56 protein-coding genes, 1 tRNA gene, 1 riboswitch and 1 other annotated feature are annotated in these 57,671 nt (G+C 47.6%); of the genes, 51 read left to right on the forward strand and 6 right to left on the reverse strand.

Features of this window, described 5'->3' with window-relative positions:
• Positions 1-20 precede the first annotated feature (20 nt).
• The 3 genes from MST20_RS12935 to MST20_RS12945 all read left to right on the forward strand — a co-directional run bounded on the left by MST20_RS12935 (position 21) and on the right by MST20_RS12945 (position 3,104).
• Positions 21-248: a DUF3923 family protein gene (locus MST20_RS12935; protein ID WP_020452536.1), complete on the forward strand. Its 228-nt coding sequence runs from the start codon at positions 21-23 to the stop codon at positions 246-248.
• Between the two features lie 374 nt (positions 249-622).
• A complete protein-coding gene (locus MST20_RS12940) occupies positions 623-2,404 on the forward strand; it encodes a sensor histidine kinase (protein WP_243942715.1) in 1,782 nt (593 codons plus the stop codon).
• Positions 2,382-3,104, forward strand: coding sequence for a LytR/AlgR family response regulator transcription factor (locus MST20_RS12945; RefSeq protein WP_243942716.1), 723 nt, complete (start codon positions 2,382-2,384; stop codon positions 3,102-3,104). The genes MST20_RS12940 and MST20_RS12945 overlap by 23 nt, the downstream gene beginning before the upstream one ends.
• Positions 3,105-3,152: 48 nt before the next feature.
• On the opposite strand, the gene MST20_RS12950 is transcribed toward MST20_RS12945, so the two are convergent.
• A complete protein-coding gene (locus tag MST20_RS12950) occupies positions 3,153-4,703 on the reverse strand; it encodes an alkaline phosphatase D family protein (protein WP_243942718.1) in 1,551 nt (516 codons plus the stop codon).
• 238 nt (positions 4,704-4,941) lie between these two features.
• On the opposite strand from MST20_RS12950, the gene lrgA reads away from it, so the two are divergent.
• The 6 genes from lrgA to MST20_RS12980 all read left to right on the forward strand — a co-directional run bounded on the left by lrgA (position 4,942) and on the right by MST20_RS12980 (position 7,913).
• Positions 4,942-5,355 carry an antiholin-like murein hydrolase modulator LrgA gene (gene lrgA, locus MST20_RS12955; RefSeq protein WP_243942720.1) on the forward strand — a complete coding sequence of 138 codons (414 nt, stop codon included), beginning with the start codon at positions 4,942-4,944 and terminating at the stop codon, positions 5,353-5,355.
• 23 nt (positions 5,356-5,378) lie between these two features.
• The gene (gene lrgB / locus MST20_RS12960; protein WP_243942722.1) at positions 5,379-6,062 is read left to right on the forward strand and encodes an antiholin-like protein LrgB; all 684 of its coding nucleotides are present in this window, start codon (positions 5,379-5,381) and stop codon (positions 6,060-6,062) included.
• 135 nt (positions 6,063-6,197) lie between these two features.
• Positions 6,198-6,329, forward strand: a sequence feature (ribosomal protein L20 leader region).
• 67 nt (positions 6,330-6,396) lie between these two features.
• Positions 6,397-6,915: a translation initiation factor IF-3 gene (gene infC / locus MST20_RS12965; protein ID WP_243943411.1), complete on the forward strand. Its 519-nt coding sequence runs from the start codon at positions 6,397-6,399 to the stop codon at positions 6,913-6,915.
• Positions 6,916-6,932: 17 nt separating this feature from the next.
• The gene (gene rpmI / locus MST20_RS12970) at positions 6,933-7,133 is read left to right on the forward strand and encodes a 50S ribosomal protein L35 (protein WP_003184267.1); all 201 of its coding nucleotides are present in this window, start codon (positions 6,933-6,935) and stop codon (positions 7,131-7,133) included.
• A gap of 32 nt (positions 7,134-7,165) precedes the next feature.
• On the forward strand, positions 7,166-7,525 hold the full coding sequence (gene rplT / locus MST20_RS12975) for a 50S ribosomal protein L20 (RefSeq protein ID WP_003184266.1): 360 nt from the start codon (positions 7,166-7,168) through the stop codon (positions 7,523-7,525).
• Between the two features lie 124 nt (positions 7,526-7,649).
• On the forward strand, positions 7,650-7,913 hold the full coding sequence (locus tag MST20_RS12980) for a DUF1294 domain-containing protein (protein WP_243942724.1): 264 nt from the start codon (positions 7,650-7,652) through the stop codon (positions 7,911-7,913).
• Positions 7,914-7,928: 15 nt separating this feature from the next.
• Here MST20_RS12980 and MST20_RS12985 read toward each other — a convergent pair whose 3' ends face one another.
• The gene (locus MST20_RS12985; protein WP_075751980.1) at positions 7,929-8,330 is read right to left on the reverse strand and encodes a sigma-w pathway protein ysdB; all 402 of its coding nucleotides are present in this window, start codon (positions 8,328-8,330) and stop codon (positions 7,929-7,931) included.
• A 173-nt stretch (positions 8,331-8,503) separates the two neighbouring features.
• Here MST20_RS12985 and MST20_RS12990 point away from each other — a divergent pair, with 173 nt between their 5' ends.
• From MST20_RS12990 to cstA, 12 genes are all read left to right on the forward strand, one after another.
• Positions 8,504-9,589: a M42 family metallopeptidase gene (locus MST20_RS12990; protein ID WP_243942726.1), complete on the forward strand. Its 1,086-nt coding sequence runs from the start codon at positions 8,504-8,506 to the stop codon at positions 9,587-9,589.
• 150 nt (positions 9,590-9,739) lie between these two features.
• Positions 9,740-10,702, forward strand: coding sequence for an arabinan endo-1,5-alpha-L-arabinosidase AbnA (gene abnA / locus MST20_RS12995; RefSeq protein ID WP_429703038.1), 963 nt, complete (start codon positions 9,740-9,742; stop codon positions 10,700-10,702).
• A gap of 259 nt (positions 10,703-10,961) precedes the next feature.
• The gene (gene araA / locus MST20_RS13000; RefSeq protein WP_243942728.1) at positions 10,962-12,443 is read left to right on the forward strand and encodes an L-arabinose isomerase; all 1,482 of its coding nucleotides are present in this window, start codon (positions 10,962-10,964) and stop codon (positions 12,441-12,443) included.
• Positions 12,444-12,457: 14 nt separating this feature from the next.
• Positions 12,458-14,149 carry a ribulokinase gene (araB, locus tag MST20_RS13005; RefSeq protein WP_243943413.1) on the forward strand — a complete coding sequence of 564 codons (1,692 nt, stop codon included), beginning with the start codon at positions 12,458-12,460 and terminating at the stop codon, positions 14,147-14,149.
• A gap of 15 nt (positions 14,150-14,164) precedes the next feature.
• Positions 14,165-14,851, forward strand: coding sequence for an L-ribulose-5-phosphate 4-epimerase (gene araD / locus MST20_RS13010; protein ID WP_165427749.1), 687 nt, complete (start codon positions 14,165-14,167; stop codon positions 14,849-14,851).
• Positions 14,852-14,867: 16 nt separating this feature from the next.
• Complete coding sequence (locus tag MST20_RS13015) at positions 14,868-16,073, forward strand: sn-glycerol-1-phosphate dehydrogenase (RefSeq protein WP_243942730.1); 1,206 nt, start codon at positions 14,868-14,870, stop codon at positions 16,071-16,073.
• A 23-nt stretch (positions 16,074-16,096) separates the two neighbouring features.
• On the forward strand, positions 16,097-17,374 hold the full coding sequence (gene araN / locus MST20_RS13020; RefSeq protein ID WP_243943414.1) for an arabinooligosaccharides ABC transporter substrate-binding protein AraN: 1,278 nt from the start codon (positions 16,097-16,099) through the stop codon (positions 17,372-17,374).
• A 30-nt stretch (positions 17,375-17,404) separates the two neighbouring features.
• The gene (gene araP / locus MST20_RS13025) at positions 17,405-18,349 is read left to right on the forward strand and encodes an arabinooligosaccharides ABC transporter permease AraP (protein WP_011198183.1); all 945 of its coding nucleotides are present in this window, start codon (positions 17,405-17,407) and stop codon (positions 18,347-18,349) included.
• Positions 18,349-19,191 (forward strand): carbohydrate ABC transporter permease, encoded by an 843-nt coding sequence (locus MST20_RS13030; RefSeq protein WP_243942732.1) that lies wholly within the window; start codon positions 18,349-18,351, stop codon positions 19,189-19,191. Before araP ends, MST20_RS13030 begins: the two co-directional genes overlap by 1 nt.
• 35 nt (positions 19,192-19,226) lie before the next feature.
• A complete protein-coding gene (gene arfA / locus MST20_RS13035) occupies positions 19,227-20,735 on the forward strand; it encodes an arabinosylfuranosidase ArfA (protein ID WP_075751986.1) in 1,509 nt (502 codons plus the stop codon).
• A gap of 93 nt (positions 20,736-20,828) precedes the next feature.
• Entirely contained in the window at positions 20,829-21,107 is a 279-nt protein-coding gene (locus tag MST20_RS13040) for a hypothetical protein (RefSeq protein ID WP_243942734.1), read from the forward strand.
• A gap of 214 nt (positions 21,108-21,321) precedes the next feature.
• Positions 21,322-23,118 (forward strand): carbon starvation CstA family protein, encoded by a 1,797-nt coding sequence (gene cstA / locus MST20_RS13045; RefSeq protein WP_243942736.1) that lies wholly within the window; start codon positions 21,322-21,324, stop codon positions 23,116-23,118.
• Positions 23,119-23,152: 34 nt separating this feature from the next.
• On the opposite strand, the gene sspI is transcribed toward cstA, so the two are convergent.
• A complete protein-coding gene (gene sspI / locus MST20_RS13050) occupies positions 23,153-23,365 on the reverse strand; it encodes a small acid-soluble spore protein SspI (protein WP_243942737.1) in 213 nt (70 codons plus the stop codon).
• Positions 23,366-23,481: 116 nt separating this feature from the next.
• Between sspI and MST20_RS13055 the strand changes: the two genes are divergently transcribed.
• From MST20_RS13055 to pheT, 3 genes are all read left to right on the forward strand, one after another.
• Positions 23,482-24,228, forward strand: coding sequence for a TrmH family RNA methyltransferase (locus MST20_RS13055; RefSeq protein ID WP_243942739.1), 747 nt, complete (start codon positions 23,482-23,484; stop codon positions 24,226-24,228).
• A gap of 364 nt (positions 24,229-24,592) precedes the next feature.
• Positions 24,593-25,627: a phenylalanine--tRNA ligase subunit alpha gene (pheS, locus tag MST20_RS13060; RefSeq protein WP_243942741.1), complete on the forward strand. Its 1,035-nt coding sequence runs from the start codon at positions 24,593-24,595 to the stop codon at positions 25,625-25,627.
• 15 nt (positions 25,628-25,642) lie between these two features.
• Positions 25,643-28,057: a phenylalanine--tRNA ligase subunit beta gene (gene pheT, locus MST20_RS13065; protein WP_243942743.1), complete on the forward strand. Its 2,415-nt coding sequence runs from the start codon at positions 25,643-25,645 to the stop codon at positions 28,055-28,057.
• Positions 28,058-28,117: 60 nt separating this feature from the next.
• Here the strand turns inward: pheT and MST20_RS13070 are convergent, their stop codons facing one another.
• Positions 28,118-28,921: a hypothetical protein gene (locus MST20_RS13070; protein WP_243942745.1), complete on the reverse strand. Its 804-nt coding sequence runs from the start codon at positions 28,919-28,921 to the stop codon at positions 28,118-28,120.
• Positions 28,922-29,601: 680 nt separating this feature from the next.
• Positions 29,602-30,543, reverse strand: coding sequence for a ribonuclease HIII (rnhC, locus tag MST20_RS13075; protein ID WP_243942747.1), 942 nt, complete (start codon positions 30,541-30,543; stop codon positions 29,602-29,604).
• Between the two features lie 151 nt (positions 30,544-30,694).
• Here rnhC and zapA point away from each other — a divergent pair, with 151 nt between their 5' ends.
• From zapA to MST20_RS13140, 13 genes are all read left to right on the forward strand, one after another.
• Positions 30,695-30,952: a cell division protein ZapA gene (zapA, locus tag MST20_RS13080; protein ID WP_043926621.1), complete on the forward strand. Its 258-nt coding sequence runs from the start codon at positions 30,695-30,697 to the stop codon at positions 30,950-30,952.
• Between the two features lie 8 nt (positions 30,953-30,960).
• Positions 30,961-31,497 (forward strand): CvpA family protein, encoded by a 537-nt coding sequence (locus MST20_RS13085; RefSeq protein ID WP_023855455.1) that lies wholly within the window; start codon positions 30,961-30,963, stop codon positions 31,495-31,497.
• Positions 31,498-31,640: 143 nt separating this feature from the next.
• Positions 31,641-33,356 (forward strand): DNA polymerase/3'-5' exonuclease PolX, encoded by a 1,716-nt coding sequence (gene polX / locus MST20_RS13090; RefSeq protein ID WP_243942749.1) that lies wholly within the window; start codon positions 31,641-31,643, stop codon positions 33,354-33,356.
• A 16-nt stretch (positions 33,357-33,372) separates the two neighbouring features.
• Positions 33,373-35,730 carry an endonuclease MutS2 gene (locus MST20_RS13095; protein WP_243942751.1) on the forward strand — a complete coding sequence of 786 codons (2,358 nt, stop codon included), beginning with the start codon at positions 33,373-33,375 and terminating at the stop codon, positions 35,728-35,730.
• A gap of 18 nt (positions 35,731-35,748) precedes the next feature.
• Positions 35,749-36,153: a DUF350 domain-containing protein gene (locus tag MST20_RS13100; RefSeq protein ID WP_026579111.1), complete on the forward strand. Its 405-nt coding sequence runs from the start codon at positions 35,749-35,751 to the stop codon at positions 36,151-36,153.
• A gap of 208 nt (positions 36,154-36,361) precedes the next feature.
• Positions 36,362-38,041, forward strand: coding sequence for an AMP-binding protein (locus tag MST20_RS13105; protein ID WP_243942752.1), 1,680 nt, complete (start codon positions 36,362-36,364; stop codon positions 38,039-38,041).
• A 141-nt stretch (positions 38,042-38,182) separates the two neighbouring features.
• Entirely contained in the window at positions 38,183-38,785 is a 603-nt protein-coding gene (locus MST20_RS13110) for a TetR/AcrR family transcriptional regulator (RefSeq protein WP_243942754.1), read from the forward strand.
• 2 nt (positions 38,786-38,787) lie between these two features.
• Complete coding sequence (locus MST20_RS13115) at positions 38,788-39,564, forward strand: enoyl-CoA hydratase (RefSeq protein ID WP_243942756.1); 777 nt, start codon at positions 38,788-38,790, stop codon at positions 39,562-39,564.
• A 31-nt stretch (positions 39,565-39,595) separates the two neighbouring features.
• Complete coding sequence (locus MST20_RS13120) at positions 39,596-40,369, forward strand: electron transfer flavoprotein subunit beta/FixA family protein (protein ID WP_020452499.1); 774 nt, start codon at positions 39,596-39,598, stop codon at positions 40,367-40,369.
• Between the two features lie 49 nt (positions 40,370-40,418).
• The gene (locus tag MST20_RS13125) at positions 40,419-41,396 is read left to right on the forward strand and encodes an electron transfer flavoprotein subunit alpha/FixB family protein (protein ID WP_243942758.1); all 978 of its coding nucleotides are present in this window, start codon (positions 40,419-40,421) and stop codon (positions 41,394-41,396) included.
• A gap of 212 nt (positions 41,397-41,608) precedes the next feature.
• Positions 41,609-41,923, forward strand: coding sequence for a thioredoxin (gene trxA / locus MST20_RS13130; protein WP_020452497.1), 315 nt, complete (start codon positions 41,609-41,611; stop codon positions 41,921-41,923).
• Positions 41,924-42,068: 145 nt separating this feature from the next.
• Positions 42,069-43,841, forward strand: a complete 1,773-nt coding sequence (uvrC, locus tag MST20_RS13135) for an excinuclease ABC subunit UvrC (RefSeq protein ID WP_165427732.1) — start codon at positions 42,069-42,071, stop codon at positions 43,839-43,841.
• 64 nt (positions 43,842-43,905) lie between these two features.
• A riboswitch (Lysine riboswitch) is annotated at positions 43,906-44,085 on the forward strand.
• 146 nt (positions 44,086-44,231) lie between these two features.
• Positions 44,232-45,461 (forward strand): aspartate kinase, encoded by a 1,230-nt coding sequence (locus tag MST20_RS13140; RefSeq protein ID WP_243943415.1) that lies wholly within the window; start codon positions 44,232-44,234, stop codon positions 45,459-45,461.
• A 46-nt stretch (positions 45,462-45,507) separates the two neighbouring features.
• Here MST20_RS13140 and MST20_RS13145 read toward each other — a convergent pair whose 3' ends face one another.
• Positions 45,508-45,951, reverse strand: a complete 444-nt coding sequence (locus MST20_RS13145; protein WP_152848297.1) for a YslB family protein — start codon at positions 45,949-45,951, stop codon at positions 45,508-45,510.
• A 301-nt stretch (positions 45,952-46,252) separates the two neighbouring features.
• Between MST20_RS13145 and MST20_RS13150 the strand changes: the two genes are divergently transcribed.
• The 14 genes from MST20_RS13150 (at position 46,253) to MST20_RS13215 (ending at position 57,422) form a co-directional block, all read left to right on the forward strand.
• Complete coding sequence (locus tag MST20_RS13150; RefSeq protein ID WP_243942760.1) at positions 46,253-46,861, forward strand: succinate dehydrogenase cytochrome b558 subunit; 609 nt, start codon at positions 46,253-46,255, stop codon at positions 46,859-46,861.
• A gap of 33 nt (positions 46,862-46,894) precedes the next feature.
• Positions 46,895-48,658, forward strand: a complete 1,764-nt coding sequence (sdhA, locus tag MST20_RS13155; protein WP_243942762.1) for a succinate dehydrogenase flavoprotein subunit — start codon at positions 46,895-46,897, stop codon at positions 48,656-48,658.
• The gene (gene sdhB, locus MST20_RS13160; RefSeq protein WP_075752004.1) at positions 48,655-49,419 is read left to right on the forward strand and encodes a succinate dehydrogenase iron-sulfur subunit; all 765 of its coding nucleotides are present in this window, start codon (positions 48,655-48,657) and stop codon (positions 49,417-49,419) included. Before sdhA ends, sdhB begins: the two co-directional genes overlap by 4 nt.
• Positions 49,420-49,482: 63 nt before the next feature.
• Entirely contained in the window at positions 49,483-49,953 is a 471-nt protein-coding gene (locus tag MST20_RS13165) for an acyl-CoA thioesterase (protein WP_243942764.1), read from the forward strand.
• 17 nt (positions 49,954-49,970) lie between these two features.
• Complete coding sequence (locus MST20_RS13170) at positions 49,971-50,669, forward strand: SDR family NAD(P)-dependent oxidoreductase (protein ID WP_243942766.1); 699 nt, start codon at positions 49,971-49,973, stop codon at positions 50,667-50,669.
• A 175-nt stretch (positions 50,670-50,844) separates the two neighbouring features.
• Entirely contained in the window at positions 50,845-51,069 is a 225-nt protein-coding gene (gene gerE / locus MST20_RS13175; RefSeq protein WP_003184172.1) for a spore germination transcription factor GerE, read from the forward strand.
• A 161-nt stretch (positions 51,070-51,230) separates the two neighbouring features.
• Positions 51,231-51,674: a MarR family winged helix-turn-helix transcriptional regulator gene (locus MST20_RS13180; RefSeq protein WP_003184148.1), complete on the forward strand. Its 444-nt coding sequence runs from the start codon at positions 51,231-51,233 to the stop codon at positions 51,672-51,674.
• Positions 51,675-51,681: 7 nt separating this feature from the next.
• On the forward strand, positions 51,682-52,500 hold the full coding sequence (gene racE / locus MST20_RS13185) for a glutamate racemase (RefSeq protein WP_243942768.1): 819 nt from the start codon (positions 51,682-51,684) through the stop codon (positions 52,498-52,500).
• Positions 52,501-52,652: 152 nt separating this feature from the next.
• Positions 52,653-53,762, forward strand: coding sequence for a GerMN domain-containing protein (locus tag MST20_RS13190; protein ID WP_243942770.1), 1,110 nt, complete (start codon positions 52,653-52,655; stop codon positions 53,760-53,762).
• 125 nt (positions 53,763-53,887) lie between these two features.
• Entirely contained in the window at positions 53,888-54,628 is a 741-nt protein-coding gene (gene rph, locus MST20_RS13195) for a ribonuclease PH (RefSeq protein WP_020452486.1), read from the forward strand.
• Positions 54,629-54,650: 22 nt separating this feature from the next.
• A complete protein-coding gene (locus MST20_RS13200) occupies positions 54,651-55,241 on the forward strand; it encodes an XTP/dITP diphosphatase (RefSeq protein ID WP_075752009.1) in 591 nt (196 codons plus the stop codon).
• A 16-nt stretch (positions 55,242-55,257) separates the two neighbouring features.
• The gene (locus MST20_RS13205; RefSeq protein ID WP_243942772.1) at positions 55,258-55,779 is read left to right on the forward strand and encodes a YfcE family phosphodiesterase; all 522 of its coding nucleotides are present in this window, start codon (positions 55,258-55,260) and stop codon (positions 55,777-55,779) included.
• Between the two features lie 119 nt (positions 55,780-55,898).
• A tRNA-Arg gene (locus MST20_RS13210) sits at positions 55,899-55,972 on the forward strand.
• 154 nt (positions 55,973-56,126) lie between these two features.
• Positions 56,127-57,422 (forward strand): Kelch repeat-containing protein, encoded by a 1,296-nt coding sequence (locus MST20_RS13215; protein WP_243942774.1) that lies wholly within the window; start codon positions 56,127-56,129, stop codon positions 57,420-57,422.
• The last annotated feature ends 249 nt before the right edge of the window (positions 57,423-57,671 follow it).

Genomic DNA, 57,671 nt, shown 5'->3' on the forward strand with positions numbered 1-57,671 from the left:
GAAATGGAAGGAATGGTTTTGTGAAAAAACGCTGGATATTTTGGTGGATTTGCAACATATTTTGGATGGCCGTTTTTGTAATGGGGACGGCTCTCGTGTGGCTGAGAGATGTTGATGGCGCCGGTGTTACTCAAACGCCTGAGCTTAAATTAATAGCTTTTATCGTTTTATTGATTGCATTTATATTTCCATTCATTATTCAAGTGGTGTGGCTGATTGTTAATTTGAAAACGGGTAGCAGCAAATAAGGAAACGGCAGCAAACAATTGCTGCCTTCAGTGTGTTGACAAACCCTCGCATTCGTTGTCAGGCCTGCGCGTCGGTGCTCGCGAATAGGAGAAGGACCGGCGGCTAACCGACCAGGCGTCCTGCCTGAACGCCGCCGTCATCACATCCTGTGAAAGTCCGCTCCGATGCTCGGCCATCCTAGACTGCAAGGGTTGCGGGTCACGCTGAAAGGATGACAAAATCCCAAAATCCAGAGCAGTTTTGGGATTTTGTCAACAATCTAAGGCAGCAAACAATTGCTGCCTTTTAAGCATGCCGTGTCAAAGTGTGAATAAAGAGAGGTATGATAGAATAAGAGCAAATTCCGATTCAGAAAGAAAGCAAGGGGAAGTACATGATTCAACTCATGATCATGATGCTGGAGAGAGTGGGGATCATCGTCATCCTGGGCTTTATGTTGGCCCATATGAAGGTGTTCCGTCAGCACCTTCAGCATCCGGAAGGGTATAAGGGAAAAGGGGTTCTCATCTTCATTTTTTCCCTGTTCAGCATCATCAGCAACTATACGGGCATTGAAATCCGAGAACACAAGATTTTGAACAATGATTGGATTTTTGCGATCGATCCGTCAAGCTCGATTGCCAATACGAGAATTCTCGGTGTCGAAATCGGCGGCCTGATCGGAGGGCCGTTTGTCGGAGCGGGTGTCGGGCTATTGTCAGGCATTCACCGTTTTTCACTGGGAGGGACGACGGCTTTAAGCTGTGCGGTTTTTTCACTGCTGGCTGGCGTCATCGCGGGTTATATCGGCAGCTTTTTCAGGAAACGGCATCAGATGGTGACACCAAGGGTAGCCGCTCTGGCGGGTATTTGTATGGAGGGTCTGCAGATGCTGATGATTCTCGTGCTTGCAAAACCGCAGGCTGAGGCTCTTGCGCTCGTTCAGATGATTGGCATTCCGATGATGATTGTCAACGGGACGGGCAGCTTTATCTTTCTATCGATCATTCAGTCTATTATCCGCAAAGAGGAACAGGCGCGGGCCGTTCAGACCCATAAGGTGTTTTCGATAGCGGATCAGACGCTTCCTTTTTTCCGCCGGGGACTGAATGAGGATTCCTGCAAAAGCGCAGCTCTCATTATTCATCGGATGACGGGGACGGATGCCGTATCGATTACGGACAGAGAGAACATTCTCGCTCATGTCGGAGATGGAGCCGATCATCATATTCCTTCAAAAAATCTGATCACCGGTTTATCGAAAAAAGTCATTCAAACCGGAAAGGTCATGAAAGTGAAGTCGCGCGATGAAATCGAGTGTGCGCACCGTTCCTGTCCGCTGCAGGCGGCGATCGTACTGCCGCTCTTCTCCAACCGCGAAACGATTGGCACGCTGAAGCTGTACTTTAAGCACCCGTCCGGTCTTAACCGCGTGACGGAAGAGCTCGCCGAAGGGCTTGCCATGCTTTTTTCCACTCAGCTAGAACTCGGTGAAGCAGAGCTGCAAAGCAAGCTTTTGAAAGATGCCGAAATCAAGGCGCTTCAAGCGCAAGTCAATCCGCACTTTTTATTTAATGCCATCCATACGATTTCTGCTCTGTGCAGGACAGATCCGGAAAAAACGCGGAAACTCCTCCTGCAGCTGAGCGTTTATTTTCGTTCAAATCTGCAGGGAGCCAGGCAGCTGATGATTCCGCTCTCAAAAGAGCTGAATCACTTGGAAGCCTATTTATCATTGGAGCAGGCCCGGTTCCCTGGCAAGTATCATATTGATTTTCATATCGAGGACGGTCTTGAAAGCATGGAAATTCCTCCATTTATATTGCAGCTGCTCGTTGAAAACGCGCTTCGCCATGCATTCCCGAGAAAACAAAAGGTGTGCACGGTAAAAGTATGCGCTGTGAGAGAGCAGGACGGCGTTTTGATGAAGGTGTCAGACAACGGCAGGGGAATTGATCCGGAGCTGCTTGGACAGCTGGGACAGGCGCCCGCACCTTCAAAGGAAGGGAATGGGACGGCGCTTTACAATGTGAATCAGCGGCTCACCGGTTTGTTCGGGCACCAGGCTGCCCTGCAGCTTGCCAGTGAACATGATCAAGGAACAGAGATATCCTTTAAGATTCCTTTTCAAACCGAAAGAGAGGGGAACAGAGATGCTCAAAGTATTAATCGTTGATGATGAAATGTTTGCGCGAGACGAGCTGAGATATTTATTAGAGCAGACCGAAGAAGTGGATGCGGTCGATGAGGCTGAACATATCGAAGAAGCGTTTGACAAAATGGCGGATCACAAACCCGATATTCTTTTCTTGGACATCGATTTGTCTGGGGAGAACGGTTTTGACATTGCGAAGCGGCTGAAAAAAATGTCGGCGCCTCCGGCTGTCGTTTTTGCGACCGCTTATGATGAATATGCGCTGAAAGCATTTGAAGTAGATGCGGTCGATTATTTGACAAAGCCGTTTGATGAGGAGCGAATCAGACAGACGATCCAAAAATATAAAAGGATGCGCCCCGGCCATCAGGAGGAGCAGCGGCTTGCGGGCCGCCACAGACTGGCTCTCAGCATTGACGAAGCGATCGTCATTCTCGATCCGGACGAAATCGTATACGCCGGGTTAGAAGACGGACACGTCACAGTGAAAACCTTTGATCAGGCATATACGGTTCACGATACATTAGTCGTTCTCGAACAAAAGCTTTCACAGACGGCGTTGATCAGGGTGCATAGAAGCTTTCTCGCAAATATGGATCATATTAAAGAAGTCAAACCTTGGTTCAATTCGACATACAACCTCCTGATGAAAGACGGCTCCACGATTCCTGTCAGCCGCACATACGCGAAAGAGCTGAAAAAACGGCTGCATATGGTGTGAAATGATAAGCGGCGGTGAAAGACTGAATTCGTCATTCACCGCCGTTTTTTAGCGCTGGAGCCCGGGCCGTCCCGCTTCAACGGCGAACATGGCATAAGTTGAGACTGGGGCGCCGGGCCGTGTGATATAAGGAAGAACCTGAAAGTCGGCTTCGAGCTGCCGGGGCGTCAAGCGGCAGCGAACATAGCCGCGCTGCGCATTGTACAGTTTGACATGCGGGTTTCCGAGCCAGATCGGCGCCAATGAATCGGTCTCGCTGCCGTCAGCGTCTGAAGAGATCGAAGTTGTGATCAGCTCGGTTCCAATTGTCGCTGAACCCGCATCGTCGAAGTTCTCCTTTAAGTCGGCGGTGGCATGTCTGTGAATATCTCCTGTCAGCACAACGGGGTTTTGGATACCGTATGCCTTGTATGCGGAAAAAAGCCTGTCGCGGCAAGCGGGAAAACCATCCCACTGGTCTGTGCTGTACTCAACTCCAGGACCTGTATCGCGGTCGATTTGAGCCAGCACGACTTGCTGGACTAAAAAGTTCCATACCGTGTCAGACCGGCTCAAGCCGTTAAAAAGCCAGCGCTCCTGGTCAAATCCGAGTATGGAACGTGACGGCTCAAGCCGTTCGGCCTCATTTGCCGGGAAATTATTGCGGTACTGCCGGGTGTCCAGAACATTGAATTCAGCCAGGTTTCCATAGCGGAACCGCCTGTACATCAGCATGTCAGGCCCATTTGGAATCGATGTGCTGCGAATCGGGATATTTTCGTAGAAAGCTTGGTACGCCGCTGCGCGCTGCCGGAGAAAATCGTCCGGAGACGTGTTGTATTGCGAATGGATGCCGGCATAATTGTTTTCGACCTCATGGTCATCCATCGTCACAACCCAGGGAGCCAGCGCATGAATGGCCTGGAGGTCCGGATCTGTCTTAAAAAGAGAATATCTGAGTCTGTATTGGCTGAGCGTGACGGTTTTTGCGTTATGGGCAGCGGATAAAGTCACATCGCGGAAAAGATTTTTAGCATTAATGGCATATTCGTAAATATAGTCTCCGAGGAAAAAAACAACGTCCGGATGGTCTTCGGCCATATGCCGGTAAGCTGTAAAATATCCGTGGTACCAAGCTTGGCACGAGGCGAGAGCGAACGACATTCCCTTGATGTCGGCGTGCGGGGCAGGCGCTGTTTTTGTACGGCCTGTCCGGCTGATTTCCCGCCCCGCTTTAAACCGGTACCAATAATAGCTTCCCGGCTTTAAGCCGTGCACTTCAACATGAACGGAGTGGGCGAGCTCAGTAAGCGCAGAGGCCGTCCCGCGCTTCACCACTTTGCGAAAATGTTCATCTTCAGCTACTTCCCACTGAACAGGGACGGCTCTGCCGGGCATTCCCCCTAAACCGTCTTCGGCAAGCGGATCTGGGGCAAGCCTCGTCCAAATGACAACCCCGTCGGGATGCGGGTCACCCGAAGCCACGCCAAGTTTGAATGGATAATCTGCAAATCGGGGCGCGCCGGCGGCGATCGAAGCGTCTTCAGGCATCAGGCCGCGTCTTGCTAAAGATGCGAATTCGCCAGCCGGAACAAAGCGGCCTCCTCTAGAATGGTCCATGGGTCAGGCCTCCTCATCAATCGTTTTCTCATTAACCACTATACGATCTGTTTTGCTTCATTAGCACATTCTGGAATTTAAATGTTTGTGAAGAATTTGCAAAGCCGGAAGAGCGACTTGCATTTCAGCGTCCTATTTCTGCAGTTGAAGGGCCGTATCCGGCAAGTTATTTTGAAAACGCTTTTTTGGCCGGTCTTTTTTTTATAATGAACCCAACACAGCCAAAGAGGTGAACGAAATGAAGGATAAAAAAGAATATGGCTTTTTAACTCAGGCATTTATTTTTGCTGTTATGATGTTTGTTTCAAACGGAATCGCCGCGGTTCTGCCCATCCCGATTCCTCCGTCTGTCATCGGTTTGGTGCTGTTGTTTACATTGCTGTGTGCGAAGGTGCTGAAGCTGGAACAAGTCGAATCGCTCGGCACGGCGCTCACTTCGCTGATCGGCTTTTTATTCGTTCCGTCGGGTATATCAGTGATGAATTCGCTCGGCGTCATGGAGAAATACGGATTGCCGATCGTCCTTGTGATATTCCTGGCCACCGTCATTCTGCTTGCAGCGACAGGCTTGTTTTCACAGTTCATTCTGTCTGTCGGCAAAAAGGACCGTCAGGACACCCGGGTTGAACCAGCTAAAAAAACAGCTTCTTGAATCAATAGGAGGTTATTAACGCTATGACACCTTATTTCGGTATCGTCGTTTCACTGGCCGCATTTGGCATCGGCACTTTTTTATTTAAAAAATCAAATGGTTTTTTCTTGTTCACGCCTCTGTTTGTCGCGATGATTCTTGGGATCGCGTTTTTAAAAATCGGCGGTTTTTCATATGAGGACTACAAGAGCGGCGGAGACATCATTAAGTTCTTTTTGGAGCCCGCCACGATTGCGTTTGCCATTCCTTTATACAAACAGGCGAAAAGCTTGAAAAAATATTGGCTGCAAATCCTTGGCGCCATTATTGCGGGCTCTGTCTGCTCGGTTGCTGTCGTCTACCTGATCGCAAACGCGCTCCATCTTGACGGAGCCGTCATGAAAAGCATGCTGCCCCAGGCCGCCACGACGGCGATTGCGCTGCCTTTATCAAAAGGGATCGGCGGCATTCAAGATATCACGGCCTTCGCCGTCATCTTTAACGCAGTGATTGTCTATGCGCTCGGCGCGCTTTTTTTGAAAATCTTCAAAGTGCGGCATCCGATCGCCAAAGGGTTGGCACTCGGAACATCGGGACATGCCCTCGGCGTCGCCGTCGGGATTGAAATGGGGGAAGTCGAAGCGGCAATGGCGAGTATTGCAGTTGTCGTCGTCGGCGTCGTGACCGTGTTTGTCGTACCGTTATGTGTCCAAATGATCGGCGGATAGAGCCGGTGAAAGAAAAATAAAAAAATAGCATTGCTATTTGAAATGTGTCCTGATATAATAGCAAATGTTGTGATAAATTTTATATCTTGACTTGCAGGATTTGTTTATGTAAGATGGATAATGAATTGAATATATATCAACAAGCAGAAGCACCCGCTTCTCACCTGATTGACACATTCTTGTAGTTGGCAGGTTAAACGTACATTTCTTATTTTCTATGCAATGTTCGCAGTGTGGGTGTTTCGATGCCCGCACTTTTTGTTTGCCTGTGGAATGCAAAGAAACAGTCAAAATGAGTTGTGAAATCAATTCAAAGATTCTATGGAGGTGGCTCATTATTAGCAAAGATCAATTGGTTAATGAGGGTATCCGTGCGCGTGAAGTTCGTTTGATCGGACAAAATGGCGATCAGCTTGGGATCAAATCCCGCCAGGAAGCACTGGAAATTGCGGGTCGCGCAAATCTTGACCTTGTGTTGGTTGCAGCGAATGCAAAACCGCCTGTATGCCGGATCATGGACTACGGAAAGTACAGATTCGAGCAGCAGAAGAAGGAAAAGGAAGCACGCAAAAATCAAAAAATCATTAACTTAAAAGAAGTTCGGCTGAGCCCTGGTATTGAAGAACACGACTTCAATACAAAGCTTCGCAACGCCATTAAGTTCCTGGAAAAAGGGGACAAAGTGAAAGCGTCCATCCGCTTTAAAGGCCGTGCGATCACGCATAAAGAAATCGGACAGCGCGTGCTGGACCGTTTCTCAGAAGCCTGCGCGGAAGTGGCGACTGTTGAAACGAAGCCGAAAATGGACGGCCGCAGCATGTTCTTGGTGCTCGCGCCTAAAATTGAAAAGTAATTAAGGAGGAAACATCCATGCCAAAAATGAAAACTCACCGCGGATCTGCGAAACGTTTTAAAAAGACAGGTTCCGGGAAACTGAAACGTTCTCATGCATATACAAGTCACTTGTTCGCAAATAAATCTCAAAAACAAAAGCGCAAGCTTCGCAAAAGCGCAGTCGTAAGCGCCGGCGATTTCAAACGCATCAAGCAGCAGCTTGCCAACATTAAGTAATTCGGAAAAGGTATAATTAGGAGGGAAATCTAATGCCAAGAGTAAAAGGCGGAACTGTTACACGCAAACGTCGTAAAAAGGTTCTCAAATTAGCAAAAGGTTATTTTGGTTCAAAACATACATTATATAAAGTAGCTAACCAGCAGGTTATGAAATCAGGAAACTACGCTTTCCGTGACCGTCGTCAGAAAAAGCGTGATTTCCGCAAACTGTGGATCACTCGTATCAATGCTGCAGCACGCATGAACGGTCTTTCTTACAGCCGTTTGATGCACGGTCTTAAGCTTTCAGGTATCGAAGTAAACCGCAAAATGCTTGCTGACCTTGCTGTAAACGATTTGAACGCATTCAATCAGCTTGCAGACGCTGCTAAAGCGCAATTGAATAAATAATTGAAAAAAGGCCGGAACCCGGCCTTTTTCTTTTGTTGTTAGAAGCTTCTCACGCGGGATGTGAACGGTTCGGGACGCCGGCCGCTGCAAGCCCCAAACCGCGAAACAAGGGGAAATGAACAATATGACTCTCATATGGATATACGCGATCCTGATAAACGGATACGGCTTTTTCTTAATGAAAGCAGACAAGCAAAAAGCGGTCACTGGGCAATGGAGGGTATCTGAGCGCCGCATCTGGCTCGTTGCAGCCGCTTTCGGATCGGCAGGCGTCTGGTTCGGGATGATGCGGTTCAGACATAAGACAAAACACCTTTCCTTCAGGCTTGGCATTCCTTTTTTGCTGGTCGTGCAAGCCGTTTTGACCTATTGTTATATGATGAATTAAAAAAGCAGACGAGGCCTATTGCTCTTCTGCTTTTTTGTTTCTCCACTTTTGAATGTTCGAATCCCAGTCGATTTTGCAATCGGGATAGTGCGCTTTAATGTTTTCTTCCAATTCCGCGAAGTCTTCTTCCGTGAAAGAGCCGAGTTTTTCTTCAGGCGCTTCCGTCCATACAAAAATCGTATGGATGAACAGCGGATGGTCTTTTGAAGGAATGTGTTTTTCTCCTTCGAAAAGCACGCCTTTAAATGTCAGCTTAAGATTTTTGCGTGCATTTTTCTGTTCGTCCAAAAAATAAAAGTGTTCTTTGGCCTGTGCTGATTTCAGCCTTCTGTCCGGGCTCCCCAAAAATTGAACGGCCCTGTACACGACGTAAACCAAAAGCGCCAGCAAAGCCAGTCTCAATATGATGACAATCATGTGAAAACAGAACCTCCCTTGAACGTAATTTTGAGTATATCCCAATATATACGAACCAGTTCCCGCAAGGTTTCACTTTTTAACCAAAAAAGCTGTACAGAATATTGGTCGTATTGAAAAGGGATGTTTCTGTATAATAGTAAATGAGGGTTAATTAAGGAGGCTGTATAGAGATGGCAAAGCTTGATGAAACATTGACGATGCTAAAGGAATTAACAGATGCAAAAGGAATTCCGGCAAATGAAAAAGAGCCCAGACAAGTCATGAAATCGTACATAGAACCGTTTGCCGACGAGGTTACGACAGACAGACTGGGAAGCTTAATCGCTAAAAAGACCGGACAGGCTGACGGACCGAAGATTATGATTGCCGGCCATCTTGATGAGGTCGGTTTTATGGTTACGCGGATCGATGACCGGGGTTATCTCCGCTTTCAGACGGTTGGAGGCTGGTGGAGCCAGGTCATGCTGGCGCAGCGTGTGACGGTCGTGACGAAGAAAGGCGACATCACCGGTATCATCGGTTCAAAACCTCCTCATGTCCTGTCTCAGGAGGCAAGAAAAAAATCGGTCGATATTAAAGATATGTTTATCGATATCGGTGCGTCGAACAGAGAGGAAGCGATGGAGTGGGGCGTTCTTCCGGGAGACCAGGTCGTTCCTTACTTTGAATTTACGGTGATGAATAATGAAAAAATGCTGCTTGCCAAAGCATGGGACAACCGTATTGGCTGCGCGATCGCGATCGATGTGCTGAAAAATCTGAAAGGAGCGGATCACCCGAATGTCGTCTATGGCGTCGGAACCGTACAGGAAGAAGTCGGACTGAGAGGCGCGAAAACCGCCGCGCATACGATCAAGCCTGATATCGCTTTCGGTGTTGACGTGGGAATCGCGGGTGATACGCCGGGTATTACCGAAAAAGAGTCGACAAGCAAAATGGGAAAAGGCCCGCAAATCATCCTTTATGACGCTTCAATGGTGTCCCATAAAGGGCTTCGCGACTTTGTCACGAATGTTGCAGATGAAGCCGGCATTCCGTATCAATTTGACGCCCTCTCAGGCGGAGGAACAGATTCGGGATCGATCCACCTTACCGCGAACGGAGTGCCTGCCCTGTCGATCACGATCGCGACGAGGTATATCCATACGCACGCGGCCATGCTTCACCGGGATGACTATGAACATGCGGTAAAATTAATTACCGAAGTGATTAAACGATTGGATAAAGAGACGGTTCAAAAAATTACATTTGACTGATGAAAGATGTGGCTGACAGCTTATTTTACAAGCTGTCAGCTTTTTTTGTAATGTAAAAGACAGCGCTTACATATATAAACATTGTTCGGAAAATTGACAAAGAAAGGGAGGCATTGTTTTTTCATTTACAAGAACAGGAGTGTGATCTGAATGAAAAATGTGTTGCGGAGAATGTCTTTGACAGGATTGATGTTCGGACTGCTGCTGGCTTTTTTGATGCCTGAATCAGGCAAGGCTGCGTTTTGGGACACAAAGGGGGACAATTTCATCCATGATCCTTCCATCATTAAAGAGGGAAATACGTGGTATACATTTGGAACCGGGCTCGGTACAGGGCTGCGTGTCATTAAGTCAACCGACGGCAGAAACTGGAGTGCTGCCCCGAGTATTTTTCCAGCTCCATTGTCCTGGTGGAAGATGTACGTACCAAATCATGAACCGCATCAGTGGGCGCCGGATATCAGCTACTATAACGGCCGGTATTGGCTCTATTACTCGGTATCGTCTTTCGGTTCAAACACATCAGCGATAGGACTCGCATCAACAGACCGGATTTCATCCGGCCAATGGCGGGATGACGGGCTGGTCATCAGATCGACATCCGGTAATCAGTTTAATGCCATTGACCCTGATCTGGTCATTGACAAAGAAGGAAATCCATGGCTCTCATTCGGTTCCTTTTGGACCGGCATCAAGCTGACAAGGCTTGATAAAAACACGATGAAGCCGACGGGAAGCCTGTATTCGATCGCCTCGAGGCCGAATAACGGCGGAGCGGTTGAAGCGCCGAACATTACCTACAAAGACGGCTACTATTACTTATTTGTCTCGTTTGACAGCTGCTGTAAAGGGGTGAACAGCACATATAAAATAGCGTATGGCCGTTCAACGAGCATTACGGGACCCTATTATGATAAAAGCGGCAAAAATATGATGAACGGAGGAGGAACGATCCTCGATTCCGGCAATGACCGCTGGAAAGGGCCGGGACATCAGGATGTTCTGAACAACTCGATCCTTGTCAGACACGCTTATGACGCACTGGACAATGGCGTATCGAAGCTGCTCATCAACGACTTGTACTGGGATTCCCAAGGGTGGCCGACTTATTAACAGATGACGGGCGATTTTTCCGCCCGGTTTTTTTGTTCTGAAATCTGTCAATAAAATAAAAAACATTCTGGAAATTAAATTGACAGTTTTTTTCAAAATGATATAATGAAGTTGTTCGTACAAATATGTTTTTGGGTTTAGTTGTACGTACATATAGTCGTGATAAGTTTGAGAATGAGGTATATCCATGTTTTTTTGTAAGCGTTTTAATAGTTTGCTAATCTTTACACAGACACCATAAAGAAGAGGAGGAAGCTATTTGATTCAGACAAAGACGCATGTATTTTGGTTTGTGACAGGCAGCCAGCATTTATATGGAGAAGAGGCTGTACAAGAGGTGGAAGAGCATTCCAAAATGATCTGCAACGGATTGAATGACGGGCATTTAAGGTTTCAAATCAAGTACAAAGCGGTGGCCACTTCGCTGGACGGCGTCAGAAAACTGTTTGAAGAGGCGAACCGGGACGAGGAGTGCGCGGGCATCATCACCTGGATGCATACGTTTTCACCAGCGAAAATGTGGATTCCGGGCCTGTCAGAGCTGAATAAGCCGCTGCTCCATTTTCATACCCAGTTTAACCGGGACATTCCGTGGGACAGAATCGACATGGACTTCATGAATATTAATCAGTCCGCACACGGCGACCGCGAATACGGCTTTATCGGAGCGAGATTGGGCATTCCGCGAAAAGTCATCGCCGGGTATTGGGAAGACAGAGACGTCAAACACTCGATCGACAAATGGATGAGCGCAGCGGTCGCATATATTGAAAGCCGTCATATCAAAGTCGCCCGATTTGGGGACAACATGCGCAATGTGGCGGTGACGGAAGGAGATAAGATTGAAGCGCAGATTCAGCTTGGCTGGTCTGTCGATGGATATGGAATCGGCGACCTCGTCACAGAGATCAATGCTGTATCAGAACAAAGTCTGAACGAGCTCATCTCCGAATATGAGGAGCTTTATGAGTGGCCGGAAGGCGAAGAGGCAAGGGAATCAGTCAAGGAGCAGGCGCGGATCGAGCTTGGATTAAAGCGCTTTCTTTCGAGCGGGGGCTATACGGCCTTTACGACAACCTTTGAAGACCTCCACGGTATGAAGCAGCTTCCAGGTTTGGCCGTTCAGCGGCTGATGGCCGAAGGCTACGGTTTCGGAGGAGAAGGAGATTGGAAAACGGCTGCACTCGTCAGGATGATGAAAGTGATGGCCGGCGGAAAAGAAACGTCATTTATGGAGGATTACACGTACCATTTTGAACCGGGCAATGAAATGATTCTCGGCTCCCACATGCTTGAAGTGTGCCCGTCGATTGCCGAACACAAACCGAGAATTGAAGTCCATCCGCTGTCAATGGGTGCAAAGGATGATCCGGCGCGGCTCGTGTTCGACGGAATTGCAGGCCCTGCGGTCAATGTCTCCCTCATCGATTTGGGCGGACGTTTCAGGCTTGTCATCAATGAAGTGGAAGCTGAGAAGGTTCCGCATGATATGCCGAATCTTCCGGTGGCGCGCGTACTTTGGAAGCCGCAGCCGTCTCTGAGAACATCGGCCGAAGCGTGGATTTTGGCTGGCGGTGCGCACCATACATGCCTTTCGTATCAGCTGACAGCTGAGCAGATGCTCGATTGGGCCGAAATGTCGGGAATTGAAGCAGTGTTGATCAATCGCGATACGACGATTTTAAATCTTCGCAATGAACTTAAATGGAGTGAAGCTGCATATCGGCTTCGCAAGTTTTAAAGGGGTGAAGGCTTATCCCTTACACAATCGGAGTTGACTTTGGAACATTGTCAGGACGCGCTGTTCTCGTCGATGTCCGGACAGGTGAGGAAATCGCGACAGCTGTCAAAGAGTACACACACGGGGTGATAGACCGGGAGCTTCCCGTCTCAAAGCAAAAACTTCCGAGGGACTGGGCGCTCCAGCATCCGGCTGATTACATTGAAGTGCTGGAGGAAACGATTCCAAGCCTTTTAAAGCAGTCGAAAGCGGATCCGAAAGAAATCATCGGCATCGGAATCGATTTCACGGCTTGCACGATTTTGCCCGTTGACGAGAACGGCACTCCTCTTTGCATGAGGGAAGAGTATGCGTCAGAACCGCACAGCTATGTGAAGCTTTGGAAGCACCATGCTGCACAGGAGCAGGCGAATCGCTTGAATCAAATCGCGGAAGAAAGAAATGAACCTTTTCTTCAAACATACGGCGGGAAAATTTCTTCCGAGTGGCTCGTTCCAAAAGTGATGCAAATCGCGGAAGAAGCGCCTGATATTTATGATGCCGCAGCCGAGATGATGGAAGCGGCCGACTGGATCGTCTATATGCTGTGCGGAACCAGAAAGCGCAACAATTGCACAGCGGGTTATAAAGCGATTTGGAACAATAGGAGCGGCTATCCTTCCGACGATTTCTTCGCAAGCCTGCATCCGAAGCTGAAAAATATCGTTCGCGAAAAATTAACGGAGGATATTTATTCTGTAGGCGAAAAAGCGGGCGGACTGACTGAAGAAATGGCCGGGAAAACAGGGCTTCTGGCGGGTACGGCAGTCGCTGTCGCAAATGTTGATGCGCATGTGTCAGTTCCTGCGGTCGGCATCACAGAGCCGGGCAAGATGCTGATGATCATGGGAACGTCTACCTGCCATATGCTGCTCGGTGAAGATGTCAGAATGGTGCCGGGAATGTGCGGCGTTGTTGAAAACGGGATTCTTCCGGGCTATGTCGGCTATGAAGCAGGCCAATCGTGCGTCGGCGACCATTTTCATTGGCTGATTCAACACTTTGTTCCAGAAGCGTATATGAAAGAAGCTGAAGCCGAAGGGATTTCCATTTTCGAACTGCTTTCTCAAAAGGCTGACCGTCTCCAAATCGGTGAAAGCGGTTTGCTTGCATTGGATTGGTGGAACGGAAACCGTTCAACACTCGTTGATGCCGATCTGACGGGCATGCTGCTCGGTATGACGCTTGCCACTAAGCCTGAAGAGATATACCGTGCATTGGTTGAAGCGACTGCCTACGGGACGAGGATCATTATTGAAACGTTCAGACAAAGCGGCGTGCCGATCGAGGAGCTGTATGCCGCAGGAGGAATCGCCGAAAAAAATCCGTTTATCATGCAGATTTACGCGGATGTCACCAACATGGAAATCAAAATTTCCGGATCTCCGCAGGCGCCGGCTTTAGGTTCCGCGATATTCGGAGCGCTCGCGGCCGGAAGCGTGAACGGCGGTTACGACCATATCGAAGAAGCCGTCGCACATATGGGCAAGATCAAGGATCAAACGTACAAACCAATTCCTGCAAACGTTTCCTTATACGATCAGCTTTATGCGGAATACAAGGAGCTTTACACATACTTCGGAAAGCAAAACAATGTGATGAAACGCCTTAAAAAATTGAAAAACATCCAGTCCCTTAGTTCCGACACCGGTAAAGCGATGGCTTAGAGGGAGGAGAAAACTGTGCTGGAATCTTTGAAAGAACGAGTATTAAAGGCGAATTTGCAGCTTGAAGAATACCGGCTTGTCACCTTTACATGGGGAAATGTCAGCGGTATTGACCGGGAGAATGAGCTGGTCGTCATCAAACCGAGCGGTGTCAAATACAGCGATTTGAAAGCTGAAGATTTAGTGGTTTTGAATATGGACGGCGAGATTGTAGAAGGGGATTTGAAGCCGTCTTCCGATACGCCGACACACCTCTATCTTTACCGGCAGTTTCAATCGATCGGCGGGATCGTCCATACGCATTCTCCGTGGGCGACAAGCTGGGCGCAGTCAGGGAAGGATATTCCGTCACTCGGAACGACTCATGCTGACTACTACCACGGTGACATTCCGTGTACAAGAGAAATGGAACCCGAGGAGATCAGAGGTCAATACGAGTTGAATACAGGAAAAGTGATTGCCGAGACGTTCCGGCATCTTGACCCCCTGGCGATGCCCGGCGTTCTCGTGAACAATCACGGGCCGTTTTGCTGGGGGAAAGACGCCTTGACTGCCGTACACAATGCTGTCGTCTTGGAAGAAGTCGCGAAGATGGCGTACCGCTCCCTGATGCTGAATCCGTCTCTTGAGCCGATTAAGAGCGCTTTGCAGGATAAGCACTATTTTCGCAAGCACGGGGCAGACGCGTATTACGGCCAATAGAGGAGGGAAGCTGTCAATGAAAGACCTGATCTCTTATGTGAAAGACACTTTGGGTGCATGCGAATGCGGAGCCGTTCATCATCCGCTTACAGTCGAAAAAATCGCGATCGGCGGCAATGCTGTTGAGCAAGAATTGCCCGCTTTTGTGAAAGCGGCTTCCTATAAAAAAGCCGCTGTCATTTATGATGAAACGACCGGACGGATAGCCGGCAAGCGGATTGCGGCTCTTCTTGAAGAAACGGCTGAAACGGTTCATGTTCTGCTGGAAGCTAATGAAGCGGGCGATGTGACGGCGGATGAGCAAACGTTGGTGAGTGCGTTGATCGGTGTACCGATTGATGCGGATGTACTGATTGCGGCCGGAGCGGGCACGATTCACGACATCGTCAGGTTTTGCGCCTATCAGCGCGGCATCCCGTTTATTTCAGTTCCTACGGCTCCGTCGGTTGACGGTTTTACTTCAGCCGGCGCACCGCTGATTTTAAAAGGAAAGAAACAGACGGTTCAAACGACAGCGCCGATCGCGCTCTTTGCCGATTTGGAGCTCTTGTGTCAAGCGCCGCAGAACATGATAGCCGCAGGTTTTGGCGATATGCTCGGCAAGGAGACGTCGCTTGCGGATTGGGAAATTTCCCGCTTGCTTGCCGGCGAGCCGTATTGTCCGGCCGCCAGCCGGCTCACGAGGGAAGCGCTTGATCAATGTCTTGACCGAAAAGATGACATCGCCGCCAAGACGCGTGATGGGATTAAGAAATTGATGGAATCGCTGATCCTTTCTGGCCTCGTCATGCTGGTTCTCGACCATTCAAGGCCGGCTTCCGGCGGCGAGCACCATCTTTCCCACTACCTTGAAATGAAAGCGTTGGAGAACAATAAACGGCAAGTGCTCCACGGTGCTAAAGTCGGCTGCAGCGCCATCATGCTGACTGACATTTACCGATCTCTTATCGGTGCAAGCCTGGGTGATCAACACGCAGAACACGCGATTCGCTCCGTTTATGAAAAGCTCCCTGACGGTAAAAAAATGGCAGAGTGGATGAGGCGTATCGGCGGGCCTGTATCATTCAAAGAACTCGATGTTGAAGAAGAGCTGGTGAGAGAAGCGCTCGCATACGCCCATCAGCTCAGAGACCGGTATACGGGACTGAAAATCATCAATCAATACGGCCTTTTGCCAGGGCTATTAGGCGAAGGACCGGGCGTGAAAGGGGTTAAAATGTGAAAAGGTTCCTTTCATCTATCTTTATGGTCACGGTCGCTGCATGTCTGCTTTTATCGGGGTGCAAGGCGAGTCCTGCCTCCGATCAAACGGACAGCACCGAACTGATATTTTGGACATTCAACGGCCTTCATGAACAGTTTTACGCTGAGATGGTGAAAGAATGGAACAAAAAGTATCCCGAGCGAAAAATCAAATTAAATACAGTGGTGTATCCGTATGGACAGATGCATGACAATTTATCAATCTCGCTTTTAGCCGGGAAAGGGGTTCCAGATATTGCAGATGTGGAGCTGGGGCGCTATTCGAACTTTTTGAAGGGCTCTGACATTCCTCTTACAGATTTAACGCCGCTTGTGGAGGATGAACGAGACAAGTTTGTTGAAGCGAGGCTGACGCTCTACAGCAAGAACGGCAAGCTTTACGGACTTGACACACATGTCGGAACAACCGTGATGTATTACAACATGGAAATGATGAATAAAGCGGGCGTTGATCCGGACGACATCAAAACGTGGGAAGATTACAGGGAAGCGGGAAAAAAGGTCGTCAAAGCTCTCGGAAAGCCGATGACAACGATTGAAACGACCGACCCGAATTCATTTCTGCCGCTGGTTTCCCAGCAGGGATCCGGTTACTTTGATGAACAGGGGCGCTTGACATTAAACAATGAGACAAACGTGAAAACGCTCGAATTTTTAAAGACTTTAATTGAGAAAGACAAAATAGCCGTCACAACGCCCGGAGGCAATCATCACAGTGAAGAATACTACGGATTTATGAACCAAGGCGGCGCGGCGTCTGTCTTAATGCCGATCTGGTATATGGGCCGTTTTTTGGATTATATGCCTGACTTGAAAGGGAAAATCGCGATTAGACCGCTGCCGGCATGGGAAGAAGGGGGAGACCGCTCAGCGGGAATGGGCGGAACGGCCACCGTGATTCCAAAGCAGGCAAAAGAGGTCGATCTGGCCAAGGATTTCTTGAAATTTGCCAAAGCGTCAAAAGAAGGCAACATCAAGCTGTGGACCGTGCTCGGGTTCGATCCGCTCAGATGGGATGTGTGGGATTCGGACGAATTGAAAAAACCAAATCAATATACAGAATACTTTCAAAACGGACAACACATCTTTTCCGTGCTTCTTGACATAAAGGATGAGATCAATCCGCTTTACCTTACTGAGGATTATGCGAAGACTTCCGATCTCGTCAACAGAAACGTACTGTACGAAGCGCTCAAAACGAAGAGCAAAACACCGAAAGAAGCATTGGACAAAGCAGCAGATGAAGTGAAAGGGCAATAGTCTTTCATTACTGTAAAGCGAGGCGATAACTTGAAGACTGTTAAAACAGATACAGTGCATTCGTTTCCGCCGGTGAGCAGAAAAAGAAAGATCAGACGTTTATTATATTCAGCAAAAGCCGCACCCTACATTTTTACAGCACCTTTTGTACTCTCCTTTTGCATATTTTTTCTTTATCCGCTTATCAGCGTCGTCATCATGAGCTTTCAAAGCATTCTCCCCGGGGAAGTCCGCTTCATCGGGACAGAGAACTATAAAGCATTAAACAATCCTACATTTTATACCGCACTATTCAACACCGTAAAATACACCTTTTGGACATTGCTGATTTTAATACCTGTTCCTCTTATTCTGGCAGTCTTTTTAGATTCTAAACTCGTCAAATTTAAAAACGTGTTCAAATCGGCTTTATTCATCCCGGCTCTGACTTCAACCATTGTGGCGGGGATTATTTTCAGGCTGATTTTTGGAGAAATGGATACGTCGCTGGCGAATTCGATATTGGCTAAGCTCGGTGGTTCGCCGTACAACTGGCTGAACAACGAACATACCGGCATGTTTTTAATGGTGATGCTCGCATCCTGGAGATGGATGGGGATCAATGTCCTGTACTTTTTGGCGGGCTTGCAGAACGTTCCGAAAGAATTGTACGAAGCTGCCGAAATCGACGGGGCGGGCACGTTCAAGAAGTTTTACCATATTACGCTGCCGTTTTTAAAGCCCGTCAGCGTCTACGTGCTGACGATCAGCATCATCGGCGGCTTCCGGATGTTTGAAGAAAGCTATGTGCTGTGGCAGAACAATTCTCCGGGCAACATCGGCCTGACGATGGTCGGATACATTTATCAGCAGGGGCTTGCCTACAACAACATGGGCTACGGGTCGGCGCTCGGTATCGTGCTCTTGATCATCATTTTCATTTGCAGCCTCATTTCATTAAAGCTGTCTGGATCATTTAAAAAGGAGGGCTATTAATGCGACCTGCCGGAGGCCTCAACATTGCGAAAGTGGCTCTGTTTCTGCTGTTTGCGATATTAAGCTTTTTGTTTGTGTTTCCGCTCTTCTGCCTTGTGCTCGGCTCGCTCAAACCATCTTCGGAATTGCTGCGCTTCGGCCTGAATTTAAAGCTGAACCCTGAAATCCTGAGCCTTGACAATTACACATACTTGTTTAACGGCGGAAGCATTTATTTTCAATGGTTTTCGAACAGCTTGATTCTCGTGGTGATATCCACCGTGCTGACGCTCTTGTTTTCTTCAATGGTCGGATACGGACTTGCCGTCTACGACTTTAAAGGGAAAAATCTCTTGTTTGTAGCCGTGCTTCTGATCATGATGGTGCCGATCGAAATTCTCATGCTGCCTTTATTTAAAATGACGGTTTCTCTTCATATTGTCGACACATACGCCGGTGTGATCCTGCCGTTTATCGTTTCGCCTGTCGCCGTGTTTTTCTTCAGACAGTATGCGCTTGGCCTGCCGAGAGATTTGCTTGATTCCGCGAGAATGGACGGCTGCACAGAGTTCGGCATTTACTTCAGGATCATGGCGCCCTTGATGAAGCCGGCATTTGGAGCGATGATCATTCTTCAATCCTTAAACAGCTGGAACAACTTCTTATGGCCGCTGATCGTTTTGCGATCGAAAGAAATGTTTACGCTCCCAATTGGACTGTCCGCTTTGCTCAGTCCGTACGGGAACAATTATGACATGTTGATTTCGGGTTCTGTGCTGGCGATTCTGCCGGTGATTCTCATCTTCCTGTTCTTCCAGAAGTACTTTATATCAGGTTTGACGGCGGGCGGAATTAAAGGCTGATCCACTATATATCATCTTGAAAGGAATGGTTTAACATGACTGCACACAAAGCGAAGATGACGATTGACAAAGAATATAAGGTGGCAGAGGTTGATAAGCGAATTTACGGCTCCTTTATCGAGCATCTCGGCAGAGCCGTTTACGAAGGCATTTATGAGCCTGATCATCCTGAAGCTGACGAATCGGGCTTTCGGAAAGACGTCATTAAATTGGTCAGTGAACTGAAGGTTCCGTTTATCAGGTATCCGGGCGGAAATTTTGTCTCAGGTTATAACTGGGAGGACGGGGTCGGTCCTGTCGAACAGCGGCCGACAAGACTTGATTTGGCGTGGGCGACAACCGAGCCGAACTTAATCGGTACGAACGAATTTATGGATTGGGCAAAGCTTGTCGGGGCAGAGGTGAATATGGCCGTCAACCTCGGAACGAGAGGAATTGATGCCGCACGCAACCTAGTAGAATATTGCAACCATCCGTCAGGATCGTACTACAGCGACTTGAGAAAATCCCACGGATATAAGGAACCGCATAAAATTAAAACATGGTGCCTCGGCAATGAAATGGACGGTCCATGGCAAATCGGCCATAAAACTGCAGCCGAGTACGGAAGACTTGCCGCTGAAGCTGCGAAGGTGATGAAATGGACGGATCCGTCGATCGAGCTCGTCGCCTGCGGAAGTTCTGGAAGCGGAATGCCGACATTCATCGACTGGGAAACGACTGTGCTTGACCATACGTACGAACACGTCGAGTACATCTCGCTTCACTCCTATTACGGCAACCGTGACAATGATCTTCCAAACTATTTGGCGAGATCGCTGGACATGGATCACTTTATCAAAACGGTCGTCTCAGTCTGCGACTATATGAAAGCGAAAAAGAAAAGCAAGAAAACGATTCACCTTTCATATGATGAGTGGAATGTCTGGTATCACTCAAATGAAAAAGACAAAGAAGCTGAACGCTGGGCGAAAGCGCCGCACCTTCTTGAAGACATCTACAACTTTGAAGATGCACTTCTCGTCGGCTGTATGCTGATTACGATGCTCAAGCATGCCGACCGCGTGAAAATCGCCTGTCTGGCTCAGCTTGTCAATGTCATCGCGCCGATTATGACAGACAAAGGGGGAGAAGCGTGGCGTCAGACTATTTTCTATCCGTTTATGCACGCTTCCGTCTACGGCAGAGGAACGGTATTGCAGACGGCGGTATCGTCTCCGAAGTATGATGCGAAAGACTTTACGGATGTGCCGTACTTGGAGTCCGTGTCTGTTTTCAATGAAGAAGCCGAGGAATTAACCGTTTTTGCCGTCAACCGCGCAACAGACGCCGGCCTTGAAATGGAAGCCGATATGAGAAGCTTTGAAGGGTACAGCGTCTCTGAGCACATCGTTCTGGAACACGAGGATCATAAAGCGACGAATGAAAAAGACCGCAACAACGTCGTTCCGCACAGCGGCGGAGACGCCAAAGTATGTGACGGCAGGCTGACGGCTCACCTTCCGAAGCTTTCCTGGAATGTGATCAGACTGAAAAAACGATGATGTAAAAAACCGGCCGCTGTGCCGGTTTTTTTTTAGGGGGGAAAAGGTGTGCGCATTTATGCCGGAGAATACTATAAAACAGGAGGGAGGGATATGATGAAGTCGTTTTTTTCGGCTGCATACTGCATTTTGATGTACGCATTTTTAGCATACCTTTGGCTTCTGTTTATCACGGCAGTCTTTGATCAGACCCGGTTGCTCAATCACTCATTTTTAGAGGCGGGCGTCATCTTGATCGGCACCATTTTGTTTTTTTCGCTGTCTCACCATTTCTCAGCTTCGCTTGTCAAAACAAATGTCAATCGAATCGCGGGGATCGCCGCATTTTGTCTAGTCATGGCCGTTCATTTTTTTATCGTTCCATTATGCTGACAGAAAAAAGGCGGATATCCGATGATACCCGCCAATTGTGCCTTAAAAAGGAAGCAGATGAAGCTTATGTCTATTTTATTCTTATTATTCCTATTAGTCAACTGGGTTTATAGTTGCCGGGAAATAGTTGATTGAAAATTTCTCATAATAAGATGATTACGCTTACAAAAAAGATGAGATATGTTAAAAAAGAAACAAAGGGGGGAGGAATTGGATGAATGCAATAACAATTGTGATCGCTTCCATCTGTATTTTGGCGATCGCCTATCGTTTGTACGGAACATTTATGATGGTGAAAGTGTTGAAGGTTGATGATGACAAGCCGACTCCTGCCCATCTCGAGAAAGACGGCAAAGATTATGTGCCGACGAACAAATGGGTGTCTTTCGGCCACCACTTTGCCGCCATCGCAGCCGCTGGGCCGCTTGTCGGGCCGATCTTGGCGGCGCAGTTCGGCTATTTGCCGGGGCTGTTGTGGCTTTTGATCGGAGCGGTGATCGGGGGAGCCGTGCATGATATTGTCGTTTTATTTGCGTCCATGCGGAGGAAGGGAAAGTCGCTTTCAGAAGTGGCAAAAGAAGAGCTCGGGCCTGTTGCGGGATTTTGCACGGGGCTTGCGATGCTGTTTATTATTACAATCACGATGGCGGGGCTGTCAATGGTTGTGCTTCATGCGCTTGAACGCAATCCGTGGGGGACGTTCGCCGTTGCGATTACAATTCCGATCGCGATGGGGGTCGGTTTATTTTATAAAAAGACAGGTAATTTAAAATTAGCGTCAACCGGCGGATTTATTTTGTTGATGGCGGGTGTCTTTATCGGACCGTCCATCGCGGAGACTCCGCTTGGAGACGCCTTGACGCTCGATACGAAAACGCTTGCTGTCGCACTTCCTGTCTATGCATTTTTTGCAGCTGCGCTCCCTGTATGGCTGCTGCTTGCGCCGCGCGATTATTTGAGCAGCTTTATGAAAATCGGGGTGTTTATCGCTTTGATTGCCGGGGTTTTCGTCGTCAATCCGGCGATTCCGTTTCCGGCGTTTACCGAGTTCACGGGCGGAGGGGGGCCTGTATCGCCTGGTCCGGTCTGGCCGTTTATTTCAATTACGATCGCTTGCGGTGCGATTTCCGGTTTCCATGCGTTTGTCGGTTCAGGCACGACGCCGAAGATGCTTGATAAGTGGAGCGACATGAAATTCGTCGGCTTCGGGGCGATGCTCGTTGAGTGTCTTGTCGGCATCATGGCGCTGATCGCGGCAACGGCATTGCAGCCGGGCGATTATTTTGCCATCAACAGTTCACCTGAAGTCTTTCGGACGCTTGGCATGAATGTCGTCCACCTGCCTGAACTCAGCCGCGAAATCGGTCTCGATCTTGAAGGAAGAACAGGCGGAGCTGTTACCCTTGCCGTCGGCATGGCTTATATTTTTACGGATATTCCGTTTTTCAGCCATTTGGCCTCTTACTTTTTTCAATTTGTCATCATGTTTGAAGCCGTCTTTATTTTAACGGCGATTGATGCCGGAACAAGGGTGGCGCGTTATTTGATTCAAGACTTTTTCGGGGAAGTGTACAAACCGCTGAAAAAAACGGACTGGCTTCCGGGTTCGGTCGCAGCGAGCGCCCTTGCCTGTTTCATGTGGGGGTATTTGCTGTATTCAGGCGACATCAGCTCGATTTGGGCGCTGTTTGGCGTATCCAACCAGCTGATGGCATCCGTCGGTTTAATTATCGGAGCGACGGTCATTTTAAAAATTGCGGACAAACGGCGTTATATGCTGACATGTCTCATTCCGCTTGCTTATTTGTATGTGACGGTCAACTATGCGGGATACTGGATGATCAAAAACGTTTATTTTAATGCGGAAGCTGCCGGTTTCAACGTTTTAAACGGCATTTTATCGATTATTATGCTGCTGCTCGGGCTGGTGATCATGGCGGCTGCCATTAAAAAATGGATGGAGATTTGGCGCGATCCGGCATTGCGGATGGAGCCTTCTATTCCAGGATGATAAATTAAAACCGGGGCCGTTGCAGGCCGCCGGTTTATTTCGTTTTTAATCCTTGTTCCAATGTCTCGAGCATTTCGGTTTTGTCCGATTCATTTGCATGTTGCCAGATGACCTCGAACAACACACCCAATCCCGGAAGCATTTTTTCTTCACCGCTTTGGATCGCATCGACGATCGTGTGTTCAAGCTCTTCTTGCGAGTTTCCTGATACATTGGCAATAACGGCATGGCGCAAATTCAAATCCATCTTTTTTCACTCCATTTCATCATCTGATTTTCTATATTCTGCCTCGCTTTCGGGTTTATTATGTATCATTGATGAGATATAATGTGACTATTGCGAGACAAAGGAGTCAAAACGATTTGAAACGAATTGAATCAGCCAAAAATCAAAAAGTGAAGGATTGGAAAAAACTTCATACGAAAAAAGAGCGGACAAAAACCAATACTTTCTTAATAGAAGGCGAGCATCTCGTTGAGGAAGCGCTGAAGACACCGGGTGTTGTGAAAGAAATCATGGTTGCAGACGAAGCGGATTTCCCGGCCGCGCTTGATGAGTCTGTTGCCCGCTATATTTTGAGCGCCGATGCTTTCTCGGCGATTGCCGAAACAGAGACACCCCAGGCTGTCGCCGCTGTATGCCGAATGCCTGAAAGCGGACCTTTTCAATACGAAAAGCTGCTGCTTGCGGATGCTGTGCAAGATCCGGGCAATTTAGGGACGATCATCCGGACGGCAGACGCGGCGGGGATCGATGCCGTTGTTATCGGACAAGGCACTGTCGACCCTTACAATGCCAAAACGCTCAGATCGGCTCAAGGCTCGCATTTTCACATTCCGATTTTAAAACGCGACCTGCCGGAGCTGATTGAAGAGCTAAAGGGAAAAAGCGTCCCGGTTTACGGCACAGCGCTGCAAAATGCCGTGCCATTTAGGGAAGCGGAGTCGTCGCAGTCATTTGCGCTTTTGATCGGAAACGAAGGATCGGGGGTCGATCCGGCCCTCCTCGCACAGACTGACCAAAATCTGTACGTTCCGATCTACGGAAAAGCGGAGTCGCTGAATGTAGCGGCCGCAGCCGCAGTCCTTCTTTATCATCTCCGCGGATAACCGGTTGCACAGGACCATGTAATTCACTATAATGAATGTAATATGTTTAAAAACAGTGATAGAGGCTCCGTTTTTTCACATGCCGCCATTTAGGGAGAAAATGCCTTAGACTGCAAGCATTTTTATGGCAGGCCGGAAAAACGCTTCACCTCTTGAGTTGTCACCGGGACCGCGTCTCTCGAGGGATGTGTAAAGGTGAACCGGATTCATTCCGTTATGCCAATGAAGTAAGCAGCAAAGCTTTTTTTTGCTTTGTTTTAAAAAAGGGTGGTACCACGGCCACGATTCGTCCCTTTCATTATGAAAGGGGCTTTTTTTATTGCCTAAAATAACAGGTTGCTACATAAAAGGAGGAGTTTTTAAGATGCAGGAAGAGCTGAAACGGCTTGAGAAAGAAGCGGTTGGAAAAGTGGAAGCCGCTGGTTCATTAAAAGAAGTCAACGATGTCCGCGTTGCGTACCTGGGAAAAAAGGGACCGATCACGGAAGTGCTTCGGGGAATGGGAAAGCTGTCCGCTGAAGAAAGGCCGAAAATGGGCGCTTTGGCGAACGAAGTAAGAGAAAAAATCGCCGCGGCGATCGCCGAAAAAAATGCCCGCCTTGAGGAAGAAGAGGTGAAAAGGAAGCTGAAAGAACAGACGATTGACGTGACGCTTCCGGGAAGCCCTGTAAAAACAGGAGCGCGGCATCCGCTGACGATCGTTGTTGAAGAAATCGAAGACTTGTTTATCAGCATGGGATATTCGGTGGAAGAAGGTCCTGAAGTGGAAACCGACTATTATAACTTCGAAGCGCTCAACCTTCCGAAAGAGCACCCGGCCCGGGATATGCAAGACAGCTTTTATATTACGGAAGATACGCTGATGAGAACACAGACATCTCCCGTTCAGACGCGCACGATGGAAAAGCATGAAGGCAAAGGCCCAGTCAAAATCATCTGCCCCGGCAAAGTGTACCGCCGCGACAACGATGATGCGACACATTCCCATCAGTTTATGCAGATTGAAGGGCTCTGCGTTGACCGCAATATCAGTATGAGCGACTTAAAAGGAACGCTTGAAACGGTCGCGAAAAAGATGTTCGGCGAAGAGCGCGAAATCAGACTGCGTCCAAGCTTCTTCCCGTTTACAGAGCCGTCTGTCGAAGTCGATGTTTCCTGCTTTAAATGCGGAGGCAAAGGCTGCTCCGTTTGCAAACAAACGGGCTGGATCGAAATTCTCGGCGCCGGAATGGTACACCCGAACGTGCTCGAAATGGCCGGATTCGATTCCAAACAATATCAGGGATTTGCATTTGGAATGGGTGTTGAACGGATCGCGATGCTGAAATACGGCATTGACGACATTCGTCATTTCTATACAAACGATGTCAGATTTTTATCTCAATTTAAACAGGCTTAAAGAGGAGGACGCGTGATGTTTGTTTCATATAAATGGCTGCAGGAATACGTGAATTTAGACGGGATGACTCCCGAGATTCTCGCTGAAAAGATTACAAGAAGCGGAATTGAAGTGGAAGGCATCGAATATAAGGGAGAAGGAATTAAAGGTGTTGTCATTGGACATGTGCTGGAGCGCGAACAGCATCCGAACGCCGACAAATTAAACAAATGCCTCGTCGATATCGGGGAAGAAGAGCCTGTCCAGATCATCTGCGGGGCTCCGAATGTGGACAAAGGGCAAAAAGTAGCCGTCGCCACGGTTGGCGCGGTATTGCCCGGCAATTTTAAAATCAAAAAGGCGAAGCTCCGCGGGGAAGCGTCTAACGGCATGATCTGCTCTTTGCAGGAGCTTGGCATTCAAGGCAAGCTTGTGCCGAAAGAATATGCAGAAGGCATCTTCGTTTTCCCGGGCGATGCTGAAACCGGGGCGGACGCCCTTCAAAGCCTGGCGCTCGACGATGCGGTTCTCGAACTGGGACTGACGCCAAACCGCGCCGACGCCATGAACATGCTCGGCGTTGCCTATGAAGTGGCTGCGATTCTCGGCCGCGAAGTCAAACTTCCTGAGACGGCTTATCAGGCAGGCGCCGAAAAAGCGGCGGACTATATTTCCGTCAAAATTGAAGATCCAGAAGCCAATCCTTTGTATGCGGCGAAAATCATTAAAGACGTCAAAATCGGCCCGTCGCCGCTTTGGATGCAGACGAAGCTGATCAACGCCGGCATCAGACCGCACAACAATGTCGTCGACATTACGAACTTTGTGCTGCTTGAATACGGCCAGCCGCTCCACGCGTTTGACTATGACCGTTTCGGCTCAAAAGAGGTCGTCATCCGCAAAGCGTACGAAAATGAAACGATAACGACGCTTGACGAACAAGAAAGAATATTGACGCTTGAGCATCTTGTCATCACAAACGGTTCTCTTCCGCAGGCAGTCGCAGGCGTAATGGGCGGAGCGGACTCCGAAGTCCGTGAAGATACGGCGACAGTGCTGCTTGAGGCCGCGTATTTTAACGGCCAGACCGTTCGCAAAGCATCAAAGGATCTCGGTCTTCGCAGCGAATCAAGCGTCCGCTTTGAAAAAGGCATCGATCCTGCACGGGTGCGCCTCGCTGCAGAACGCGCGGCAGATTTGATCAGCCGGTACGCCGGAGGAACCGTCTTGGAAGGTACGGTTGAAGAAAACCATCTTGACATCAAAGAGAATGTCATCCGCCTTTCCGTTGATAAAGTGACGAAGGTTCTCGGCATGTCCATCAGCAAAGAAGAAATGGTCAACATTTTTGAAAGGCTCGGCTTTGTAGTTGAAGACGCTGAACGTGAACTGGTCGTGACGGTTCCATCAAGAAGAGGCGATATTGCGATTGAAGAAGATTTGATCGAAGAGGTCGCAAGACTGTACGGATATGACAACATTCCGTCGACACTGCCGGAAGTAACAGGCTTTGCGGGCGGACTGACGCCTTATCAGGACAAGCGCAGAAAAGTAAGACGCTTCCTGGAAGGAGCAGGGCTTTCCCAGGCGATCACATACTCATTAACAAACGATAAAAAAGCAACGGCTTACGCATTGGAAAAATCGTTTAAAACAATCCTTTCGCTGCCGATGAGTGAGGAAAGAAGCGTGCTGAGGCACAGTCTGCTTCCTAATCTGCTTGATTCGGTCGCATATAACCTGGCCCGGCAGTCTGATTCTGCGGCATTTTATGAGGTCGGTTCAGTTTTCTTAAAAGCCGAAGAACATACGAAACCGGTCGAAAAAGAACACGTCGCCGGAGCCGTGACAGGCCTGTGGCACAAAAACCTCTGGCAGGGCGAGAAAAAGCCGGTTGATTTCTTCGTCGTCAAAGGCATCGTCGAAGGTCTGTTGGAAAAGCTCGGTATCACCAAAGGCATCGAATTCGCTCAATCTGAAAGAAAAGAGCTTCATCCTGGGCGGACGGCCAATATTTTGCATAACGGCTCATTAGTCGGCTTCATCGGCCAGCTGCATCCGTCAGTTGAAAAAGAACTGGATCTGAGCGACACGTATGTGTTTGAGCTGGACCTGCACGAGCTCCTTCGCTTGGATGTACCGGAGATCACGTATACACCAATTCCGAAGTATCCTTCTGTTACCCGGGATATCGCGCTTGTTGTAGACAAAGAAACAGCGGCCGGCCAGCTTGAGGACGTCATCAAAACAGCAGGCGGCAAATGGCTCAAAGAAGTCCAAGTCTTTGACGTCTACGAAGGCGAGCACATGGAAGAAGGCAAGAAATCCGTCGCCTTCAGCCTGCAATATTTGAATCCTGAACAAACATTGACTGAAGAAGAAGTGACAAAAGTCCACGACCAAGTGCTGAAGGCACTGGAGGATGCGTATCAGGCAGTATTGAGAGGATAAAGAAAAGCCGGTCCCCGATCATTCGGGAACCGGCTTTTTTGTCTTCAACATAATCAAAAGCTATTGATGCTTCAGCATCCGTTCGATTTTCTCTACATCGGAGTCTAAAGCTCCGTACAGTACACCGGGCAAGCTGTATTGATGAGGCTTCCCTGCTGCAGTGTAACGTAAAACAGGGGTGACTGTATAAAAATCATATTCCCCTGTCAAATCAAAAGACGGGACGACGATGTGTTTGCTTTGTTTAGCTTGGATGGCGGTCCTCTTGTCAAATGAATACGTCATGACGCCGTTTAGATCGGTGATCTTTTCAAGGGAGATATCTTTTGCAAGGTTGTTTTTCAGCCGTACGTCCAAGGACGGTTTTGGATATCCTGCAGTATACTGGCCGGCAGGCGACAGATCGCCGCTTTGAACATTATGATCGTTTTGAAGGGTGATCTTTCCGATTTGAAATGCTTCTGCATCACGCCCGTTAAAAGATATCAGCAGCTGATCCGCTTTTTCCGGTTTATCGCTTGAGATTCGGACGTCAACGATGATGTTGACGAGCGTATAGCCTTTATGGCGAATCCCTGTTTCAACCTTGTAATCGCTGATTTGTATATGATCGTTATCAAAAGCGAGCGACGTAACCGTATCACCGCTTATCGAAATGCCGGCGTTTGCTTTTTGCAGGCCGAAAATGTTAAACGACATCGTCTCGTCTTCCATCACATAGCTGATATAGTTTTGAGCAAAGAAAAGCCCGTTTTTTTTATTTTCGCTGGCCTCTGTAAAATTCGCCTTGTTGAAGAAAATAAAGAGAGAAAATGCCAGAGCTGCGCATATGGAGAGCGTGATGATCCATTTTATTTTTGACATGGTGACTCCTTTCTGAGTCTGTCTGTTTGTATTGAGAAGAAATGCGGAGATATTCGCGATAGTCGTCCATAGAGGTCAATGGGTTTTGTTATGAATAGCCGAGAAGTTTAAATTCACTTAAAAAAAGTGGTATTGAATATTAGAAGGATTAGTTCAATTTAGCTAATCTTTTTTATTTAGAAGAAAATATCCTTTTAGAAAGTAAGTACAAGGTGTGAAAACTATCATTAAAGTTCTTGAAATCACAATTCCATGAATGGCTAAGTCATAGCCTGAAGGTATCAATGCCTTTGTGTTTATCATAAAATACATTGATATTATGAAAGTCGAAAAAATTAGAAAAAATTAAAAGAGTGCCAAATAAACCTGATTTCTTCATCCTAATCCCACCTTATATCGTACAAGTATCAAAAGCCATCTAATGTACGGAAGGCTGAAAATTATGATAATTGTAAATGAGTCATATGAAAACACATGAAATGAAGCAATTCAGCTTAGCGCTTGAAATGCTTTGCCTCTGTTGGTAAAGCCCCTGAAAAAGGGGCTTTAATTCTAAGTTTATTAAATATACTGCGGTTAATTTGAATTTTCAATCCTTATTTTTCATTTATTGTTAATGTTTTAGTGAGATATGCGGATCCAGTTGCAACGGCCCCGCTCATCCAACTATTCCGCACCGCTTACCGCTTTGACGCAATCCGCTTTGCCTTCATCGTATTTGCAAAGTGCAGCTTTGTAAACTGCTGCAGGACGGCATCGCCTTTTTTTCTGATCAGCTTTGCCGCCGCTTCATCGACGAGCGGGCCCGCTCCTTTCGGGAGCGTCATCCCGGCTTCTTTCGAAAGCTTATCCATCTCCATTAAAAATGAATAGCGTGCGATGATCGAAGCCGCTGCAACTGAAAGATGGATGCCTTCCGCTTTTGTGCTGAAATATGTACGTTCTTTGATGGCGTTTTTGCCGGCCAGGTGTTTAAAATAGACGGCAGGTTCGGCGAACTGATCGATTAAAATCGCTTCGGGCCGGGTTCCGTCCAATTTTTTGAGAAGGTTGCCGATCGCCTGGTTGTGGAGAAGGGCCTTCATTTTTCCCTGGCTCATCCCTTTTTCCTGCATTTCATTATACTTTTCGTTCCTCAAAACGAGCAGGCTGTAAGGAACTGTCTTGATTAAGTCGCGCGCGATCTGAACGATTTGCGGATCTTTTAAGTTTTTCGAATCTTTAACACCGAGTTCCTTTAACAGCGGCAGCTTCGTCTTGTCAGCGTATACGCACGCGACGGTGATCGGACCAAAATAATCGCCTGTCCCGACTTCATCAGAACCGATCACAGACATGGAACCGATGCCTTCAGGCGGCTGATAGACGGACGGGATGCTTTTTTTGGATGCGGGCTTTTTGGCAGCCGGTGTTTCAGCATCCGCCGTCCAGCGCTCCGCTTCCTTTTCCGCGTTTTTTCCTTGGAACAGCACCTTCCCTGACCGGTATGCTGTAATGGTGCACCCTTGTGATTTGGCCTGGAAAACCGCGCCCTGTACGGAAAGGGAAGTCATGTGAGGCCCGTAGTGGCTTTGCATCCGTTCAATAACAGACGGGGGAACTTTTAAAACAGAATGTGACACGTTCTAATCTCCTTTATTAGCTGCTTAAACAGACTAAATCATTGTTTTTATAAGTGTATCATAACAGCGGAGGGCTCGTCTTTCCATTCAATCTCTAAACATGTTATGATATAGACTAGGATTCTCGCATAATTGGAATGGAGGAGAAACGTTGTCTGATGGTCAAAAAACGAAAACAATAGTTGACATCTACGGTCAGCAATTCACAATTATCGGCGATGAAAGCAAGAGCCATATGAGGCACGTTGCCTCGATTGTGGATGATAAAATGAGGGAAATCAACGAAAAAAATCCGTATCTTGATATAAATAAACTGGCCGTTTTGACGGCTGTAAATGTGGTTCACGATTATTTGAAGCTGAAGGAAGAGCTTGAGAGATTAAAAGGACAAATTAAAGAAAAGGATTGAACATCACGATGTTAGATATCATCATTATCATTTTGCTTTTGTCCGGTTTGTTTATTGGACTCAAAAGAGGGTTTATCCGCCAGTTTATCCGTTTGGTTACGTTTATCGCAGCGATCGCTGTGGCCGCAACCTATTACGGCGACCTTGCGCCTAAGCTCGGCTGGATTCCGTCTCCCGACTTTACGGGCGGCCAGTCTGCGCTGGCGTTTGTAAACGGAAGCCTTGAAGGCGCTTATTACAATATGATTGCGTTTTTGATTCTCTTTTTCCTGACGATTATCCTTTTGAGAATTGCCGCATCGTTTCTGGATGCCGTTGCAAGCATACCGGTTCTCAAACAGATCAACCAAGTACTTGGAGCCGTGCTCGGTTTTGCGGAAATCTATCTGTTCGTGTTTGTCGTTCTGTTCATCGGAACGCTTCTGCCGATCGATGTTCTGCAAAACATGATGGCCGGTTCGGTGATGGCTGATTTGATCATTCATAAAACACCGTTTTTATCAAACATGTTAAACAATCTGCTGCATCAGTACGGATCTTTGTAAAAACTTCTCTGTTTGTAGGGAAGTTTTTTTTCGGGGCTCTTGAGAACCCCGGAAACTGTCGAATAGGCCTGTTTGTTGTAGGATCAGCCAAAAATTTGTATGATTGAAGCAGGATGAACGAGGGGAAACAAGAGGTGAACAGTATGCATAAAAAAGATATCATTAAATTGCTTGAAACGATTGCGATATATATGGAACTAAAAGGGGATAACCCGTTTAAAATCTCCGCTTTCCGAAAGGCTGCGGCAGCTCTAGAACAAGACGACAGGAGCCTCTCGGAAATCGATAATATGATGTCCCTGTCCGGGATCGGCAAAGGCACGTACGCCGTCATCAAGGAATATATGGACACGGGAGCATCCGGAACGCTGGAACGATTAAAGGAAGAGGTTCCGGAAGGACTTGTGCCGCTTTTGAAGCTGCCGGGTCTTGGCGGCAAAAAAATCGCCAAGCTGTATCAGGAGCTCGGCGTCTGTGATGCGGCGTCTTTAAAAGAGGCATGCGAACAGCAAAAGGTTCAGGGGCTTGCCGGATTCGGCAAAAAAACGGAAGAAAAAATCCTGCAGGCTTTGGGTGAAGCGGGGAAACGTCCTGAAAGGTACCCGATCGCGGTCGCTTTGGCCGTCGCTGACATCATCGAAGAGCAGCTTGAAGGGCTCCCGGGTCTCATCAAGTTTTCGCGGGCCGGAAGCCTGCGCCGCGCCAAAGAAACGGTGAAAGACCTCGATTACATTATGGCTGTCACTGATCCGGAACTTGTCCGGGAAGGGCTCCTAAAGCTTTCGAACATCAAGGAGGTCATTGCCGCAGGAGATACGAAAGTGTCTCTCACATTTGCGTTTGAATACGAAATCAGTGCGGATTTCCGGCTGGTGACAGAGGAACAGTTTCCAACGACGCTCCATCATTTTACCGGATCAAAAGACCACAATATTAAAATGCGCCAGCTAGCCAAAGAAAAAGGCGAAAGAATCAGTGAATACGGCGTCGAAACCGTTGAAACTGGAGAAATTAAAACTTTCTCAAGCGAACAAGAGTTTTTCGCCCATTTCGGGCTTCCGTTTATTCCGCCCGAACTGCGGGAGACGGGAAGAGAAGTCGAGGACTATAGCGATGACATCGGACTCGTTTCCGCCGAGGATATCCAAGGAGACCTTCATATGCACTCGGCTTGGAGCGACGGTGCTTTTTCGATCAGGGAAATGGCGGAAGCCTGCATGGCAAAAGGGTACCGCTATATGGCGATCACAGACCATTCCCAGTATTTAAAAGTCGCAGGCGGTTTGACGCCTGAGCGCTTGCGCATGCAGGCGAAGGAAATTGATGAACTGAATAAGGAATTGACCGATTTTCATATTTTTAAAGGCGTGGAAATGGACATCCTGCCTGACGGAACGCTTGATTATGACGATGAGCTGCTGGCGGAAATGGACCTTGTCATTGCTTCGATCCATTCAAGCTTTTCACAGCCGCAGCATGTCATCATGAAACGGCTTGAAACCGCGCTGATGAATCAGCACGTTGACATTATCGCCCATCCGACCGGCCGTCTGATCGGAAGAAGGGCAGGTTATGAAGTCGATATTGACCAGCTGATCGAGCTTGCGAAAAAAACGAATACAGCCTTGGAGCTGAACGCAAATCCAGCACGGCTCGATCTCAGGATGGAACACTTGATGAAAGCGAATGCTGCCGGAGTGACACTCGTTATTAATACGGATGCCCACAACACAGCGATGCTTAATGATATGAAAACGGGCGTTACGGCAGCGAGAAAAGGATGGACGCCAAAGGCCAATGTATTAAATACCCGCTCCTTTGAAGAAGTCCAGGCATTTTTGTCGCGCCATCGATCTTAAGGAGGTTTAATGGACGTTGCAGCAAAAAGCGCTATCAGCACTTGAATTTCATAAAGTAAAAGAACAGCTCACAGAGCATGCGGCATCTTCTTTAGGGAAGGAAATGCTTTTGGAACTCAAACCTTCCCGTTCGCTCGAAGAAGTCAAAAAGCTGCAGGAAGAAGTCGATGAAGCAGGAACCGTCCTGCGCTTAAAAGGAAACGCCCCTTTCGGCGGCCTTACGGACATTAGAAAAGCGTTAAGAAGGGCGGAAATTGGCAGCATTTTGAGCCCGGCGGAATTGACCGAAATATCGGGTCTGCTATACGCAGCAAAACAGATGAAGCATTTTCTCGAAGGCCTGTTCGAAGACGGGGTTGAGATCCCTTGTCTTCACCAATACGCAGAAAAGCTCATTCCGCTTTCCGAATTGGAAAGAGACATCAATTCGTGCATCGATGATCATGGAGAAGTGCTAGACCATGCATCTGAGACGTTAAGGGGGATCAGGACGCAGCTGCGGACGCTTGAATCAAGAATCAGGGACCGGCTGGAATCAATGCTGCGTTCTTCATCTGCGCAAAAAATGCTGTCGGATACGATCATCACAATTCGCAACGACCGCTTTGTCATTCCTGTCAAACAGGAGTACAGATCAAGCTACGGAGGAATCGTGCACGATCAGTCGTCTTCCGGCGCGACATTGTTTATCGAGCCTCAGGCGATTGTCGATATGAACAATGCGCTTCGCCAGGCAAAAGTAAACGAAAAACAGGAGATTGAACGGATTTTGCGCGTCCTGACAGAAAAGACGGCAGAGCACACAAATGAACTCTTTCACGATGTCAAAGTGCTTCAGACGCTGGACTTTATTTTTGCAAAAGCAAAATACGCAAAAGCGACAAAAGCGGTTAAACCGGCTGTCAACGCTGACGGCTATGTCCGCCTGATTCAAGCCCGCCACCCGCTTTTACCCCTGGATGAAGTCGTTCCGAATGATATTGAGCTCGGTGGAGAGTATACGACAATTGTCATCACGGGCCCGAACACGGGCGGTAAAACGGTGACGCTTAAAACGCTCGGGCTTTTGACCATTATGGCGCAGTCGGGATTGCACGTACCGGCGGAAGAGGGCTCGGAGACCGCCATATTTGATCAAGTATTTGCCGATATCGGCGATGAACAGTCAATCGAACAAAGCTTAAGTACGTTCTCGTCACATATGGTCAACATCGTCGATATTTTGAAAGACATGACGGAAAACAGCCTTGTGCTTTTTGACGAGCTCGGCGCCGGGACAGACCCGCAGGAAGGCGCGGCCCTTGCGATCAGCATTCTCGACGAGGTGTGCCAGACAGGCGCGCGCGTCATTGCCACGACCCATTACCCGGAACTGAAGGCATACGGCTACAATCGCGAAAATGTCATTAATGCAAGCGTCGAATTTGATATCGACACACTGTCGCCGACCTACAAGCTGTTAATCGGCGTGCCCGGCCGAAGCAATGCGTTCGAAATTTCGAAGCGTCTCGGGCTGCCTGATTACCTGATCGGCCGCGCAAAAGCGGAGATGACGGCCGAACATAATGAAGTGGATACGATGATCGCATCGCTGGAAGACAGCAAAAAGCGCGCCGAAGCGGAGTTGAACGAGACAGAAGCCATCCGCGCGGAGGCTGAAGCCCTTCACCGCGACCTCCAGCAGCAGATCAGCGAATGGCAGGAGAAAAAAGACAAGCTCTATGAAGAAGCGGAGCAAAAAGCGGCTGAAAAAGTCAAAGAAGCGATGAAAGAAGCAGACGAGATCATCCAGTCGCTCCGCATGATCAAGGAAGACCATAAAGCATTTAAAGACCATGAGCTGATCGAGGCGAAAAAACGCCTTGAAGAAGCCGTGCCTTCGTTTGAAAAAGCGAAAAAGCCGGCTCAGAAAAAAACGGACAAGCGCGAATTAAAACCGGGCGATGAAGTCAAGGTTTTAACCTTTGGCCAAAAAGGGACGCTGCTCGAAAAAACGGGTGCGGCCGAATGGAATGTTCAAATCGGCATTCTGAAAATGAAGGTCAAGGAAAAGGATCTGGAATTCCTGAAATCGGCGCCCGAACCCGAAAAACAAAAAACGATCGCCGCCGTCAAAGGAAAAGATTATCACGTCTCGCTCGAACTCGACCTTAGGGGGGAGCGGTATGAAAATGCGCTTCACCGGGTTGAAAAATACTTGGATGATGCGGTGCTTGCGGGCTATCCAAGAGTCTCGATCATCCACGGAAAAGGAACCGGCGCCCTCCGAAAAGGCGTTCAGGACCTCTTGAAATCCCACCGCAATGTGAAAAACTCCCGGTTCGGCGAAGCGGGAGAGGGAGGATCAGGCGTCACCATTGTCGAATTAAAATAAAAAAGGGAGTCTAAAAGGATGAAAGAGTTTTGGGAGAACGACCTTGTGGAAATTGCCGCGTACTACAGCGTTTCCGTTTTGTGTCTTGTGATATTTTTATCTGTGTTTGAACTCGTCACCACCTATAAAAATTGGGAGGAGATTCAAAAAGGAAACATGGCGGTCGCGATGGCAACAGGCGGAAAAATTTTAGGCATCGCCAACGTGCTGCAAAAATCGATCAGCCAGCATAATTCCCTGCTGCAAATGATGGGATGGGGGCTGTTCGGTTTTATCCTGCTTTTGATCGGCTATTTCATTTTTGAATTTCTGACGCCGCGCTTTAAAATTGACAAGGAGATTGAAAACGACAACCGCGCAGTCGGCTTCATTTCATTCGTCATTTCAGTCGGCCTGTCATTTGTCGTGGCTTCGGGTATCTAAAGGGGATCAACATGGAGAAATTAGCGAAAATCCTGTTTTTCACAGCTGGGGTATTTGTGGTTATCGGCCTGATTTATATGATCTTTTATGCTTGAAAAAGGTGTCCTGAACAAGGGCGCCTTTTTTAAAATGAAAAAATATCATTACTTTCTGAATATTGTTTTGATATACTGAAATCAAGAATATATTGTTTAAAAGGGGGGAGCTTATGCCGACTGAAAAACCGTGGCTGCGTCATTATCCCGAACAAATTCCTCACGAGCTGCAATTTGAAGATCAAACACTCCATTCCATCCTGCAACAATCCGCCCAACAGTTTTCTGAAAAAACAGCGATTCATTTTCTCGGAAAAAAACGTTCGTATCGGCAAGTTTACGAGGACGCTTTAAAAATGGCAGATTACCTGCTGTCACTCGGCATTCAAAAAGGAGACAGAGTCTCGATCATGCTGCCGAACTGCCCGCAGGCGGTTATCGCGTATTACGGCGTACTTTTCTCCGGCGGCATCGTCGTCCAGACAAATCCGCTGTATACGGAAAGGGAGCTTGAACATCTGCTTCAAGACAGCGGGGCAGCCATCATCATTACGCTCGACATGCTGTACCCGGCGGCATACAAAATGAAAGCGCTAACAAACGTGAGGCACATCATTGCGACAAGCATAAAAGATTACCTGCCTTTCCCTAAAAATCTGCTGTACCCAATCGTGCAAAAAAAAGAGAATCAAATGTCGGTTGAGATCAATGAAAATGAGACGACACACCTTTTCCGCACCATCATGAAACACCCCGTTCCAAGCGGTCCTCCGGGGATTGAAATCGATCCGGCCCACGACATTGCCGTCCTGCAGTATACCGGAGGCACGACAGGCACGCCAAAAGGCGTCATGCTCAGCCACCGCAACATACTAGCCAACATGGAGATGTGCGATGCCTGGTTTTATCAATTGAATAAAGGGGAGGAGAAGGTGCTGGGGATCGTGCCGTTTTTTCACGTCTACGGAATGACGGCCGTCTTGAATTTCACGATCAGGCAGGGGTATGAAATGATTCTGCTGCCGAGATTTGACGCGCGCGCAGCGCTGAAAACGATCGATAAAGAAAAGCCGACGATATTTCCGGGAGCACCGACGATTTATATCGCCCTGTTGAACCATCCTGATCTTCACCAATTTGATCTGTCATCAATTAAGAGCTGTTTGAGCGGATCTGCGGCGCTTCCTGTTGAAGTCAAACAGCAGTTTGAAAAGGTCACGGGCGGAAGGCTTGTCGAAGGCTACGGAATGTCTGAAACTTCGCCCGTCACTCACGCCAATTTTATTTGGGATTTGAATAAAGCGGGCAGTATCGGCTGTCCTTGGCCTGGTACAGACGCGGCGATCTATTCGGAAGAAACCGGCGGTTTTCTCGGACCATATGAGCATGGAGAAATCGCCGTCAAAGGACCGCAGGTGATGAAGGGCTACTGGAACAATGATGAAGAAACCGCTCAAAGTCTAAGGGACGGCTGGTTTTTTACAGGAGACATCGGCTACATGGATAAAGACGGCTTCTTTTATATCGTCGACCGCAAAAAAGACGTGATCATTGCCGGGGGATACAACATTTACCCGCGCGAAATCGAAGAGGTGCTCTACGAGCACGAAGCAGTTCAGGAGGCGGTCGTTGCCGGCATCCCTGATGAATACAGAGGAGAAACGGTTAAGGCTTTTGTAGTGCTGAAAGATCATGTTACAATAACGGAGAAGGAATTGGACGAATATGCCAGATCGCGTCTGGCTCCTTATAAAGTGCCGAAAGTATACGAGTTCAGGGACGAACTTCCGAAAACGGCAGTCGGGAAGATTTTAAGAAGAGCGCTCGTTCAAGAAGAAAAAACCGGCGTCTGAAAAAGCGAAGTCTGCCGTCGATTTTGACGGCATGCTTTTGTGGTGCGATTTGAGTTTAGCTTCTTGACAAAGCGTCCATTTTTATTTACGATAAAATCATGAATGAGTATTCATTCATTAATTTGAAAGGAACGAAGCCAATTGAAACAAAAGAGACCAAAGTATATGCAGATTATCGACGCAGCTGTCATTGTGATTGCAGAAAACGGATACCATCAGGCGCAGGTTTCGAAAATCGCCAAGCAGGCCGGAGTGGCGGACGGCACCATTTATCTTTATTTTAAAAACAAAGAAGATATTCTCATCTCGCTATTCAAAGAGAAAATGGGACAGTTTATCGAGCAGATGAATGAAGAAATGGAAGCGACAAATTCGGCGACAGAAAAGCTTTCGCTGTTCATCAAAAAGCACTTTGAACTGCTCAGCAGCGATCGCCACCTCGCGATTGTCACCCAGCTTGAGCTGAGGCAGTCGAATCTTGAGCTGAGGCTGAAAATCAATGAGATTCTCAAAGGGTACTTGACGATCCTGGAAGACATCATCACCGAAGGAAAAGAAGCGGGAGAATTTAAGAGCACGCTTGATGTCCGCCTGGCGAAACAGATGATTTTCGGTACGGTGGATGAGACGGTTACAACCTGGGTGATGAATGATCAAAAATACGATCTGCCAAAGCTGGCAGACAGCATTCATGAATTGCTGATCCATGGGTTCGGCAGCCAAAAGACGAAGGAGGAGAAATAAAAATGGCAGCATTATCATACGCCGTTGACGGCTATATCGCAACCATCATGATTCAGCATCCGCCGGCAAATGCGCTATCGACGCAAGTGCTTGAAGATCTTTCCGCATGTCTTGATGAACTTTCGGAACGTCAGGATGTCAGAAGCGTCGTGATTCACGGGGAAGGAAGATTTTTCTCGGCAGGCGCTGACATTAAAGAGTTTACATCATTGATGGACGGGTCTGATTATGCAAATTTGGCTGATAAAGGCCAGCAGATTTTCGAAAAGGTAGAATCTTTTCCAAAACCGGTGATCGCCGCGATTCACGGAGCCGCTCTTGGAGGCGGTCTGGAGCTTGCGATGGCATGCCACATCCGGATTGCCGAGGAGAGCGCTAAGCTCGGCCTTCCCGAGCTGAATCTCGGAATCATTCCCGGCTTTGCGGGAACGCAGCGCCTTCCGAAGTATGTGGGCACCGCCAAAGCGCTTGAAATGATCGGGACATCTGAGCCGATATCCGGCAAGGAAGCTTTTGAATACGGCCTTGTCACGATTTTGGCGGCGAATGAAGAAGAAGTGCTGCAAAAGGCACAAGAACTCGCGCGAAAATTCGCTGAAAAAAGTCCGCAGACGATGGCTTATGTCATTGAACTCCTGAATTCGAGCAAAGTGTATTCGTATGAAGGCGGCCTCAAGCTGGAAGGAAAATACTTCGGCGAAGTGTTCCAATCCGAGGATGCGAAGGAAGGGATTCAGGCATTTCTTGAAAAGCGGAAGCCGCATTTTAAAGGGAAATAACAAACGTGAAAACAAAGGGGATGAATAGAACATGAACATTTATGTCTTAATGAAGCGCACGTTTGATACAGAGGAGAAAATTCAGATTGAACAAGGGGAAATCAGCACGGACGGAGCGGAATTCATCATCAATCCGTACGATGAGTACGCCATTGAAGAAGCGCTTCAGCTGAAGGAGAAGCACGGCGGTGAAATTACGGTCGTCACAGTCGGCGAGGAAGAAGCTGAAAAAGAACTCAGAACGGCTCTGGCGATGGGGTGCGACAAAGCCGTTTTGATCAACATTGAAGACGACCTGGAAGAAGCGGACCAATATACGGCTTCAGCCATCCTTTACAACTATTTGAAAGACCGCGAGTACGACATGATACTCGGCGGGAATGTGGCGATCGACGGGGGATCGGGACAGGTGGCGCCTCGTTTGGCCGAGCTGCTCGGCATCCCTTGTATTACGACGATTACAAAGCTGACGGTAAACGGCGGAGATGTTGAAGCGGAACGCGACGCCGAGGGCGACCTTGAAGTGATCCAGACGTCGCTTCCAATCGTAGCGACTGCACAACAGGGGTTGAATGAACCGCGTTATCCGTCTCTTCCGGGAATCATGAAGGCGAAGAAAAAGCCACTCGAGGAGCTTGAGCTTGATGATCTGGACATCGACGAGGAAGACGTTGCCGCCAAAACAAAAACGATCGAACGGTTCCTGCCTCCGAAAAAAGAAGCCGGGAAAATCCTTGAAGGGGAGCCGGAACAGCAGGCGGCAGACCTTGTATCACTGCTGAGAAGCGAAGCAAAGGTCGTTTGAAGCCGAAGGGAGCAAAAACACGGTCATTAAAATACAGGGGGAAATGGACATGAGCAAAAAAGTTATCGTATTGGGAGAGTTCAGGGACGGTTCGTTGAGAAATGTGACATTCGAAGCGATAGCCGCAGGAAAAACGGTAGCCGAAGGGGGAGAGGTGATCGGCGTTCTCTTCGGCGAAAGCGTTTCAAGCGATGCGGCACAACTGATCCATTACGGCGCTGACAGAGTACTTACAGCCGAAAACCCGCTCTTGAAAAACTATACGTCTGACGGCTATGTTCAAGCCTTTATGCCGATCATTGAGCGCGAAAGTCCGGACGTGATGATTTTCGGCCATACGTCTATGGGCAAAGACTTGTCGCCGAAGCTTGCAGCCCGTATGGGAACAGGGCTGATATCAGATGCCGTTGACGTCGAAGTAGCCGGCGGCAACATCGTGTTTACAAGGCCGATTTACTCAGGCAAAGCGTTTGAGCGGATCATTTCCGAAGATGAAACGATTTTTGCAACGATCAGACCGAATAATATCGCCCCGCTCGACAAAGATGAGACGCGGACGGGAGCGGTCGAAAGCATCGAAGCGGATATTCGGGACATCAGAACGGTTATCAAAGACATTGTCAAAAAAACGTCTGAAGGCGTCGATTTGTCTGAAGCGAAAATCATCGTAGCCGGCGGCCGCGGCGTCAAAAGCGAGGAAGGCTTTAAACCGCTGCAGGAGCTTGCCGACGTACTGGGCGGCGCGGTCGGCGCTTCAAGGGGAGCCTGTGACGCAGACTACTGCGACTATTCGCTTCAAATCGGCCAGACCGGCAAAGTCGTAACACCAGACTTATATATCGCCTGCGGCATCTCAGGAGCGATTCAGCACCTCGCAGGGATGTCAAACAGCAAAATCATCGTTGCCATCAACAAAGATCCGGAAGCCGATATCTTTAAAATTGCCGACTACGGGATCGTCGGCGACTTATTTGAAATCGTTCCGCTGCTCACGGAGGAATTTAAAAAGCTGAGTGTCAGCACTTGATCAAAAGCCGGCCTGAAATGGCCGGCTTTTTACATAGGCACATTTCCGCCTTTTGCAAAATAACATGGGATAAGGACATTTTCAGAAAGGCTCAAATCCCGATGTGTAAAACTGTGCAGATAGGGAAACGTATAATCAAGCATTATGTTAGCGTGAACCAAAGGGAGATGCTATACTAAAAAGCATAATTTCACAATTGGAGGAATGAAAGAATGGCTATCGTAAAAGCAACTGATCAAACATTCTCATCTGAAACAAGTGAAGGCGTAGTTCTTGCCGACTTCTGGGCTCCTTGGTGCGGACCTTGCAAAATGATCGCGCCGGTACTTGAAGAGCTTGATCAAGAAATGGGAGACAAATTGAAAATCGTAAAAATCGATGTTGACGAAAACCAAGAAACTGCCGGCAAATACGGCGTGATGAGCATCCCGACTCTCCTCATCCTAAAAGACGGCGAAGTGGTTGAAACATCTGTCGGCTTTAAACCGAAAGAAGCCCTTGAAGAACTGGTCAACAAACATTTGTAAAATAGAAACCTGTGAAAAAGGCGATTCCAAAGGGATCGCTTTTTTCTTACAACCCGCCATCTTCCTTCTCCAATTGTGGCGAACGTACGGTCGGTCATGGTAAACTGAAATGAAGAAAAAACGCCGAAACAAGGAAGGATTTTTGATGAACAAAAAAATCAAAGAAAAGCTGGCCCTTCTTCCGGATCAGCCTGGCTGCTACTTGATGAAAGACAGGCAGGATACCGTCATCTACGTCGGGAAAGCGAAAATCTTAAAAAACAGGGTCCGCTCCTATTTCAGCGGGTCCCATGATGCCAAAACACAGCGTCTTGTCAGTGAAATTGAAGACTTTGAATACATTGTCACCTCCTCGAACATCGAAGCGCTCATTCTTGAAATGAATTTAATCAAAAAGTACGACCCGAAATATAACGTGATGCTGAAAGATGATAAAAGCTACCCGTTCATTAAAATCACGAACGAGCGGCATCCGAAGCTAATTGTCACGAGGAAGGTCAAAAAAGACAAAGGCCGCTATTTCGGGCCGTATCCCAATGTCCAGGCTGCGAGGGAAACAAAAAAGCTGCTGGACCGCCTCTATCCGCTCAGAAAGTGCGCCAAACTGCCGGATCGCGTCTGTTTGTACTATCATCTCGGACAATGTCTGGCGCCATGCGTATATGATGTGTCTGAGGAGACAAACCGACAGCTCACAGAAGAAATCACCCGCTTTTTAAAGGGCGGCTACAATGAAGTCAAGAAAGAACTTGAAGCAAAAATGCTTGAAGCCTCGGAAAACCTGCAGTTCGAACGGGCGAAAGAATTCCGCGATCAAATGGCCCATATCGAGTCGACGATGGAAAAACAGAAAATGATGCTGAATGACATGGTTGACCGCGATGTATTTGCCTATTCGTATGACAAGGGCTGGATGTGCGTCCAGGTCTTCTTCATCAGGCAAGGTAAATTGATTGAAAGGGATGTCAGCATGTTTCCTCTATACAGGGAAGCAGACGAGGAGTTTTTGACGTTCATCGGGCAATTTTACTCAAAAAACAACCATTTTCTTCCGAAGGAAATTTTGGTGCCTGACAGCGTCGATAAGGACATGATTGAGGAGCTTTTGGACGTGAACGTGCGCCAGCCGAAAAGGGGAGCGAAGAAAGACCTGCTGCTCCTTGCCCATAAAAATGCAAAGCTCGCCTTGAAAGAGAAGTTTTCGCTCATTGAACGGGATGAAGAGCGGACGATCGGCGCGATTGAAAAGCTCGGCAAAGCGCTGGGCATCTACACGCCGTACAGAATTGAAGCGTTTGATAATTCAAATATTCAAGGAACAGACCCCGTTTCGGCCATGGTCGTCTTTCTCGACGGAAAACCGCATAAAAAAGAGTACCGCAAATATAAGATCAAGACGGTTGAAGGCCCCGACGACTACGGATCAATGCGCGAAGTCATCAGAAGAAGATATACAAGGGTGCTGAAAGAGAATCTGCCGCTGCCTGATTTAGTATTGATCGACGGCGGAAAAGGCCAGGTGTCTGCCGCACTTGACGTTTTGGAAAATGAATTGGGTCTCGATGTCCCTGTTGCCGGTCTGGTGAAAGACGATAAACACAGAACCTCTAACCTTTTGATCGGCGATCCCCTTGAGATCGTCCAGCTTGAGCGGAACAGCCAGGAATTTTACCTGCTTCAGCGCATTCAGGATGAAGTGCACAGGTTTGCGATCAGCTTCCACAGGCAGCTCAGGGGAAAAAGCGCATTTCAATCGGTGCTTGACGGCATACCGGGCGTCGGCGAACAGCGGAAAAAACTGCTGTTAAAACATTTCGGTTCCGTTAAGAAAATGAAGGAAGCGAGCGCAGACGATATCCGCAAGCTCGGTATTCCTCTGAAGACGGCGCAGCTGATTGAAGAGGCTTTGAAAAAATAATGTTGAACTTTTAAAAAGAATCTGATAGAATTTGTACTAATTTCATAATAAGATCGTGTGATATGGTGAAGATAGAGGTGCGAACTTCAAGAGTAGGCTTGATGAGGAAGATGGATTCCGATGAAAAAAGCCGAAAGGGGAGCGTCGCCGAAGCGGGGAAAAATCCATTCGTTTTTCCTGCTGGCTTTACATTGAATAAATGTAAGGCTGTCAAGAAATCATTTCTTGGAGGGCTATCTCGTTGTTAAAATCATCGGCATTTTTGTTGGTTAAAGCAATGAGGGAATTCTCTCATTGCTTTTTTTGTACGAAAAAACGTACAGCCCGCCGGTCAAGTTTTCCTCTTCATACATAAACAAGCACGAACGAAAACAAAAAGGGTGGTATTTGATGGGGCTCATCGTCCAAAAATTTGGCGGAACTTCAGTAGGGTCAGTGGAAAAAATATTGAATGTCGCAAACCGCGTCATCGAAGAAAAACAGCGCGGTCATGATGTTGTCGTCGTCGTTTCAGCGATGGGCAAATCGACGGACTCCCTCGTCGCGCTTGCTAAGGAAATTACCGAACAGCCGGGCAGCAGGGAAATGGACATGCTGCTGACAACAGGAGAGCAGGTGACGATTTCACTGTTGACAATGGCTTTGCAGAACAAGGGGTATGATGCGGTTTCCTATACGGGCTGGCAGGCCGGCATCGAAACCGAAAATATTCACGGCAACGCAAGAATTACAAACATTGATACGGCCAAGCTGAAAGAGCGTCTGACTGAAGGGAAAATCGCCGTTGTCGCCGGATTCCAGGGGACGACAGCGGAAGGTGAAATTACAACGCTCGGCAGAGGCGGGTCAGATACGACAGCCGTTGCCCTCGCAGCTGCCCTGAAAGCCGATAAATGCGACATTTACACCGATGTACCGGGGGTTTTCACAACCGATCCCCGCTATGTGAAAACAGCGCGGAAGCTGGCCGGAATCTCCTACGATGAAATGCTTGAGCTTGCCAATCTTGGAGCAGGCGTCCTGCACCCGAGAGCTGTTGAATTCGCGAAAAACTATCAGGTGCCTTTGGAAGTCCGTTCAAGCACCGAAAAAGAAGCCGGTACATTAATCGAGGAGGAATCATCAATGGAACAGAATTTAATCGTAAGAGGCATTGCGTTTGAAGATCAGATCACACGCGTGACTATATGCGGCCTGGCGAGCGGCTTGACGACGCTGTCAACGATTTTTACAACACTTGCCAAACAGAACATCAACGTTGACATCATCATTCAATCGGTGACAAGCACAAGCAAAACGTCGATTTCTTTCTCCGTGAAAACGGAGGACTTAAAACGGACGGTCGAAGTTCTCGAAGAATACAAAGACGCGCTCGACTATGAACAGATTGAAACGGAAAACAGGCTTGCCAAAGTGTCGATCGTCGGTTCAGGCATGATCTCCAACCCCGGAGTAGCAGCGGAAATGTTCGCTGTGCTGGCGGAAAAAAACATCCAGGTCAAAATGGTCAGCACATCCGAAATCAAAGTTTCGACTGTCGTCAGCGAAGGCGATATGGTGAAAGCCGTTGAAGCGCTGCATGATGCCTTTGAATTGTCAAAGCAGACAGCAGTCATTTAAAAAGAAAAAAGGCGGGACTTTTGCAGTCTCCGCCTTTTTTGCATGGTTATGCCGGGTCTTTCAAATCCCATTTTACCGTTAAAACAACTTTTCCGGCTCTTTTTTTCACTTGTTCATACGATTCGGCAATTTGTTCGTTCATCAGCTGGATTTGCTCGGCGATAAATCCGGCTTCAAGCTGAAAGCACGGTTCCTTTTGATATTTGAGGCGGTTTGAGACCAGCGGGCCTTCGAGCTCAAACTCAAGCTCCTGCTTCTTTGAATGGACGATCGTAAGCGTTCCCCAGCCTGCATCCAGAAAGAAAGCGGGAAGGTCCTCCCTGGATTCAAGCGGGAACTTGCGGGCGAGCTTTTTTCCCGCCCAGTACATCATATCTGCGTAGTCTTGTCCCAGCATATCGGGAAGCAGCACTTCCCTGATCAACTCATAGCCATATGCGGAGACTTCCAGCTCTTTTAATTGCGCTAAGTTTGCTTCAAATTTGTTCATATCCAATGTCTCCCCTCTTTTCTCCGTTTATTATAGCTTAAATGGGGTGAAAGATTACAGCGGGGACATGCAATTAGGAAGAAAAAAATCTGATATATTTATATTTTGATAAAATAAAATTTTCAAAAATATGATTAAATTTTAGAAAATTTCAATTTATGTACGCGTTTTCTTGACGCCTATTTCTCATAGGAGTAAAATGAAATTGTCATAAAAACTTAACAAAGTGCGATATTTGAAACAGGACGGGGGATAGGAGACCTTTCATTTTTACTGCACTTTTCAACTAGGGGGTAAAGCAATGGCCGGGAACAGAGAGTTTGTTTATCGAAGACTGCATTCTTTGCTTGGCGTCATACCGGTAGGCATATTTTTAATCCAGCATTTGGTTGTCAACCATTTTGCGGCAAGCGGAGAAGAGGCGTTTAATAACGCCGCTCACTTTATGGAAAACCTGCCGTTCAGGTACGTCTTGGAAATCTTCGTGATTTTCCTTCCGCTGATTTATCATGCTGTTTATGGAGTATACATAGCTTTTACAGCGAAAAACAATGCGAACAGATACGGATTTTTTAGAAACTGGATGTTCGTTCTGCAGCGGATTACAGGAATCATTACCTTGATTTTTGTCAGCTGGCACGTGTGGCAAACACGGATTGCCGCCCAAATGGGGGCAGAGGTGAACTTTGACATGATGGCTGATATTTTGAGCTCCCCGATCATGCTCGGCTTTTACATTGTAGGTGTCCTCTCAACAATCTTCCACTTTTCAAACGGTTTATGGTCGTTTGCTGTTACTTGGGGAATCACCGTTTCTCCCCGGTCACAGCGAATCGCCACGTTTGTGACAATGGGAGTCTTTGTTGTGCTGTCCTATGTAGGGCTGAGAGCGATTTTGGCATTTGTGTAAAAGAACTAGATTACTAGAGGGAGTGGGGCAGGCATGAGTAATTCAAGCATCATCGTTGTCGGCGGAGGACTTGCGGGTCTGATGGCGACCATTAAAGCTGCGGAAGCAGGAACAAATGTAAAACTATTTTCGATCGTCCCCGTTAAGCGCTCACATTCCGTATGTGCGCAGGGCGGAATCAACGGAGCGGTCAATACAAAAGGTGAAGGCGACTCCCCTTGGGAGCATTTTGACGATACCGTTTACGGAGGCGACTTTCTGGCCAACCAGCCGCCGGTCAAAGCGATGTGTGATGCGGCGCCGTCGATTATTCATTTGCTTGACCGCATGGGCGTCATGTTTAACAGAACACCTGAAGGGCTGCTTGACTTCCGGCGCTTCGGGGGAACTCAGCATCACAGAACGGCATATGCGGGGGCGACGACCGGACAGCAGCTCTTGTACGCGCTGGATGAGCAGGTTCGCCGCTTTGAAGTCGAAGGGCTTGTTTCGAAATATGAAGGCTGGGAGTTTCTCGGAGCCGTTCTTGATGATGACAATGCGTGCCGGGGCATCGTCGCCCAAAATCTGACGACGATGGAAATCGAGTCGTTCCGTTCAGACGCGGTCATCATGGCGACCGGGGGACCGGGCATCATCTTCGGAAAATCGACGAACTCGATGATCAATACCGGATCAGCCGCTTCGATCGTTTACCAGCAGGGCGCTTACTATGCGAACGGAGAATTCATCCAGATCCACCCGACCGCCATTCCGGGAGACGACAAGTTGCGGCTGATGAGCGAATCGGCGCGCGGTGAAGGCGGACGAGTCTGGACGTATAAAGACGGCAAGCCTTGGTATTTCCTTGAAGAGAAATATCCGGCATACGGAAACCTTGTGCCGCGTGATATTGCGACGCGTGAAATATTTGATGTATGCGTCAGACAAAAGCTCGGCATCAATGGCGAAAACATGGTTTATCTCGATCTTTCCCATAAAGATCCGAAGGAATTGGACATCAAGCTGGGCGGAATCATTGAAATCTATGAAAAATTCATGGGTGACGATCCGCGCAAGCTGCCGATGAAGATTTTCCCTGCGGTCCACTACTCAATGGGCGGACTCTGGGTCGACTACAATCAGATGACCAACATTCCAGGACTGTTTGCCGCAGGAGAATGCGATTATTCAATGCACGGCGGAAACCGCCTGGGCGCGAACTCGCTCTTGTCAGCCATTTACGGCGGCATGGTGGCAGGTCCGAAAGCCGTTGAATACATTCAAGGTCTTGAAGCATCCGCAGAAGATCTGTCTTCTTCCGTTTTCGACAGCTGCGTCAAAAAGGAAGAAGAAAAGTGGGCTGACATTATGAAAATGGACGGCAATGAAAATGCATATGTCCTTCATAAAGAGCTCGGCGAATGGATGACAGACAACGTGACGGTTGTGCGCCACAATGACAAGCTGCTGAAAACGGATGAAAAAATCCAAGAGCTTGCCGAGCGCTACCAAAACATCAATATCAACGATACGGCAAAATGGAGCAATCAGGGCGCCGTATTCACGCGCCAGCTGCACAACATGCTGCAATTGGCACGGGTGATCACGCTCGGTGCATACAACCGGAATGAGAGCCGCGGCGCCCATTATAAACCGGATTTCCCTGAACGTAATGACGAGGAATGGCTGAAAACAACAATGGCGAAACATGCAGGCGATTTTGAAGCCCCGAAATTCCATTATGAGGATGTCGATGTTTCATTAATCGCACCGCGTAAACGGGATTACTCGAAGAAAAAGGTGGCGAAATCATGAGTGAAAATAAGACAATCAAGTTTATCATCACTCGTCAGGATACATCGGATTCTAGTCCTTACCAGGAAGAGTTTGAAATTCCATACCGTCCGAATATGAACGTCATTTCCGCTTTGATGGAAATCAGAAGGAACCCGGTTAATGCGAAAGGAGAAAAAACGTCGCCGATTGCTTGGGATATGAACTGTCTAGAGGAAGTGTGCGGCGCTTGCTCGATGGTGATCAACGGCAAGCCGAGACAGTCCTGTACAGCGCTGATCGACCAGCTTGAGCAGCCGATCCGCCTTGAACCGATGAAAACATTCCCGGTTGTCCGCGATCTTCAAGTGGACCGGAGCCGCATGTTTGATTCATTAAAGAAAGTCAAAGCATGGGTGCCGATCGACGGCACATATGACCTCGGACCGGGACCGAGAATGCCGGAACGAAGAAGGCAGTGGGCGTACGAGCTGTCAAAATGTATGACTTGCGGCGTATGTCTTGAAGCTTGTCCAAACGTGAACGATAAAACAAACTTTATGGGACCTGCACCGCTCTCGCAAGTCCGCTTATTCAACACCCATCCGACAGGCGCGATGAACAAATCGGAACGGCTTGAAGCGATTATGGGGGACGGCGGACTGGCCGAATGCGGAAATTCGCAAAACTGCGTGCAGTCATGTCCGAAAGGCATCCCGCTCACAACCTCAATCGCTGCGTTAAACAGGGATACGACCGTTCAGGCGTTTAAAAACTTCTTCGGAAGCGACAACACGGAATAATACGAAAAAACGCACCTCTTCAAGCCGAAGAGGTGTTTTTATGACCAAAGGGGATGAAAAACAATGAAACTGCCGGGATATATTGAAGAACCATTTGACACATGGTGTCAGTCATTTTCTTTTTTTGATGAAGTATCCGTCCGTTTTTCAGAAACGGACATGTTCGGTCATATGAACAATGTCACACCGTTTGTCTATTTCGAGGAAGCGAGGATTTCCTATTTCAAGCACCTGGGCGTGATGGACCGCCTTTCAGACGGGAAAAGCGCGGCAATTCCCGTCGTGGCGAGCCAGCAATGCGATTACTTTCAGCAGGTCATGCTTCATGAACATTTGAAAATCGGCGTCAAAACAGCATCTGTCGGCAACGCCTCCCTCACCCTTCACTATGCGGCGAAAAATGGAGAAGGCGGCCTTTGCTTCACAGGGAAGGCGGTTATGGTGCAAATTGCGAAAGATACGGGCAAACCGGTGAAATGGACAGATAAACAAAAAGCAAAACTGCTTGGCAATCACTCATTTCCTGAGAAATAATTGACAGGGAGAGGAAAATGAAAAAAGCGATAATCATCGGCGCGAGTTCCGGAATTGGTAAAGCGCTTGCCAAGCAGCTGTCAGCCGGAGGAGTGGAGGTCGGTCTTGCTGCAAGACGGTATGAGCTGCTAGCCAAATTGCGCGACGATCTCCCTGGACCTTCATACATTAAAAAGATCGATACAGCCGACAGCGAACGCGCGCCTATACTGTTGAGAGAACTGCTTGATGAGATGAATTGGGCAGACGCAGTCTTCATCTGTTCAGGTGTTGGATATTTGGAAAGCGAAATGGATTGGAGCAAAGAAAAGGAAACGATCGATGTAAATGTGACGGGATTTGTGTCCTGCTCGAACGTGTTGATGGAGCATTTTATCAAAAATGGGAAAGGGTATTTAGTCGGCATATCATCCATTGCCGCGCTGAGAGGAAACGGAAGAGCCGTCACCTACGCCGCTTCAAAAGCATTCGTTTCTAATTACTTAAAAGGGCTCCGTCAAAAAGTGAAAAAACTTGGGTATGATGAAATCGTGGTCACCGAAATTCAGCCGGGCTTTGTGGACACGGCTCTTGCAAAAGGTGATCACCTGTTTTGGACGGCTTCGCCCGAAAAAGCGGCTGCACAAATCATCAGTGCTGTGCAGAAAAAGAAAACGCACGCATATATTACGAAAAGATGGCGGCTGATCGCCTGGATTTTAAAATGTCTTCCTTAGAAGTTCAGCCCTGAAACGATGCCTGTGTCATGATTTGAAAAATAGGTGTTTGAGGGAACCCTTTTCTCCGTCAGAAACGTCACCGACCTTGCGTATGTTTCATATGATATCACGACTATATCGAAACCCATTCGTTTCAGATCAGCTCTCACCTTAGCAAGGAGGGTTACAATACTTGAAGGAGAAAGAGTTTCAATCAAAGCCGCTGCTAACAAAAAGAGAAAGAGAAGTGTTCGAATTGCTCGTTCAAGACAAGACAACAAAGGAAATCGCAAGCGAGCTCTTTATAAGTGAAAAGACTGTACGTAATCACATTTCCAATGCGATGCAAAAATTGGGAGTGAAAGGCCGTTCGCAAGCTGTTGTTGAACTTCTTCGAATGGGTGAGCTAGAGCTCTAAATTGAGCCGGTGTTCCTTCTTGTAACAAGAAGGGAACCGGTTATTTGTTTTGAGGTGCAATTTGTATATTCATGTTGAAGTCTTGCAATTTGTGTAGAAAAGAAGGAAAATAGACTCAAGTGTTTTGAAAACAAAACAACGAGTCGAGCGAGGTAGAGAAAATGAATTCGAATGCTTCTTTGAATCACATAGCGGATATTGAAAAATCACTCCGCCATATTGCGGGCATCATCAAACAAAAAGGAAGAGAAATTCTCACCCAATATACGATTACCCCTCCCCAGTTTGTCGGTCTTCAATGGCTGTATGAATACGGGGACATGACGATCGGCGAGTTATCACAAAAGATGTACCTGGCGTGCAGCACCACGACGGATTTAATTGACCGAATGGAGAAAAACAACCTCGTTGAACGGGTGAAAGATCCGTCCGACAGGCGCGTAGTCCGCATTCATCTTCTCTCGGAAGGAGAGCGGATCATCCAGGAGGTCATTCAAAAAAGGCAGGACTATTTGGAAGACATGTTAGAGGCGTTTTCCGAGGAAGAAACAGCCGCATTTGAAAAATTATTAATTAAACTTCAGCAGGAAATGAACAGAAAATGAGGCGATTTTGTTGGATCAACCGATAGGAGTCATCGATTCGGGAGTCGGCGGTTTAACCGTTGCAAAAGAAATCATGAGGCAGCTGCCGAAAGAAAAAATTATATATCTCGGAGATACGAAAAGGTGTCCGTACGGACCTCGCGACAGACAAGAAGTCCTGTCATATACATGGGAAATGACAAATTATTTGTTATCCCGCCACCATATTAAAATGCTCGTGATCGCCTGCAATACAGCGACGGCCATCGCGCTTGAAGAAATCAGCAGAGAAGTCGCGATCCCGGTCATCGGCGTTGTGCAGCCCGGAGCCAGAACCGCAATTAAAGTGACGGAAAACCAGCGGATCGGCGTGATCGGAACAGAAAACACGATCAAAAGCGGCGCCTACGAAGAAGCGCTTCTTTCGCTGAACGGAGATTTAACGGTAGAAAATCTCGCTTGCCCGATGTTTGTCCCGTTTGTGGAAAGCGGCAAATTTTTGGATGAGACGGCTGATGAAATCGTCAGGTCGTCACTGCACCCGCTCAGGGATTCATCAATCGATACGCTGATTCTCGGATGCACGCATTATCCGATTTTAAAAGAACCGATTCAGCGCTATATGGGAGAGCGCGTCAACATTATTTCCTCCGGAGATGAAACGGCCAGGGAAGTCAGCACGATCTTGTCATACAACGGTTTATTAAGCAAAACGGGGAAACCGCCGGAACACTTGTTTTTAACAACAGGGGAGCGCGCCCGCTTCACAAAAATTGCAAATGATTGGTTTGGATACGAAGTGAAAAATGTGGAAAGCATTTCTCTTCAGGAAACCGCTATAAAATAAAGCTGCCGCACAATTAAACGGCAGCTTTTTTCATGAGCCTTTTCTTTAAAAGAAAAGGTTTTTTGTATTCAGAGGGATTTTTTTAAAAAGCGGTCTAATTCAAAAACGGGCTCGTATACATAATAGTACAAACTGCCTTAGGAGGGAAAAGTATGCTGAAAAAAGGAATGAAAGGAATCGCGGTGTCGGTTACGGCCTCCGCGCTGCTTCTTTCCGGGTGCGGAATATTTCAGTCAGATCAAGCCTCAGAGGAGATAGATCCGCCGCAGGACATCACATATGTAAAAGAGGAGAAGGAGCAAGACAAAACAGACAAAACCAAAGATAAAACAGAAGACAAAGGCAGCAAAACGACAAGCGACGATAAAGCGGACCAAACGAGCGATACGGTTATGAGAGAGCTTTATCTCATTGATAAGAACGGCTATGTGACAGCACAGACGCTGCCGCTGCCAAAGCAGGAAGGCACGGCTAAACAAGCGCTTGAATACCTCGTTGAAGGCGGCCCTGTTTCAAACATCCTGCCAAACGGATTCAGAGCCGTGCTGCCGGCGGATACAACGGTCAATGTTGATATTAAAGAAGATGGAACAGCGATTGCTGACTTCTCAAATGAATTTAAAAACTATAAAGCTAAAGACGAGCAAAAAATCGTCCAGGCGATTACATGGACGCTAACACAGTTTAACTCGATTGATAAAGTGAAGATCCGCATGAACGGCCATGATTTGAAAGAAATGCCTGTTAACGGCACGCCGATTTCAGAAGAACTCAGCCGAGAGGACGGCATCAACCTCGATACGGCGGGTGTGACCGATATAACGGCAACACAGCCGGTCACCGTCTATTATTTGACTGAATCGGACAAAGGCACATACTACGTTCCTGTAACGAAACGGACGTCTGCAAAAGAAAAAGACGAGGTGACGGCGGCGATTAAAGAGCTGACGGAAGGACCGGGCAATAAAAGCGGCCTGCTTTCCGATTTTCAGGGCGGCGTCAAGCTTGAAAACGAGCCGAAAATTGAAGACGGCCATGTGACGCTCGACTTTAACGAAGCGATCTACGGGAGTGCCGACGGCGAGAAGAAAGTGATATCGGATGAAGTGTTAAACAGTATTGTGCTGACATTAACCGAGCTGCCTGATGTGAAAAGTGTGTCGGTTACTGTGAACGGAAAATCCGAGCTCGTCAATGAAAAAGGAGAAAAGCTTTCCAAGCCGGTTTCAAGACCGAGCAAGGTGAACACAGGTAGTTTTTAAGCAGAGATTTTTGATATACTATAGAAAAAGAGGTAAGCGATTAAAGCTGCCTCTTTCTTTATTCAGCTTTTTGAAAGAGCAGAATGATTGTGAAAGGTTTATGTACATACAATCGGAGGTAAAAAATGAGATACGATGGAAGAGAAAACAATGAACTGCGCCCTGTCACAATGGACCTCGACTTCATTACGCATCCCGAGGGATCGGTCCTGATCACAGTCGGCGGGACAAAGGTGATATGCAACGCGTCTGTGGAAGACCGTGTACCGCCCTTTTTGAGAGGAGAAGGGAAGGGCTGGATCACCGCGGAATACAGCATGCTCCCGCGGGCCACGAACCAAAGGACGATCAGGGAATCGTCAAAAGGGAAAATCTCCGGGCGGACGATGGAAATTCAACGGCTGATCGGACGAGCTCTGCGGGCGGTCGTTGATTTGGAAAAGCTCGGTGAGCGGACGATCTGGATCGACTGCGACGTCATTCAGGCTGACGGAGGCACGAGAACCGCGTCGATCACCGGAGCATTTACGGCCATGGCGCTTGCCGTCGGAAGACTTGTCGAAAAAGGTACGCTGAAGGCGATGCCGATCACTGACTTTTTGGCTGCCACTTCGGTGGGAATCGATAAGGAAAAAGGATTGATCCTTGATTTGAACTACCAGGAAGATTCTGCAGCAGAGGTGGATATGAACGTCGTCATGACAGGCGAAGGCCGCTTTGTCGAACTTCAGGGAACAGGAGAGGAAGCAACATTCTCAAGAAGTGAATTGGACGGGCTTTTAGAACTGGCTGAAAAAGGGATCGCCGAACTGATCGAAAAGCAGAAAGAAGTGCTCGGCGACGTTGCATCAGCCATTCAACAATAACATGAGAAAGGCTTGATACACGATGAAAGAAGTCATCATTGCCACGAAAAACGAAGGGAAAGTCAGGGAATTTAAAGCGATGCTCGAACCGAGAGGCTACGATGTCAAATCTCTACTGGACATCGGCTATACGCCCGAAATCGAAGAAACCGGGCAGACGTTTGAAGAAAACGCGGTGATTAAAGCGGAAACGATTTCGAAAGAAACCGGAAAAATCGTAATTGCCGATGACTCAGGCCTGTCTGTCGACTACCTCGGCGGCAGCCCCGGCGTATACTCGGCCCGCTATGCAGGAGAAGAGAAAAACGATCTCGCCAACCTGAAAAAGCTATTGAAAGAGCTTGAAGGGGTGGAAAAAGAAGACCGCTCCGCGAGGTTCAGATGCGCGCTCGCATTATGCACTCCAGGACAGGAAACGAAAACGGTCGAAGGTTCTGTGGAAGGGTATATTACCGAAGAACCGCGCGGCACAAACGGCTTCGGCTATGACCCGGTTTTTCTCGTCAAAGACAAAGATCAAACGATGGCCGAGCTCTCAAGCGGCGAAAAGAACAAAATCAGCCACAGAGCGGAAGCGCTGAAAAAACTGTCCGCTCTATTGGACCAAGCGTAAAGGAGGAGGGCCGATCATGAAGGTTCTGATTGTCAGCGACAGCCACGGCCTTGAAGACGAACTGGAAATGATCGCTGAGCGGCACGGGAAGGAAACAGATCTCATCATCCATTGCGGGGATTCCGAATTGGATCCTTCCCATCCCGCGCTTTCCTCTTACTTAACCGTAAAAGGAAACTGCGATTTTTACGGGGAGTTTAAAGACGAAATTGTCGTTCCCGTCGGATCGAGAAAGCTTTTTTTCACACACGGGCATTTATACGGCATTAAACAGTCGCTTTTAAATGTATACTACCGCGCTGAAGAACTCGGCGCCGATATCATCTGTTTCGGCCATTCCCACATCGCCGGAAGCGAGCTGATGGACGGAAAACTGCTGATCAACCCCGGCAGCATCCGCCTTCCGCGGGTGCGGAAAGAAAAAACTTATGCTATACTAAACATTGACAAAGAGAATGCAACGGTCCGCTTTTACGACTTGGACGGCCGGGAAGTCGAAAGCCTGACGAACCACGTCCAACTGCCAGCACATTCATGAGGAAGAATTTTTTTCTTCCTCGTGAAGAAAAAAATTCTAAAAAGTTGTTGACTTTATGTCCCGATCCGCATATAATAAATCTTGTCGCTGATAGTTAAAGCGAAACAAAACAACATCATGTCCCAGTAGCTCAGCAGGATAGAGCAACGGCCTTCTAAGCCGTCGGTCGGGAGTTCGAATCTCTCCTGGGACGTCTCTGAAAAAAGCCTCAAACTTCTTGGTATACAAGGGTTTGAGGCTTTTTTGTTTTAGCAGCGGATTTATAGGAAATAACAGGAGATGATATTAATAAAAGATAAATATTGACGATAATATTTAGTGACATTAAATCGTTAGGAGAGAGAGAGTTGAAAAAGAAAATATTTTTGCTTTTGATCATTTTAGCTGCCTCCATTTTCCCTGGTAATGTACGGGTAGAGGCAGAACAAGCATCTACAACGAAAGAGTGGATACCACAAGCTTATCTTCCAGATAAAATAACCTCTGCTGCTGTAGCAGCAGTAGACAGAAAAATTTATGTAATCGGTGGTACAAGTAGTGGAAGATCTAAAAATACCACTTATGTTTATGATCAAGATAGTAAGAAATGGACCGAAAAAGCAAGCATTCCTTTAACGGTATCTGCAGCCTCAGTAGCTGTAGTTGGGAAGAAAATTTATGTAATTGGAGGAACCTCAGGTAGTACTTATCGAAAGTCAGTTCAGATATATGATACACAAAATGATACATGGGAAAAAGGAATAGATATACCTACTGAAAGGTTAATTTTTTCTACTGCCTCTGTTGTAGACAATAGAATCTATGTAATGGGTGGAAACAATGATGAAAGTTTATCTGCGAATTATTGTTATGATACAGAGACTAAAACTTGGACAAAGAAAAAAGGCTTGCCCATTCCTTCGTCAGGGGCAACATCACAGACAATTGATGGGAAAATTTATTTAATGGGTGGCGCCGATACAAGTATTGCTTCACAACCAAAAATAAATGATTCTATTTATGAATACGATCCTAAGAAAGATATATGGTTAAAAAAACAAAATCTAATTACAGGAACACAATATCTTACTTCAACAGTTTTAAATGGAGAAATCTACATTATGGGAGGAAAAACAAACAAAAACGATCCAACTACAAAAGTTCAGGTGTACAACCCTAAAGACGATTCAATATCAGATTTTCAACCTTTTAAAATTCCTAGATTAGCAGCGGGGGCAGCTACAATAGGAGAAAATCTTTATATAATTGGTGGACAATCAACAACGAATACTATAGTAAACCAAGAAAATGGAATATACAACTCTGTACAAATGTATTCTGTTGAAACTCTTGATGATTCTACAGGAAATGGAGAAGATCCACAAACATCAGATGAACCAACTCAAGACATAAGAGGCAAACGAGCAATTCTAGTTGTAACTATGGTATCTGGTCTCGAAAAAGAGTTTGATCTATCGATGGAAGAAGTTAATGATTTTATTACGTGGTACGATCAGAAAGCTGCTGGTACAGGCCCTGTGAGGTATGTAATCGATAAGCATGAAAATAACATAGGACCGTTCGATAACAGGAAAGACCATGTTATCTTTGGTAATATTCTTACGTTTGAAGTAAATGAGTATTCATCTAAAAAAGCTGAATAAAAACTGATTAAAATCTTTTTTTAATGAAGCTGTCCAAAAAAAGTATCAGTCGTATAAAGAGTGAAGCCCTTTACCTGTCCGTAGAGGCTAATTACTAAGACCAACTGCATCATGAAAATTTATAAAAGGTGCCTTTTTTTGAATTATTATAGGGGAAATCGATGTTCCTTCTGTCCATGAGGTCATCGGCCTTCTAAGCCGTCGGCCAGGAGTTCGAATCTCTCCTGGGACGTCTCGAAAAAAGCCTCA

The sequence above is a fragment of the Bacillus sp. B19-2 genome (assembly GCF_022832475.1).
Classification (GTDB): Bacteria; Bacillota; Bacilli; order Bacillales; family Bacillaceae; genus Bacillus; species Bacillus paralicheniformis.

Excerpts from the sequence above, each read along its gene's own strand:
- MST20_RS12940 (WP_243942715.1), top strand. The coding sequence starts at position 623 with ATGATTCAACTCATGATCATGATGCTGGAGAGAGTGGGGATCATCGTC.
- MST20_RS12945 (WP_243942716.1), top strand. The coding sequence starts at position 2,382 with ATGCTCAAAGTATTAATCGTTGATGATGAAATGTTTGCGCGAGACGAG.
- MST20_RS12950 (WP_243942718.1), bottom strand. The coding sequence starts at position 4,703 with ATGGACCATTCTAGAGGAGGCCGCTTTGTTCCGGCTGGCGAATTCGCA.
- lrgA (WP_243942720.1), top strand. The coding sequence starts at position 4,942 with ATGAAGGATAAAAAAGAATATGGCTTTTTAACTCAGGCATTTATTTTT.
- lrgB (WP_243942722.1), top strand. The coding sequence starts at position 5,379 with ATGACACCTTATTTCGGTATCGTCGTTTCACTGGCCGCATTTGGCATC.
- rpmI (WP_003184267.1), top strand. The coding sequence starts at position 6,933 with ATGCCAAAAATGAAAACTCACCGCGGATCTGCGAAACGTTTTAAAAAG.
- rplT (WP_003184266.1), top strand. The coding sequence starts at position 7,166 with ATGCCAAGAGTAAAAGGCGGAACTGTTACACGCAAACGTCGTAAAAAG.
- MST20_RS12980 (WP_243942724.1), top strand. The coding sequence starts at position 7,650 with ATGACTCTCATATGGATATACGCGATCCTGATAAACGGATACGGCTTT.
- MST20_RS12985 (WP_075751980.1), bottom strand. The coding sequence starts at position 8,330 with ATGATTGTCATCATATTGAGACTGGCTTTGCTGGCGCTTTTGGTTTAC.
- MST20_RS12990 (WP_243942726.1), top strand. The coding sequence starts at position 8,504 with ATGGCAAAGCTTGATGAAACATTGACGATGCTAAAGGAATTAACAGAT.
- abnA (WP_429703038.1), top strand. The coding sequence starts at position 9,740 with ATGAAAAATGTGTTGCGGAGAATGTCTTTGACAGGATTGATGTTCGGA.
- MST20_RS13015 (WP_243942730.1), top strand. The coding sequence starts at position 14,868 with ATGAAAGACCTGATCTCTTATGTGAAAGACACTTTGGGTGCATGCGAA.
- araN (WP_243943414.1), top strand. The coding sequence starts at position 16,097 with ATGGTCACGGTCGCTGCATGTCTGCTTTTATCGGGGTGCAAGGCGAGT.
- MST20_RS13030 (WP_243942732.1), top strand. The coding sequence starts at position 18,349 with ATGCGACCTGCCGGAGGCCTCAACATTGCGAAAGTGGCTCTGTTTCTG.
- arfA (WP_075751986.1), top strand. The coding sequence starts at position 19,227 with ATGACTGCACACAAAGCGAAGATGACGATTGACAAAGAATATAAGGTG.
- MST20_RS13040 (WP_243942734.1), top strand. The coding sequence starts at position 20,829 with ATGATGAAGTCGTTTTTTTCGGCTGCATACTGCATTTTGATGTACGCA.
- cstA (WP_243942736.1), top strand. The coding sequence starts at position 21,322 with ATGAATGCAATAACAATTGTGATCGCTTCCATCTGTATTTTGGCGATC.
- sspI (WP_243942737.1), bottom strand. The coding sequence starts at position 23,365 with ATGGATTTGAATTTGCGCCATGCCGTTATTGCCAATGTATCAGGAAAC.
- pheS (WP_243942741.1), top strand. The coding sequence starts at position 24,593 with ATGCAGGAAGAGCTGAAACGGCTTGAGAAAGAAGCGGTTGGAAAAGTG.
- pheT (WP_243942743.1), top strand. The coding sequence starts at position 25,643 with ATGTTTGTTTCATATAAATGGCTGCAGGAATACGTGAATTTAGACGGG.
- MST20_RS13070 (WP_243942745.1), bottom strand. The coding sequence starts at position 28,921 with ATGTCAAAAATAAAATGGATCATCACGCTCTCCATATGCGCAGCTCTG.
- MST20_RS13085 (WP_023855455.1), top strand. The coding sequence starts at position 30,961 with ATGTTAGATATCATCATTATCATTTTGCTTTTGTCCGGTTTGTTTATT.
- polX (WP_243942749.1), top strand. The coding sequence starts at position 31,641 with ATGCATAAAAAAGATATCATTAAATTGCTTGAAACGATTGCGATATAT.
- MST20_RS13100 (WP_026579111.1), top strand. The coding sequence starts at position 35,749 with ATGAAAGAGTTTTGGGAGAACGACCTTGTGGAAATTGCCGCGTACTAC.
- MST20_RS13105 (WP_243942752.1), top strand. The coding sequence starts at position 36,362 with ATGCCGACTGAAAAACCGTGGCTGCGTCATTATCCCGAACAAATTCCT.
- MST20_RS13115 (WP_243942756.1), top strand. The coding sequence starts at position 38,788 with ATGGCAGCATTATCATACGCCGTTGACGGCTATATCGCAACCATCATG.
- MST20_RS13120 (WP_020452499.1), top strand. The coding sequence starts at position 39,596 with ATGAACATTTATGTCTTAATGAAGCGCACGTTTGATACAGAGGAGAAA.
- MST20_RS13125 (WP_243942758.1), top strand. The coding sequence starts at position 40,419 with ATGAGCAAAAAAGTTATCGTATTGGGAGAGTTCAGGGACGGTTCGTTG.
- trxA (WP_020452497.1), top strand. The coding sequence starts at position 41,609 with ATGGCTATCGTAAAAGCAACTGATCAAACATTCTCATCTGAAACAAGT.
- uvrC (WP_165427732.1), top strand. The coding sequence starts at position 42,069 with ATGAACAAAAAAATCAAAGAAAAGCTGGCCCTTCTTCCGGATCAGCCT.
- MST20_RS13140 (WP_243943415.1), top strand. The coding sequence starts at position 44,232 with ATGGGGCTCATCGTCCAAAAATTTGGCGGAACTTCAGTAGGGTCAGTG.
- MST20_RS13145 (WP_152848297.1), bottom strand. The coding sequence starts at position 45,951 with ATGAACAAATTTGAAGCAAACTTAGCGCAATTAAAAGAGCTGGAAGTC.
- MST20_RS13150 (WP_243942760.1), top strand. The coding sequence starts at position 46,253 with ATGGCCGGGAACAGAGAGTTTGTTTATCGAAGACTGCATTCTTTGCTT.
- sdhA (WP_243942762.1), top strand. The coding sequence starts at position 46,895 with ATGAGTAATTCAAGCATCATCGTTGTCGGCGGAGGACTTGCGGGTCTG.
- sdhB (WP_075752004.1), top strand. The coding sequence starts at position 48,655 with ATGAGTGAAAATAAGACAATCAAGTTTATCATCACTCGTCAGGATACA.
- MST20_RS13165 (WP_243942764.1), top strand. The coding sequence starts at position 49,483 with ATGAAACTGCCGGGATATATTGAAGAACCATTTGACACATGGTGTCAG.
- MST20_RS13170 (WP_243942766.1), top strand. The coding sequence starts at position 49,971 with ATGAAAAAAGCGATAATCATCGGCGCGAGTTCCGGAATTGGTAAAGCG.
- MST20_RS13180 (WP_003184148.1), top strand. The coding sequence starts at position 51,231 with ATGAATTCGAATGCTTCTTTGAATCACATAGCGGATATTGAAAAATCA.
- MST20_RS13190 (WP_243942770.1), top strand. The coding sequence starts at position 52,653 with ATGCTGAAAAAAGGAATGAAAGGAATCGCGGTGTCGGTTACGGCCTCC.
- rph (WP_020452486.1), top strand. The coding sequence starts at position 53,888 with ATGAGATACGATGGAAGAGAAAACAATGAACTGCGCCCTGTCACAATG.
- MST20_RS13200 (WP_075752009.1), top strand. The coding sequence starts at position 54,651 with ATGAAAGAAGTCATCATTGCCACGAAAAACGAAGGGAAAGTCAGGGAA.
- MST20_RS13205 (WP_243942772.1), top strand. The coding sequence starts at position 55,258 with ATGAAGGTTCTGATTGTCAGCGACAGCCACGGCCTTGAAGACGAACTG.